The sequence below is a fragment of the Streptomyces sp. NPDC111656 genome, from assembly GCF_055656965.1.
In genome coordinates this window covers 170,209-224,668 of record NZ_JBVKCA010000017.1, presented here as the reverse complement: position 1 = coordinate 224,668, position 54,460 = coordinate 170,209, and the positions used below count along the sequence as shown (strand labels likewise).

At 69.1% G+C, this 54,460-nt stretch carries 54 protein-coding genes and 4 pseudogenes (2 of these 58 running past the window's edge); 24 read left to right on the top strand and 34 right to left on the bottom strand.

The genetic code is table 11. The features are described 5' to 3' along the window. A protein-coding gene (locus ACZ7M3_RS38800) for a TetR/AcrR family transcriptional regulator (protein ID WP_472069871.1) crosses the window boundary here: on the bottom strand, positions 1 to 338 show its 5' portion. 271 nt of this gene lie to the left of the window's left edge; only the first 338 of its 609 coding nucleotides appear in the window; the start codon lies at positions 336 to 338; its stop codon lies beyond the left edge, outside the window. 140 nt (positions 339 to 478) lie between these two features. Here ACZ7M3_RS38800 and ACZ7M3_RS38795 point away from each other — a divergent pair, with 140 nt between their 5' ends. Continuing rightward, entirely contained in the window at positions 479 to 1,660 is a 1,182-nt protein-coding gene (locus tag ACZ7M3_RS38795) for a M20 family metallopeptidase (RefSeq protein WP_472069869.1), read from the top strand. A gap of 26 nt (positions 1,661 to 1,686) precedes the next feature. Continuing rightward, complete coding sequence (locus ACZ7M3_RS38790) at positions 1,687 to 3,081, top strand: amidohydrolase family protein (protein WP_472069867.1); 1,395 nt, start codon at positions 1,687 to 1,689, stop codon at positions 3,079 to 3,081. 440 nt (positions 3,082 to 3,521) lie between these two features. Here ACZ7M3_RS38790 and ACZ7M3_RS38785 read toward each other — a convergent pair. Further along, positions 3,522 to 3,758, bottom strand: a pseudogene (locus ACZ7M3_RS38785) (LLM class flavin-dependent oxidoreductase); the annotation flags it as partial. A 62-nt stretch (positions 3,759 to 3,820) separates the two neighbouring features. On the opposite strand from ACZ7M3_RS38785, the gene ACZ7M3_RS38780 reads away from it, so the two are divergent. After that, on the top strand, positions 3,821 to 4,003 hold the full coding sequence (locus ACZ7M3_RS38780) for a hypothetical protein (protein ID WP_472069865.1): 183 nt from the start codon (positions 3,821 to 3,823) through the stop codon (positions 4,001 to 4,003). A gap of 4 nt (positions 4,004 to 4,007) precedes the next feature. Beyond that, complete coding sequence (locus ACZ7M3_RS38775) at positions 4,008 to 4,169, top strand: hypothetical protein (RefSeq protein ID WP_472069863.1); 162 nt, start codon at positions 4,008 to 4,010, stop codon at positions 4,167 to 4,169. 227 nt (positions 4,170 to 4,396) lie between these two features. On the opposite strand, the gene ACZ7M3_RS38770 is transcribed toward ACZ7M3_RS38775, so the two are convergent. The 6 genes from ACZ7M3_RS38770 to ACZ7M3_RS38745 form a co-directional block, all read right to left on the bottom strand. Continuing rightward, on the bottom strand, positions 4,397 to 5,410 hold the full coding sequence (locus ACZ7M3_RS38770; protein WP_472069861.1) for an extracellular catalytic domain type 2 short-chain-length polyhydroxyalkanoate depolymerase: 1,014 nt from the start codon (positions 5,408 to 5,410) through the stop codon (positions 4,397 to 4,399). Beyond that, a complete protein-coding gene (locus ACZ7M3_RS38765; RefSeq protein WP_472069859.1) occupies positions 5,407 to 6,867 on the bottom strand; it encodes a long-chain-fatty-acid--CoA ligase in 1,461 nt (486 codons plus the stop codon). The genes ACZ7M3_RS38770 and ACZ7M3_RS38765 overlap by 4 nt, the downstream gene beginning before the upstream one ends. 275 nt (positions 6,868 to 7,142) lie before the next feature. After that, complete coding sequence (locus ACZ7M3_RS38760) at positions 7,143 to 8,090, bottom strand: alpha/beta fold hydrolase (RefSeq protein WP_472069857.1); 948 nt, start codon at positions 8,088 to 8,090, stop codon at positions 7,143 to 7,145. Beyond that, complete coding sequence (locus tag ACZ7M3_RS38755) at positions 8,087 to 8,734, bottom strand: TetR/AcrR family transcriptional regulator (protein WP_472069855.1); 648 nt, start codon at positions 8,732 to 8,734, stop codon at positions 8,087 to 8,089. Before ACZ7M3_RS38755 ends, ACZ7M3_RS38760 begins: the two co-directional genes overlap by 4 nt. A gap of 477 nt (positions 8,735 to 9,211) precedes the next feature. After that, a complete protein-coding gene (locus ACZ7M3_RS38750) occupies positions 9,212 to 9,418 on the bottom strand; it encodes a three-helix bundle dimerization domain-containing protein (protein WP_472069853.1) in 207 nt (68 codons plus the stop codon). Positions 9,419 to 9,447: 29 nt separating this feature from the next. Then, positions 9,448 to 9,843, bottom strand: a complete 396-nt coding sequence (locus tag ACZ7M3_RS38745) for a luciferase domain-containing protein (RefSeq protein ID WP_472069851.1) — start codon at positions 9,841 to 9,843, stop codon at positions 9,448 to 9,450. A 129-nt stretch (positions 9,844 to 9,972) separates the two neighbouring features. Here ACZ7M3_RS38745 and ACZ7M3_RS38740 point away from each other — a divergent pair. Next, positions 9,973 to 10,245 (top strand): annotated as a pseudogene (locus tag ACZ7M3_RS38740) (IS5/IS1182 family transposase); the annotation flags it as partial. A gap of 154 nt (positions 10,246 to 10,399) precedes the next feature. On the opposite strand, the gene ACZ7M3_RS38735 reads toward ACZ7M3_RS38740, so the two are convergent. Next, positions 10,400 to 11,260, bottom strand: coding sequence for an alpha/beta fold hydrolase (locus ACZ7M3_RS38735; RefSeq protein ID WP_472069849.1), 861 nt, complete (start codon positions 11,258 to 11,260; stop codon positions 10,400 to 10,402). An 82-nt stretch (positions 11,261 to 11,342) separates the two neighbouring features. Then, positions 11,343 to 12,170 (bottom strand): SDR family oxidoreductase, encoded by an 828-nt coding sequence (locus ACZ7M3_RS38730; RefSeq protein WP_472069847.1) that lies wholly within the window; start codon positions 12,168 to 12,170, stop codon positions 11,343 to 11,345. A gap of 77 nt (positions 12,171 to 12,247) precedes the next feature. Here ACZ7M3_RS38730 and ACZ7M3_RS38725 point away from each other — a divergent pair, with 77 nt between their 5' ends. Beyond that, positions 12,248 to 12,697 (top strand): MarR family winged helix-turn-helix transcriptional regulator, encoded by a 450-nt coding sequence (locus tag ACZ7M3_RS38725; RefSeq protein ID WP_472069845.1) that lies wholly within the window; start codon positions 12,248 to 12,250, stop codon positions 12,695 to 12,697. Between the two features lie 74 nt (positions 12,698 to 12,771). Here the strand turns inward: ACZ7M3_RS38725 and ACZ7M3_RS38720 are convergent, their stop codons facing one another. The 5 genes and pseudogenes from ACZ7M3_RS38720 to ACZ7M3_RS38700 form a co-directional block, all read right to left on the bottom strand. Then, positions 12,772 to 13,377 (bottom strand): LLM class flavin-dependent oxidoreductase, encoded by a 606-nt coding sequence (locus ACZ7M3_RS38720; protein WP_472069938.1) that lies wholly within the window; start codon positions 13,375 to 13,377, stop codon positions 12,772 to 12,774. After that, positions 13,331 to 13,561 (bottom strand): annotated as a pseudogene (locus ACZ7M3_RS38715) (hypothetical protein); the annotation flags it as partial. The pseudogene ACZ7M3_RS38715 and the gene ACZ7M3_RS38720, both read right to left, overlap by 47 nt. A gap of 30 nt (positions 13,562 to 13,591) precedes the next feature. Then, entirely contained in the window at positions 13,592 to 14,134 is a 543-nt protein-coding gene (locus ACZ7M3_RS38710; protein ID WP_472069936.1) for a DoxX family protein, read from the bottom strand. A gap of 336 nt (positions 14,135 to 14,470) precedes the next feature. Next, complete coding sequence (locus ACZ7M3_RS38705; protein ID WP_472069843.1) at positions 14,471 to 15,472, bottom strand: zinc-dependent alcohol dehydrogenase family protein; 1,002 nt, start codon at positions 15,470 to 15,472, stop codon at positions 14,471 to 14,473. Positions 15,473 to 15,563: 91 nt separating this feature from the next. Continuing rightward, positions 15,564 to 16,163: a TetR/AcrR family transcriptional regulator gene (locus ACZ7M3_RS38700; protein WP_472069841.1), complete on the bottom strand. Its 600-nt coding sequence runs from the start codon at positions 16,161 to 16,163 to the stop codon at positions 15,564 to 15,566. Between the two features lie 198 nt (positions 16,164 to 16,361). Between ACZ7M3_RS38700 and ACZ7M3_RS38695 the strand changes: the two genes are divergently transcribed. Continuing rightward, a complete protein-coding gene (locus ACZ7M3_RS38695) occupies positions 16,362 to 17,480 on the top strand; it encodes a PP2C family protein-serine/threonine phosphatase (protein ID WP_472069839.1) in 1,119 nt (372 codons plus the stop codon). 104 nt (positions 17,481 to 17,584) lie between these two features. On the opposite strand, the gene ACZ7M3_RS38690 is transcribed toward ACZ7M3_RS38695, so the two are convergent. The 3 genes from ACZ7M3_RS38690 to ACZ7M3_RS38680 form a co-directional block, all read right to left on the bottom strand. Next, positions 17,585 to 17,896: a hypothetical protein gene (locus ACZ7M3_RS38690; protein WP_472069837.1), complete on the bottom strand. Its 312-nt coding sequence runs from the start codon at positions 17,894 to 17,896 to the stop codon at positions 17,585 to 17,587. Between the two features lie 457 nt (positions 17,897 to 18,353). Next, positions 18,354 to 19,418, bottom strand: a complete 1,065-nt coding sequence (locus ACZ7M3_RS38685) for an LLM class flavin-dependent oxidoreductase (RefSeq protein WP_472069835.1) — start codon at positions 19,416 to 19,418, stop codon at positions 18,354 to 18,356. A gap of 119 nt (positions 19,419 to 19,537) precedes the next feature. Continuing rightward, positions 19,538 to 20,098 carry an NADPH-dependent FMN reductase gene (locus tag ACZ7M3_RS38680; protein ID WP_472069833.1) on the bottom strand — a complete coding sequence of 187 codons (561 nt, stop codon included), beginning with the start codon at positions 20,096 to 20,098 and terminating at the stop codon, positions 19,538 to 19,540. 85 nt (positions 20,099 to 20,183) lie between these two features. On the opposite strand from ACZ7M3_RS38680, the gene ACZ7M3_RS38675 reads away from it, so the two are divergent. Next, positions 20,184 to 20,645 carry a MarR family winged helix-turn-helix transcriptional regulator gene (locus ACZ7M3_RS38675; RefSeq protein ID WP_472069831.1) on the top strand — a complete coding sequence of 154 codons (462 nt, stop codon included), beginning with the start codon at positions 20,184 to 20,186 and terminating at the stop codon, positions 20,643 to 20,645. A 19-nt stretch (positions 20,646 to 20,664) separates the two neighbouring features. On the opposite strand, the gene ACZ7M3_RS38670 is transcribed toward ACZ7M3_RS38675, so the two are convergent. The 7 genes from ACZ7M3_RS38670 to ACZ7M3_RS38640 all read right to left on the bottom strand — a co-directional run bounded on the left by ACZ7M3_RS38670 (position 20,665) and on the right by ACZ7M3_RS38640 (position 29,223). Further along, positions 20,665 to 21,855, bottom strand: coding sequence for a thiolase family protein (locus ACZ7M3_RS38670; RefSeq protein ID WP_472069829.1), 1,191 nt, complete (start codon positions 21,853 to 21,855; stop codon positions 20,665 to 20,667). A 50-nt stretch (positions 21,856 to 21,905) separates the two neighbouring features. Next, positions 21,906 to 22,550, bottom strand: a complete 645-nt coding sequence (locus ACZ7M3_RS38665) for a CoA transferase subunit B (protein ID WP_472069827.1) — start codon at positions 22,548 to 22,550, stop codon at positions 21,906 to 21,908. Beyond that, positions 22,550 to 23,332: a CoA transferase subunit A gene (locus tag ACZ7M3_RS38660; protein ID WP_472069825.1), complete on the bottom strand. Its 783-nt coding sequence runs from the start codon at positions 23,330 to 23,332 to the stop codon at positions 22,550 to 22,552. The genes ACZ7M3_RS38665 and ACZ7M3_RS38660 overlap by 1 nt, the downstream gene beginning before the upstream one ends. Positions 23,333 to 23,448: 116 nt before the next feature. Further along, on the bottom strand, positions 23,449 to 25,212 hold the full coding sequence (locus ACZ7M3_RS38655) for an FAD-dependent oxidoreductase (RefSeq protein ID WP_472069823.1): 1,764 nt from the start codon (positions 25,210 to 25,212) through the stop codon (positions 23,449 to 23,451). A 14-nt stretch (positions 25,213 to 25,226) separates the two neighbouring features. After that, positions 25,227 to 27,218 (bottom strand): maleylacetate reductase and hydroxyquinol 1,2-dioxygenase domain-containing protein, encoded by a 1,992-nt coding sequence (locus ACZ7M3_RS38650; RefSeq protein ID WP_472069821.1) that lies wholly within the window; start codon positions 27,216 to 27,218, stop codon positions 25,227 to 25,229. Positions 27,219 to 27,413: 195 nt separating this feature from the next. Next, the gene (locus ACZ7M3_RS38645; RefSeq protein WP_472069819.1) at positions 27,414 to 28,289 is read right to left on the bottom strand and encodes a helix-turn-helix domain-containing protein; all 876 of its coding nucleotides are present in this window, start codon (positions 28,287 to 28,289) and stop codon (positions 27,414 to 27,416) included. Positions 28,290 to 28,650: 361 nt separating this feature from the next. Then, positions 28,651 to 29,223 carry an ester cyclase gene (locus ACZ7M3_RS38640; protein WP_472069818.1) on the bottom strand — a complete coding sequence of 191 codons (573 nt, stop codon included), beginning with the start codon at positions 29,221 to 29,223 and terminating at the stop codon, positions 28,651 to 28,653. A 166-nt stretch (positions 29,224 to 29,389) separates the two neighbouring features. Between ACZ7M3_RS38640 and ACZ7M3_RS38635 the strand changes: the two genes are divergently transcribed. Further along, complete coding sequence (locus ACZ7M3_RS38635; RefSeq protein WP_472069816.1) at positions 29,390 to 30,001, top strand: TetR/AcrR family transcriptional regulator; 612 nt, start codon at positions 29,390 to 29,392, stop codon at positions 29,999 to 30,001. Positions 30,002 to 30,319: 318 nt separating this feature from the next. Continuing rightward, entirely contained in the window at positions 30,320 to 30,772 is a 453-nt protein-coding gene (locus tag ACZ7M3_RS38630; RefSeq protein WP_472069814.1) for an organic hydroperoxide resistance protein, read from the top strand. Positions 30,773 to 30,875: 103 nt separating this feature from the next. Here ACZ7M3_RS38630 and ACZ7M3_RS38625 read toward each other — a convergent pair whose 3' ends face one another. Beyond that, complete coding sequence (locus ACZ7M3_RS38625; protein ID WP_472069812.1) at positions 30,876 to 31,433, bottom strand: TetR/AcrR family transcriptional regulator; 558 nt, start codon at positions 31,431 to 31,433, stop codon at positions 30,876 to 30,878. Between the two features lie 91 nt (positions 31,434 to 31,524). Between ACZ7M3_RS38625 and ACZ7M3_RS38620 the strand changes: the two genes are divergently transcribed. The 4 genes from ACZ7M3_RS38620 to ACZ7M3_RS38605 all read left to right on the top strand — a co-directional run bounded on the left by ACZ7M3_RS38620 (position 31,525) and on the right by ACZ7M3_RS38605 (position 34,863). Next, positions 31,525 to 31,947: an SDR family NAD(P)-dependent oxidoreductase gene (locus ACZ7M3_RS38620; RefSeq protein WP_472069810.1), complete on the top strand. Its 423-nt coding sequence runs from the start codon at positions 31,525 to 31,527 to the stop codon at positions 31,945 to 31,947. Beyond that, positions 31,868 to 32,269: an SDR family NAD(P)-dependent oxidoreductase gene (locus tag ACZ7M3_RS38615; protein ID WP_472069934.1), complete on the top strand. Its 402-nt coding sequence runs from the start codon at positions 31,868 to 31,870 to the stop codon at positions 32,267 to 32,269. Before ACZ7M3_RS38620 ends, ACZ7M3_RS38615 begins: the two co-directional genes overlap by 80 nt. Positions 32,270 to 32,337: 68 nt before the next feature. Continuing rightward, the gene (locus ACZ7M3_RS38610; protein WP_472069808.1) at positions 32,338 to 33,087 is read left to right on the top strand and encodes an SDR family NAD(P)-dependent oxidoreductase; all 750 of its coding nucleotides are present in this window, start codon (positions 32,338 to 32,340) and stop codon (positions 33,085 to 33,087) included. 609 nt (positions 33,088 to 33,696) lie between these two features. Continuing rightward, positions 33,697 to 34,863 (top strand): MBL fold metallo-hydrolase, encoded by a 1,167-nt coding sequence (locus tag ACZ7M3_RS38605; protein WP_472069806.1) that lies wholly within the window; start codon positions 33,697 to 33,699, stop codon positions 34,861 to 34,863. Between the two features lie 193 nt (positions 34,864 to 35,056). Here ACZ7M3_RS38605 and ACZ7M3_RS38600 read toward each other — a convergent pair whose 3' ends face one another. Continuing rightward, positions 35,057 to 35,812, bottom strand: coding sequence for a GbsR/MarR family transcriptional regulator (locus ACZ7M3_RS38600; RefSeq protein WP_355431330.1), 756 nt, complete (start codon positions 35,810 to 35,812; stop codon positions 35,057 to 35,059). Positions 35,813 to 36,050: 238 nt separating this feature from the next. On the opposite strand from ACZ7M3_RS38600, the gene ACZ7M3_RS38595 reads away from it, so the two are divergent. Further along, a complete protein-coding gene (locus ACZ7M3_RS38595) occupies positions 36,051 to 36,716 on the top strand; it encodes a DUF4097 family beta strand repeat-containing protein (protein ID WP_472069804.1) in 666 nt (221 codons plus the stop codon). Between the two features lie 46 nt (positions 36,717 to 36,762). Next, on the top strand, positions 36,763 to 37,584 hold the full coding sequence (locus ACZ7M3_RS38590; RefSeq protein ID WP_472069802.1) for an alpha/beta fold hydrolase: 822 nt from the start codon (positions 36,763 to 36,765) through the stop codon (positions 37,582 to 37,584). Positions 37,585 to 37,730: 146 nt separating this feature from the next. Here the strand turns inward: ACZ7M3_RS38590 and ACZ7M3_RS38585 are convergent, their stop codons facing one another. Further along, the gene (locus tag ACZ7M3_RS38585; RefSeq protein ID WP_472069800.1) at positions 37,731 to 39,644 is read right to left on the bottom strand and encodes a multicopper oxidase family protein; all 1,914 of its coding nucleotides are present in this window, start codon (positions 39,642 to 39,644) and stop codon (positions 37,731 to 37,733) included. A gap of 446 nt (positions 39,645 to 40,090) precedes the next feature. On the opposite strand from ACZ7M3_RS38585, the gene ACZ7M3_RS38580 reads away from it, so the two are divergent. Next, positions 40,091 to 40,498, top strand: a complete 408-nt coding sequence (locus tag ACZ7M3_RS38580; protein WP_472069798.1) for a hypothetical protein — start codon at positions 40,091 to 40,093, stop codon at positions 40,496 to 40,498. 44 nt (positions 40,499 to 40,542) lie between these two features. On the opposite strand, the gene ACZ7M3_RS38575 is transcribed toward ACZ7M3_RS38580, so the two are convergent. Both ACZ7M3_RS38575 and ACZ7M3_RS38570 read right to left on the bottom strand, forming a co-directional pair. Then, positions 40,543 to 43,455, bottom strand: a complete 2,913-nt coding sequence (locus ACZ7M3_RS38575; protein ID WP_472069796.1) for an AfsR/SARP family transcriptional regulator — start codon at positions 43,453 to 43,455, stop codon at positions 40,543 to 40,545. Between the two features lie 173 nt (positions 43,456 to 43,628). Beyond that, positions 43,629 to 44,024: pseudogene (locus tag ACZ7M3_RS38570) on the bottom strand (carotenoid oxygenase family protein); the annotation flags it as partial. Positions 44,025 to 44,293: 269 nt separating this feature from the next. Between ACZ7M3_RS38570 and ACZ7M3_RS38565 the strand changes: the two are divergent. The 7 genes from ACZ7M3_RS38565 to ACZ7M3_RS38535 all read left to right on the top strand — a co-directional run bounded on the left by ACZ7M3_RS38565 (position 44,294) and on the right by ACZ7M3_RS38535 (position 50,675). Next, on the top strand, positions 44,294 to 44,905 hold the full coding sequence (locus tag ACZ7M3_RS38565) for a DUF3159 domain-containing protein (protein WP_472069794.1): 612 nt from the start codon (positions 44,294 to 44,296) through the stop codon (positions 44,903 to 44,905). Positions 44,906 to 45,016: 111 nt separating this feature from the next. After that, complete coding sequence (locus tag ACZ7M3_RS38560; protein ID WP_472069792.1) at positions 45,017 to 46,231, top strand: carbohydrate-binding protein; 1,215 nt, start codon at positions 45,017 to 45,019, stop codon at positions 46,229 to 46,231. 307 nt (positions 46,232 to 46,538) lie between these two features. Beyond that, complete coding sequence (locus ACZ7M3_RS38555; RefSeq protein ID WP_472069790.1) at positions 46,539 to 48,608, top strand: FUSC family protein; 2,070 nt, start codon at positions 46,539 to 46,541, stop codon at positions 48,606 to 48,608. A 124-nt stretch (positions 48,609 to 48,732) separates the two neighbouring features. Then, positions 48,733 to 49,437 (top strand): nitrile hydratase subunit beta, encoded by a 705-nt coding sequence (nthB, locus tag ACZ7M3_RS38550; RefSeq protein WP_472069788.1) that lies wholly within the window; start codon positions 48,733 to 48,735, stop codon positions 49,435 to 49,437. Beyond that, positions 49,434 to 50,033, top strand: coding sequence for a nitrile hydratase subunit alpha (gene nthA, locus ACZ7M3_RS38545; RefSeq protein ID WP_472069786.1), 600 nt, complete (start codon positions 49,434 to 49,436; stop codon positions 50,031 to 50,033). Before nthB ends, nthA begins: the two co-directional genes overlap by 4 nt. Continuing rightward, positions 50,030 to 50,368, top strand: a complete 339-nt coding sequence (locus tag ACZ7M3_RS38540) for a nitrile hydratase accessory protein (RefSeq protein WP_472069784.1) — start codon at positions 50,030 to 50,032, stop codon at positions 50,366 to 50,368. The genes nthA and ACZ7M3_RS38540 overlap by 4 nt, the downstream gene beginning before the upstream one ends. Continuing rightward, positions 50,319 to 50,675, top strand: a complete 357-nt coding sequence (locus ACZ7M3_RS38535; RefSeq protein ID WP_472069782.1) for a hypothetical protein — start codon at positions 50,319 to 50,321, stop codon at positions 50,673 to 50,675. The genes ACZ7M3_RS38540 and ACZ7M3_RS38535 overlap by 50 nt, the downstream gene beginning before the upstream one ends. Positions 50,676 to 50,732: 57 nt before the next feature. Here ACZ7M3_RS38535 and ACZ7M3_RS38530 read toward each other — a convergent pair whose 3' ends face one another. The 4 genes from ACZ7M3_RS38530 to ACZ7M3_RS38515 all read right to left on the bottom strand — a co-directional run. Continuing rightward, positions 50,733 to 52,298, bottom strand: coding sequence for a DUF1254 domain-containing protein (locus tag ACZ7M3_RS38530; RefSeq protein WP_472069780.1), 1,566 nt, complete (start codon positions 52,296 to 52,298; stop codon positions 50,733 to 50,735). A 96-nt stretch (positions 52,299 to 52,394) separates the two neighbouring features. Next, the gene (locus tag ACZ7M3_RS38525; protein ID WP_472069932.1) at positions 52,395 to 53,276 is read right to left on the bottom strand and encodes a geranyl diphosphate 2-C-methyltransferase; all 882 of its coding nucleotides are present in this window, start codon (positions 53,274 to 53,276) and stop codon (positions 52,395 to 52,397) included. 83 nt (positions 53,277 to 53,359) lie between these two features. Continuing rightward, positions 53,360 to 54,418: a family 2 encapsulin nanocompartment cargo protein terpene cyclase gene (locus tag ACZ7M3_RS38520; protein WP_472069778.1), complete on the bottom strand. Its 1,059-nt coding sequence runs from the start codon at positions 54,416 to 54,418 to the stop codon at positions 53,360 to 53,362. Further along, positions 54,415 to 54,460, bottom strand: the end of a protein-coding gene (locus ACZ7M3_RS38515; protein WP_472069776.1) for a family 2B encapsulin nanocompartment shell protein. It continues 1,385 nt past the right edge of the window; the window shows 46 of its 1,431 coding nt (coding positions 1,386-1,431); its start codon lies off the right edge, out of view — the gene reads right to left on this strand; it ends in the stop codon at positions 54,415 to 54,417. Before ACZ7M3_RS38515 ends, ACZ7M3_RS38520 begins: the two co-directional genes overlap by 4 nt.

Sequence of the window (54,460 nt, the reverse complement as noted above, 5' to 3'; positions counted from 1 at the left end):
CAGTAGGTCAACAGGCGCTCCTCGGACATGACCTCCCATACCGCGTCGATGGCTCGCCATGACCCGTTGGTCGCCATGATCGCGGCGTGCACGTCCAACACGTGCCGGTCGCGACAGCGGAACTCGGCCAGGATCTCCGCGACCAGGTCCTCCTTGGACCCGAAGTAGTACAGCAGGGTGCGGTGTCCGATACCGAGCGCCGTGGCCAGCGGCCGGATGGAGAGGCCGTCCAGGCCGTGCTCCATCACATAGGTGACGGCGGCGTCGAGCAGTTCGCGGCGTCGCGGTTCGTGGCGAGCGCGCCGGGCGTCCGGCGGAGCGGCGCTGGTTTCGTTCATGCGGGCCATCGTAGAACGCGGCCCGACCGTGCGAGCCTGGACGGCAAGTGATGCAACCGTTCGGTTCATAAAGTTTGGAATTTGAACCGATCGGATCTATCGTGGCGACACACCAGCGGGTCATCTGTAAGGAGTCCGACATGTACATCAAGCAGGGCATCGCCGAACGGATCGCCGAGGTCGAAGACGACCTGCTCCGGCTCAGCCACGAGATCCACGCCAACCCCGAGCAGGGTTTCGAGGAGGTCAAGGCCGCCACCTGGCTCACCGACCTGCTCGCGGGAGCCGGCTTCTCGGTCGAGGTCGGCGTCTGTGACCTGCCCACCGCGTTCGTGGCCAGCTATGGGTCGGGTCCGCTGCAGGTGGCCTTCGTCGCGGAGTACGACGCACTGCCAGGGATCGGGCACGCCTGCGGTCACAACGTGATCGCCGCACTGTCCACGGGCGCGGCCATCGCCGCCGCCCGGGTCGCCGACGAGGCCGGACTGACGGTGAAGGTCATCGGCACGCCCGCCCAGGAACTCGGCGGGGGCAAGATCCTCATGATGCAGCGGGGAGCCTTCGACGGCGTCCACGCCGCGATGATGGCCCACCCCGCACCTCTCGACGTGGCCGATGTCACCACTCTTGCGATGTCGCACTTCGACGTCGAGTACACCGGTCGCGAGTCCCACGCCTCGATGTTCCCCGAGAACGGCCTCAACGCCCTGGACGGTATGACCGTCGCCCAGACCGCCATAGGCCTCCTGCGCCAGCAGATGCGCGCCACCGACCGCGTCCACGGCGTCATCCGCCACGGCGGTGACGCCCCCCACGTCACCCCGCACCACATCACGGCCGAGTACATGATCCGCGCCCAGAACCTCGCCGAGCTGGAGCAGCTGGAGCCCCGGGTGCACAACTGTTTCCAGGCCGGCGCACTCGCCTCGGGTACCACCGTGAAGATCGACAGGTACCACCCCGCCTACGCCGAGCTGCGCCAGGACCAGGCACTGCTCGCGCTCTACCGGGAGAACGCCGCCGCCAACGGCCGGGTGTTCCCCCACCTCGACCCGGAGCTGGTTCGCCGTGCCGCCGGCGCCACCGACATGGGCAATGTCTCGCACGCCATCCCCTCGCTCCACCCCGCGATCGGCCTGGACTCGTTCCCCGCCGTGCCGCACCAGGCCGACTTCGCCGCGTTCGGCAACACTGCCGTGGCTGACCGCGCGGTCCTGCAGGGCGCGGCCGCACTGGCCGGCACCGCCGTCGACGCCGCCACCACCGTGGACCTTCGCACCAGGCTCCTGGCCTCGGCATACACCGCCCAGACCGCCGTCTGAGGACACCACCCGAGGAACGACAGCTCATGAACACTCCCACCGCCGTGACCGGACCGTTCGCGCTCCCCGACGTCACCCTCGTCCAGCCCGCAGAGCACAGCACTCCCCACGCCGTCCTGGCCGTCCGCGGCAACCGCATCGCCGCGCTGCGGACCGACCCGCGGTCAGCGGCCGACCGCGTGCTGGAGGAGTACCGCGGCGCATACGTCGTGCCGGGCCTCGTCGACATGCACACCCACCTCGCGCCCGGCAGCCCGTTGCACGTCACCGAAGCGTCGCTGCTGACCCACCTGGCGCACGGAGTGACCGCCCTGCGCGACGCGGGTGACTCCGACGGCACGTCCGGGCCCACCGCCCGGCGCGCCATGGAACAGGGCTACCCCGGGCCGCGTCTTTCCACAGCCGGATCCTTCGTCACCCGCGGCCGCACCCGCTGGCCCAACAGCCTCCAGCTGGCCGGCCCGCGTCAGGCCGACGACCTGGTGGCCCGGATCGCCGACGCGGGCAACCAGTGGATCAAGTCCTACGAGGGCCTCGAGCCCGAGGACATCGCCGCGCTGGTCGTCGCCGCGGAGAAACGTGGCCTCGGGGTGATCGGGCACGTCCCCAGTCACCTGCGTCACGAGCACGCACTGCTCCCCGACACACAGCACTTCTTCGGTGTGCCCGACCCGGCCGATCTCTCCGCCGACACGGTCGTGTGCCGGGCTACGGACTGGCAGCACGTCGACGAGCGTCGCCTCGACGAGGTCGTCCGCAACAGCCTCTCCCACGGGTTGGCCCACACCCCCACCGTGGTGGCCACCGAAATGCTGCTGTCGTACCACGACTACCCGAAGGCCAAGCGCGCCCCGGCCACTGCTTTGTTGCCACCGTTGTACGCCAACCAGCTCTGGCACCCCACCCGCGGTTTCCCCGTCTACCGCAACGTCGACGAGGCGCGGCTCGCCCGCGTCGCCCGCACCCTCGACCAGAAGCTCCGGTTGATCGGCGACCTGCATGCGGCCGGGGTCCGCCTGCACCTGGGAACCGACTCGCCCCAACCGTTCACCGTTCCGGGCGCCGCGCTGCACACCGAGATGGAGCTGTTCGCCCGGGCCGGTATCGCCCCCGCCGAGGTGTGGCACCTGGCCACCCGCGGCAACGCCAAGGTCCTCGGCCCCGCCCTCGGTGAGCCCGACCTGGGCCTCCTCAGTGCCGGTGCGCCCGCCGACCTGCTTGTCTACCGCGACGACCCGACCACCGCGATCAGCCCCGACAAGGGCCTGCTCGCCGTCGTCGCCCAGGGCAGGCTCTACCCCCGACAGCAGCTCGACAGCGCGGTCGCCGCACACCAGGCCCGACTGCGCCGACTGCCCGCCCGGCTGCTGGGCGCGGTAGGCGCGACGTTGGCCCTGCGGTCCACCGACTTCGACTTCTGAGTGTGTCTTCTCGGGACGAGTCGGGCTTGGTGCTGCCTTGTATCAGTGAGGCGGCGGCTACCAAGGACATCGCGATGGCGAGGGCGAAGACCACGATCAGGCCGTCGTGGAAGGGGCCGGACATCGGGTGCGGGAAGAACTCCCGTCCGGTCACGGTACGGGCGTCGGCCGGCGACAGCTGCGCGAGCAGGTGGGGGCCGAATAGTTGTTTGACGGGGTTGTAGCAGAGGAAGGCGGCGAAGAGCGTGCCGACGGGGGCAGGGCGGCGGCCGCGTGTGCGGGTTCGGGCGGCTCATACCGGTTCCCTGCAGCACTTCCGGGTTGGAGTTGTACCGGTACATGAGGTCGGGGGCGTGATGCGCGAAGGTGCGTTCGGGGGCCTCGGAGACGACCAACCACTGCCGTGCGCTGCCGACGACTCTGGCGGTGCGGAAGGTCACCGTTTCGCCCCGCCACAAGCGCCGGACGATCCGCAGCGACTCGCCGGAACGTGCGCCCCTGGTCCGCTTGCCGACGCCGTAACCGGCCAATTCCTCGGACCGCCATCCGAGCCCCACACCGAGGTCGAAGCGGCCGCCCGAGATGACGTCGAGGACAGCGGCGTCGTCCGCGAGTCGGACCGGATGAAGGGGAGCTCCGTGACGGCGGCGTCCCCCAAGACCAAGGACTGCGCCCACACCATGGGGTCGATGATCTCTCCGCGTAGCCCCCCGTCGACGGCCGCGTCGAGTGCGGTGGATTGCGGAAGTCCCGGCTCAGCCGCGAGGTGCGGCGGGATGACGGCGCCACCATGCGCGCCGTCACCGCCCCCGCACCCCACGACGCCACAGCCGCCGAAGGTCTGGCCACCGGAACCACCCGGCACCGCGCCTACGCGGCGTTCGTGGCAGAGCGCCTTGCCGATCTTCGACGCCTTCCGTGACGGCATGAGCGCCGACGAGGCCTCGGACATCCTCTGGTTCTACTTCGGCGACGCCGGAATCTTCACCCTCGTCGACGACAACGTCCGGTCGTACACCCGGGCCGAGGTGTGGCTCCTGCAAGCGGCCCGCAAGGCCCTGTTCCGAGAGCACCGCGCGCGGAAGTGAACCGGCAGCGGTCGACCGGCCGATGGGATGTGCTCGACCCACGTGCCGCGTCGGGCGCAGTCCGCCCGACGCGCGACGAGCACAAGTCACGCGTCCGCGGGCTGATCGCCGAGATCGCCTCCGAGCCGTCATCCGCCTCAGGCTCTCTGCGCGGGGTGGCTGTTGACGAGGTACCACCGAGCCCAGCGAACACGCATGCCCCCGGATTTGTTCAGGCAGTGCAGCGGTCAACCGCCCAGCGCGTGGACCTCGTTGACGATCGTGCGCATCTGCGGTGCCGACTTCTGGGCGTAGTCACTGCCCGTGTAACCCCACCAGTCCCAGCAGCCCTGTGGGTTGCCGCGCAGGAGGCTGATGTCGGTCTGCGGGTAGAGGATCACCAGGTTGTTGGTGTCCGCGTACTCATTGAGATGGGATTCACGGGCGAAGCGGCTGCCGACGAACTTGTTGTCGCTGAGGCAGCCGTGCAGGGCGACGACCAGTTTGCAGGCCGCGCCCGCCGCGCAGGAGGTGGGCGTGTAGAGGTAGCCGCTGCTGCCCATGCTGTACCACTGGGCCCAGCCGCCCGGGACGTAGCGGTCCTGGTCGTGCCGGCTCAGCGTGCCGGACTGGGTGGCGGCCGGTGCCTTCAGGGTCCCCAGCCAGTGGCCGAGCATTTCGCCCTGTGGGTCGTCCCCGCAGTTGATGAGGAAGGGGTAGAAGGTGGTCCCGCAGGACAGGGGAGCGTTGGGCGTGGGCCAGCCATGGCCCGCCGGATCGCTGTCGTGGTACGCCGTGCGGGCGCCGAAGTCCCGGTAGAACTGGACCCCTGCGTCACTCACCGACTCCCGCACCAGCGGGTCCTTCGTGCCGTGGTAGGTGTAGACCGGCGTGCCCGACAGGTTCGACACCGGATCGATCTTCCCTTCCGCCGACCAGCGGCGGGCGATCTGCTCTATGCCTTCCGGGTCGGTGGAGATCAGCCCGGTGCCGCAGGCGATCAGGCCCTCGACGATGCCACCCTTGCCGCAGTAGTAGGGCCCTGCGGCGAAGACACCCGCGCCCTTGAACGTTCCGGAGTAGGCCACCTGGAGTTGGGAGGCCATGAAGCCGCCCGAGGAGATTCCGGTGACGTAGGTGTCGGTGATGTTGAGGCGGGGCAGGCCGGGATCGGATGCCTGGGCGGGAGCGGCCGGTCCGCTCAGTGCGGCCAGGGCGGTGATCAGGGTGAGTACGGCGGCTCTCAGGGAGCGGTACTTCATTGTGCGCTCTCCTTGCTTGCGGCGGATACGGACGATCGCAGGGACGGCGGCGTGATCTCCCGTTTGAGGATCTTGCCGGTCGGCCCCTTGGGCAGCGCGTCGGTGATCCTCACCAGACGCGGGTACTTGTACGGGGCGACCCTCGCTTTGACGAACTCCCGCAGCTCGTCGGGGTCGGTTCCCTCGTGGCCGGGCTTGAGTGCGACCACGGCTGTCACTTCCTCGCCCAACTCCGGATGCGGGGTGCCGAGCACGGCGGCCTCGGCGACGGCCGGATGTTCGTACAGCACCTCCTCGATCTCCCGCGGATAGACGTTGTAGCCACCGCGGATCAGCATTTCCTTCCTCCGGCCGACGATCCGGAACACGCCGTCGCCGTCCCGGACGCCGAGGTCACCGGTGCGGAACCAGCCGTCCCGGATCGCCTCGGCCGTCGCCTCGGGCCGGTTCCAGTAGCCCTTCATGACGTTGTGTCCGCTGACCGCGACCTCGCCCACTTGCCCATCGGGCAGCTCCCGGCCGTCCCCGCTCTGGATACGGACCCGCACGCCCTCGATCGGCAGACCGATGGTGCCGGGGCGGCGCGGCCCCTCGACGCGGTTGAAAGTCGCCACCGGTGAGGTCTCGGAGAGGCCGTAGCCCTCCAACAGCGGGCAGTCGAAGGCCTCCTCGAAGCCGAGCAGGATCTCGACGGGCAGCGCTGCCCCACCGGAAACGGCGAGCCGCAACCGACTGACGTGCCCGGCGGTGGGAGACGGATCACGCAGCAGCGCGGCGTACATCGTGGGGACCGCGGCAAGGACGGTGACCTTGTCCCGTACGAACATCGACAGAGCCTCGGCCGGATCGAAGCGTGGCAGCAGTGTCAGGCACGCACCAGCCGCCACCGTGCAGTTGAGGGTGACGGTCTGGCCGAAGGAGTGGAAGAGTGGCAGGCCGCCGAAGACGACGTCCTCGGAAGTCAGCCGCAGCAGGCTGGAGTTGGAGGCCTCCACGTTGCGCAGCAGATTGTCATGCGTCAGCTCGGCTCCCTTGGGCTGTCCCGTGGTGCCCGAGGTGTAGATGAGGACCGCGGTGTCGTTTGGATCGCGCTCAACGACTTCGAGCAGCGGCTCGTGGGTCGCCAGTTCCTCACCGAGGTCCTCGTCGAGCAGCACATCGGCGCCGGAGTCCGACAGACAGTGGTCGACCTCGCGCCGCTTGAGCAGCGGATTCATCGGTACGACGATGCCGCCCGCGCGCAGGACGCCGTAGTACAGAACGGCGAAGGCAGGGACGTTGGGCAGAGCGAGCGCGACGCGGTCGCCCGGCCGGACGCCGCGCGAGCGCAGATACGCGGCCGCACGGCCCGCTCGCTCGTCCAGCGCGGCGTACGACATCACCCCGTCGTCCAGTCGCAGGGCGGGGCGATCCGGGTGCCGGACCGCGGTGTCCGACAGCAGGCGTGCGACGTTCACGTGAGTACTCCTCGGAGACCAGCGGGGGAGAGCAGGCGGTGACGGCGTCGGAGCCGGGGGTGGAGGGGCAGGGTGCTGTCGGCGGGGCCCGAGGCCGTACTCGGTCCAGCCGGTCGGGTCCGGGGTGGGAGGACGGATCGAACTCCGCCGGGTATGACTTCGGCGTCACGCCACCCGATCGCCTGCCTCGGTCGCGACGGAACGCATGCGTCTGCTGCCCGGAGCCGTCTGAGCAGGAGCCGATGTTCTGGCACCGCGTCGACGAGATGCGCACACTAGGAGACAAACGAGGCGCCACCGCGACTTGACCCCTGCGGGTCTGTCCGGCGTCGGCTGTCAAACTGCGTCTGACGCAGGTTGACCAGCCGCTCGGCGACCGTCCTGGCGTACCGGCCCATGAGGATCGTGTAGTGGTTGGAGCCCTCGATCAACTCGGCTTCGAGACACGGCACGTGACCGGCCCAGTGATCGACGAGGTCGGAGGGGAGCATCGGGGGCTCCTGGCCGAGCAGGCCGGCCGGGGCATGCAACAGGAGGGTCGGCACCTCCAGCCGCCCGAGGTCGGTGCCGAAGGTGTCCGCCGAGCCGAGCAGGTTCCGTCCGTCCTGTCGCACCGCGTCTTCACGCACCCTGGAGCGCCGTGTGCCCTGCGCTCCGGTGAGGTCGTAGCGTACGTACGCCTCGATGTCCTCGTTCCAGTCCGCACCGAGCGCCGGGTGCGTACGGAAGAAGTCCACGTAGGCGCGGTCATCCGGATACGTCCGCCCGAGTCGCGCGATGGCCGGACCGAGTGTGAGGTCGAGCAGCGCATCCAGGTCCGCACGCTCGGGTACGGGCAGGGGGAGGCCGCCGTCGATGAGCAGCAGCCGGTCGAAGAGCTCGGGCCTGTCGGCTGCAGCCCGCAGGGCGACGTACGCGCCCATCGAGTGACCGGTCAGCGCGACAGGACGCCCGCGCCCGAACTCCTCCGCTGCTCGGCACACATCGGCCGCGTGTCGATCGATGCCGTAGGGGCCGGGCACGGCGGAGCTGCCGCCGCGACCGCGGAGGTCGAGTGCGTACATGCTCCACTCGGCGGGCAGCTGCCGGGCCACCGCGCGGAACGACATCCCGGAAGCGGTGATGCCGTGCGCGGCAACGGCCGTACGGGGGCCGCCGCCGAAGCGCAGTACCCGCAACGCCCCTCCGGCTACGGACAGTTCTCCTTCGGTCGGCTCGTTCACGTGCTCTCCCGCTCGTAGTGGGCCGCGCCCGCGACTGCCAGGGCATAGCCGCTGAAGGTGTCGGCGATCTGCGTGGGGGTGTACGGCTGCTGCGGGCCGTACCAGTGGGCGACCTGCCGTCCCATACTCACGATCGCGGCGGCCGCGAGCAGCGGATCGGCGACGGTGAACTCACCGCAGCGGACGCCCTCGTCGAGCACCGCGAGCAGCAGCTGCCGGGACTGTTCACGCAGCGCCAGTGCGGGCGCGGCGGCCTCACTTCCGAGCGCATGCAGCTCGGCATTGGCGACCAGCGCGAGCAGCGGGTATTCGGCGTGCGCCAGGACATGGGCCCGCACCAGCGCCACGAGCTGCTGCGCGGGCCCTCCCCGGGACGCCACCAGTGCGCGCTGCAGCCTGGTGTGCAGCTCTTGATGTCCCAGGAGTACGAGCGCGGCCAGCACGTGTTCCTTGGAGCGGTAATGCGAGTAGAGGGTGGCCGAGTTGATCCCCAGCCGTCCCCCGATGTCCCGGATCGAGGTCCCGCTGAACCCCTTCTCGGCGAACAGCTCGAGACCCGCTACAAGGATGCGTCCCGCCGTGCCCGGCGGGGTCGCCTGCTCGGGCAGTTCGGCGGCCACTGTGGCGGACCGTGCGCTCTCCAAGGTGACACTTCCTTCCCAATCAATTGATTGGGAAGCTACCAACAGGTACTGGTGCTGGGAAGAGCCGTGCAGAGATCTGTGCCAATCGATTGATTGGTCCCGAGGGCGCGTCGGTGCATGGGTGGACGTGGGCCATGTGCCGCGCCAGAGAGGTGTCGCCCGACGTGGGCGTGTGCGCCGCGGTGGATCGTTCGGTCGGTCTGGGAGGCGAAATGCGGCCCGGCCAGGGCTTGTCGACAAGCCCGTTCAGCCCTCCGGCGTGTCCGCCGCTCGGACGTCGTCCGCTCATCGGCGGGCTGAAGCGACGACTCCAGCTTCGGGCCCAGCCGGCATGACGCTGGCCATGACTCGGGCGGGGCAGCCGATTCCGCGGGTCAGGACAGGGGCGCACGCGTACCGCGCCGCGTCAGAGAGGTGTCGCCAGACGTGCTGATTGCGGAGAGCGTGAACGCGCTCGCCGCTGTGTGGAGCGGGATTTCAGGCCGAAGCCTCGCTCAAGACGGCGCGTGCCTTGCGTTCGACCAGGACCGGAACGAAATCGCGCACGGGCCGCTCGCTGAACGTCGCGTGAGCCGCGGCGACAGCTGCTTCGACCTGCTCGGGCGTGCGCGTTTTGTCGTAGGCAGCCGTGAGACGTTCGACGACTCCGCGGATGGCGTCTTCCTCGCGCGTATCGACAGCCACGACGTCCCCTGCCCGATAAAAGGTGCTCCTCAGCTTCCGCTGGAATTGTCACGCGGAAGCGCCATGTCGTGGTGATCATTACACTTGGCCGATGGTGCGTCGCGTGAAACCGGCCATGCCTGATGGGCCTGGAGAGCGACGCTCACCAGGGTCAGCAACAGGTCCACGTCTGTGCCGCCTTCGAGGCGTATCGTCACCCAACGCGACTCGGGCACCAAACGGACCGCGGTTGCGCCCCTGAGGTGGTCTTCGAAACGCCGAATGGCGCGGGCGGTGAGGTGCAGGTCAACGTCTTGGTCCGTATGGAAGTGGACGATCTCGCCATGGACCGAGCGCAGCGCCCGCCCCGTGCCGCAGCTCGGCGGTGTCTCTGTGAGGTCCGGCCAACTCGCCAGTTGCGCCATGGCGCGCAGGGCCAACGTCATGACCTCATCATGCGCCGCTCACCATGAAGCCACCAGTACTTGAGGAAGTCGTAACTTGAATGCACCGCCCGATTGTCCGGATACGGGCTCGCGAGCCGATGGGCCTGGGCGGTGCCGGGGTCCGGTGGTGATGACGTGGGCTGGACAGTCTCGGTCGACTCCGCCTGCCGGGCACACCAAGCACGCGGCCGGAGCCAGGAAACGGGGGCGCCTGACCGGACCGAACCTGACGAACATGCGATCGGACGCTGCTGCGGTCACCTGAGCACGAAGGTCCACTTGGCCGGGATCCGGTTGCGGCGAAGCGGACTTGGCGGGCGCGGGATCCGTCCCGACATTCCGCAGCCCGCCGGGCAGGCCGCCCACCGCCTGCGGCGAGGCCGCGCTGCACCTCGCCGCCCGCCAACCTCATCTGGACCCGACGTTGGCCCAAGGGCCAGAACCTGGGACAGCGGCTGACCTCCAAGCCTCGCCCGGCCGACGCCACGAGGCGTGAACGTCATCGGCCAACCGGCGTGCAGGATCAAGCGCACCTCACGATCTGAAGAGACATGACCTAGTGGTGGCCGGCCGCGGAGTTCACCTCGCCGAGGAAGGCGGTGACGGCGTCCGCGACCGCGTCGGGGATCTCCAACTGGGGTGAGTGTGCGCCCTCTTCGAGGAAGACGAGCCGGGAGTCGCGGATCGCGTCCTTGTAGGCCTCGGCGACGTTCGAGCGGACCACCACGTCGTGCCGACCCCACAGGATCAGTGTCGGTTTCCGGATCTCGGAGACACGAGCGTTGAGGTGGTAGTCCCCGCCGGTACGGATCGCGTGCACCATGGCGTTGGTGTGCTCGAAGGCGCGGTCGTTCTCCTCGATGAGATGACGTACGACCGGGGTCGGCAAGCGCGGCGTGCGGTAGTACACGCGGGCCAGGACGGCGTCGAGGTCCTCGGCCGTCTTCATCCGGTCGCCGAAGCCGACGTAGACAAGGTGGTCGTCGACCTGCAGGCCGGGCGCGTTGACCAGGATGAGGCTGCGTATGTGTTCGGGATGGGCGATGGCGTACGCGGCGGAGATGTGTCCGCCCATGGAGTTGCCGCCGAGGTGGAATTCCTCCAGCCCGAGATGCTGAAGGAAGCCGTGCAGCGCCTGAACGTGCCCGCTGATGCTGTAGTCCAGACCGGGGTCCACAGCGTTGGCCCCGTGGCCTGGAAGGTCGGGCAGGATGACCCGGTAGCGCCGGGTCAGCGCGGCGGCGCTTCGCAGGAAGGACGTCCTGTTGTCGGCCAGGCCGTGCAGCAGGACGAGCGGCTCGCCGTCTCCGCCCTCGTAGTAGTGGAACGTGTATCCGTTCACGGTCGTCGACTTGGCGCGCATGTGCGCGCGCCACTGCGTCATCTTGTTGACCGCCGCAACCAGGGTGCCGGCCATGCTCGTCATCGTGGGTCTCCCGTGCAGCCCGTGGTGAATCGGCTGATGCCTTTGATGGATCGGTCCGGGAACATCCCCGGTCTCACGCCCCGAGCCAGGAGGTGGTCAGAGCCTGTACGGCCGAGCCGTCGGTGTCGGCCAGCTTGACCGCGGTGAAGCCGGCCGCGGACTCGGAGCTCTGGTAGCGGAACCGGGGCTCGGCGGCGGTCAGCGCGCCCACGACGGTCTCCGCGCACTCCCGGGCCGACTGCGCCGCGGAGAACGCCTGCTGGGTGCGGGCCAGATAGCCGTTGATCACCGACTGGTAGTCCCCGGCTCCGGCGACCAGGGCCTCGACGTCCCGGTCGGCCCGCACGTTCGCGACGAACTCGGTGGCCACCGCGCCGGGCTCGATCACACTCACCGCGACACCGAGCTTGCCGACGACCGGGGCGAGACTCTCCATCCAGCCCTCGACCGCGAACTTGGCCGCGCAATAAGCCTCGTTGAACGGCTGGCCGACCACGCCTCCGACGCTGGTGACCGTGATCAGACGCCCCTGAGCAGCGCGAAGGTGCGGCAGCGCGGCCTTGGTGACCTGGACCACTCCGAAGAAGTTGACCTCCATGACGTCGCGGACGTCGTCGACGCTCTCCAGCTCGATGGTGCCGAGGTGTCCGGCCCCGGCGTTGTTGATCAGCGCGTCCAGCCGTCCGTGGTCGGCGATCACGCCGTCGACGCAGGCCCTGACCGAGTCCGGATCCGTCACGTCGAGCTGTCGTACGTCGGCGTCCGGCAGCCGCTCGAGCAGTGCCGCGGCCTTCTCGGTGTTCCGCATGGTCGCGATGACCTCGTAGCCCGCCTTTGCGGCGAGTACGGCGGTTTCCAGACCGATGCCGGTCGATGTGCCGGTGACGAGGGCGATCTTCATGACGAACCTCCATGGTTGCGTGTACACACACATATTAGGGCTGTGTGTGCGTGCACGCAAATTGGTAGACTCGCCTGGTGACGGACATCAGGCTCAAGCAGGCAGAACTGCCTGTCGAGGACCAGGCGTACTACCGCCTCGTAGGGGTGAGCAGTGCCCTCACCTCACGCGCGAGCGCCCGACTGGAGGAGGACTTCCGCCTGCCGGCCTCCTGGTTCGAGGTACTGCTCTGGCTCTACCACCAGGATGGGCCGCTGTCGGCCACGGATCTCGGCTCCTGTGCGTTGATCAGCCGAAGCCAGGTCTCCCGGGTGATCGACGCCCTCCAGGCCCGTGAACTGGTCACCCGCACCCCTTCGGCCTCCGACGCCAGATCCGTCGAGGTGACCATCACACCGCAGGGCCGTGACCTCTTCGAGCGCGCGGACGCCGCCCGCCGTGACACCCTGTCTCCGGTCCTGGCGGACAGGCTGGACCCGGCCGAGCTCGAAGAACTGGCCCGCATTCTCCTCAAGCTCAAGGGCTGACGGCGGTATCGGCCGGCGCCGCCCCGGTGCACGTCTGAGGGCACACCGGGACCGGACAGACCGACAACGCCTGTTCAAGCTGAGGTACCAACGTCGGCCAGCGCCGGGGCGAGCCACTCCAGCTGGTCCACGCCGACCGAGAAGTCGGTACCGACCTGCGACAACAGCGTCACGTGATCCGCGCCGGCGGTCAGGTGCTCGCGCACCTTGGCCGCGATCGCGGCCGGATCGCCGTAGCCGATGACCGCGTCCACCAGCCGGTCACTCACCTCGGCGATCTCCTGGTCCGAATAGCCCAGCCGGGCCAGGCCAGCGGCGTACGACGGCTGGCCGAGGCCGGCCGACACCCGCTCCCGCGCGATCGCCCGCGCCCGGTCGCGGTCGCTGTCGGGGACCACGGACAGTCCCACGACCAGCAGCTTGTCCGGACCGAGCACCTGCCGGGCCTGCGCGGTGAACTCGGGAGGCTGCACGGCGGGCAGCGCTCCGTCGGCGATCTCGCCGGCCGGCGCCACCATCTTCGGACCGTTCGCGGCGATGATGGGGAACCGAGATGTCGGGCGCGGGAGGCTGGGTCGGGGCGTCCATCCGTTCCACGTAGTCGCGCATGCTGGCCAGCGGGCTGCCGAACGCCAGCCGCTCCGTTGCCGACAGCAGTGCGGCCAGCTGGACGAGGGCATCCTTGCCACCGATGACCTCGTTGGTCCACACGGCGTGGTAGCCGACGCGTTCCAGGCGGTGGACGGCCTCGCGCTGCAGATCGATGGACAGGGGGGTGGTGAAGGAGACCGGCAGGGTCACGCCGACCGGCCCCAGGGCCCGGCGGGCCGCGTCGATCACGGTAGTGGTCCCCGTGGACCTCATGAACATCCTCATCGGATTGCCGGCCAATGGTTAGAGGATGAGGACGATCGCGGCGCCTGTTCCGCCCAGGAACAGAGCGAAGGCCGCTTCGGCCCAGCCTCCTCTGCCCCACGGGAAAAGACGGTCGACGGCCAGCTTTCCCGGGCCGATGGCCGCCACGGCGAGTGCGGTGACAGTGATACACACGCTGTACTCCACACCGCCTTGGGTGTCCCACAATCCATGCGCCCCGCTCACGGTCGCCATGGCATTGATCATCACGCCGATCACGGCAGCCGCCGCCAGCGGTGTGAACAGCCCCAGAGCCAAGCCGATGCCGCCCAGGAATTCGGAGCCGCCGCCTATGGCGGCGTAGACCTTTCCGGGTCGGTACCCCAACGCGGCGAATCCCCTGCCCGTAGAGGTGAGGCCGCCGCCACCGAATATCCCGAAGAGCTTCTGGGCACCGTGTGCCGCCATGAGCAGGCCGAACGTAAGCCTGACGAGAAGCAGACCGCAGTCACCAGCGGAGACCGCTGCCCGCGCGGGGGCGTCGACTGTCGGAGCGGTGGGAGAGCGCAGTCGCTGCGTTATGTAATTCACGGGTGCTCTTCTCTGCAACGCGCTCCGGAACGGTACCGGCTGACCATCCAGGAGCTCGCAGAGCTGATGGTCTGGTCGCCCATGGCGCGTTGAAGACCTTCAAGACCTTCAGGACGCCATTCATGGAGGGCCACAACGCTGCCGCACGCGGCCGGAAAGGAAGTTCTCGCGTCGGAGGATCGCGTCGGGCCGCCGGTCGACTTCTCGTGCAGCGATACGGCCGCACTCTCCCATCCTTACTCCATTCCTTTCCTCATGTCTTTCCTCATGGTCGAGCGTTCGACGGGGAAGGTACGGGAGCACCACAGGCGGAGTACGGAGCGCGACTCACGGTCCGCTGGGAGCCTGGGCGATGTCCACCACGACCTTGCCCGCCGCGGTGCCCTGTTCGACCGCCGCGTGTGCGTCGGCGACGGCGTCGAGGGTGAAGGTGCGTGGGTCGAGCCGTGGCTTGAGGGAGCCCGCGTCGGCGAGGGCGGTGGCCTCGCGCATGATCTCGCCGTGGTGCGCGCGGTGGTTGCCGGTGAGCATGGGCATGAGGGTGAACACACCGGAGTAGGTGGCGCCCCGGAAGGAGAGGGGAGCGAGGGCGTGGGTGCCCCAGCCGAGTGCGCTGACGACGTGGCCGGTGTACGTACGCACGGCTGTGAAGGAGGCGTCGAGCACGGGACCGCCGACGGTGTCGAAGACGATGTCGAAGCCCTCGCCGCCGGTGTGTTTGCCGACGTACTCCGCCACGGACATCGCGGTGCGGTCGATGGGCGTGGCGCCGAGGCGCGCGACCGTCTCGGCGTGGCCGGGGGAGGTGGTGGCGTAGACGTCGGCGCCGTGGGCACGGGCGATCTGGATGGCCACGTGTCCGATGCCGCCGGCTCCGCCGTGGACGAGGACCTTGTGTCCGGGACGGACTCGGGCGCGGTCGATCAGGCCCTCCCACGCGGTGATGAAGACCAGAGGCAGTGCGGCGGCTTCGCGCAGGGTCAGGGCGGCGGGTTTGCCGGCCAGCAACCGGGCGTCGACCGCCGCGTACTGGGCGAGGGAGCCTTGGAGGTCGCCGACCCCGCCGGTGAGTCCGTAGACCTCGTCGCCGACTTCGAATCCGGTGACGTCGGTACCGACTTGTTCGACCACACCGGCGAGGTCGAGGCCGAGTACGGCGGGCAGGACGGTCCGGGCGTGTGCGGCCTTCCCCGCCCGGATCTTGATGTCGAGCGGATTCACTCCGCTGGCCGCGATCTTCACCAGGACCTCGCCCGGTTTCGGGGCGGGCCGGGGGAGCTCTTTGAGCACCAGGGGTGCCCCGAACTGTTCGAGGATCGCTGCGCGCATGGCCCTGTCTTCCTTCCTGGAAGTTGTGCGTGAGTACGGAGCCGGAGGCGTCGGGCGTCTCGCGGTCAGGGGTGGTGTGCCTGGTGGCCTGTCACGGGAGGTCGCCGACCCTGTCGCGGCGGGTGTGGTCGTCGAGGAGGCGCCGGGCCGCGGATCTGGCCTGATCCACCACCGCGCGGTCCTGGAGCAGCCGTCCGGACGCGAGGGCGCCGTCTATCAGGAGGCCGAGGTGGCGGGCGAGGGAGTCGGGGTCGGCGGCGCCCGCCTCGGTGCTGAGCTGTGTCAGCCAGGTGTGCCGGCGTTCGACGTGCTGCACGGTGATGGCCCGGGCCTCGGAATCGAGCGCGGTCTCGACGGCGGCACTGACGAAAGGGCAGCCGAAGAAGCCGTGCCGGTCGAAGGCGTCCGTCAGTGCGTCGAAGAGCCCGGTGATCCGGGCCGCCGCGTCGTCGCCCGCCCGCTCGGCGGCCGCCTCGAGTTGGGCGCGCCAGGATATGTCGATTCTGCGCAGGTAGGCCGCGACCAGCTCGTCCTTGGTGCGGAAGTGGACGTAGAGGGTGGATTTCGCCACCCCTGAGGCGGCGATCACCTGGTCCACGCCGACGCCCCGCAGGCCGTTCGCGTAGAACAGGTCGGCCGCCGTGTCCAGGATCTTCTCGACCGTGTTCGTCCTTCTCGTGCGCGTCGCCATGTGCGGGCACCCCCCTTAATCGAACAGACTAGTCCGTTCGATTAAGGGGAACAAGGCTGGTCATCGGGATCGACGCTCATTCGCGGCGAACGATCGGGGCCAGCGTTCCATCGTCCCGCCGTGCGTCTACGGCCCCGAGCCGGGCCTGACCGCCCGGTGCCCCGCTCGATATCCACTTCGGCCGATATGATGCGTTTTGTGATCATGTCCGGATGGCTGCGGCGCCGTCGTTCCCTCGGCGGTGGCTGGTGGGAAGCTGCCCCGCTGTCACCGGTGGTCCTCACCGTCCTCATCACCTGCCTGGCGTTCTCCACACCGAGGGAGATCGCCGTCAGCCGACTCCTGCCCGCCGCCCCCGCCCTCGCCGCCGCGATGTGGCCCGTACTCCCCACGATCCTGCTGGGCACGTTCTGCCTGCTGGTCATGATCAGCCTCAGCTTCGTCTACGCCGACCTGGGCACGCAGTACACCGCGGCGGCGATCGTCGCGGTCACCCTGGCGGCCGCCTACGCGAGCCATGTCCGACTTCAGCGGGAGGAGGCGCTCTTCCACATCCGCCTCGTCGCCGACGCGGCCCAGAAGGTACTGCTGCGCCCTCTGCCACGCCGCATGGACGACGTCGAGATCGAGTCGCTGTATCTGGCGGCCCAACAACAGGCCAGGATCGGCGGCGACTTCTATGAAGCCGTCGCCACGCCGTACGGGGTCCGGCTGCTCATCGGCGACGTACGGGGCAAGGGCCTGTCCGCGGTGGGGGCGGCCTCGGCGGTGATCAGCTGCTTCAGGGAGGCCGCGTACGACGAGCCCGACCTGACAGGCGTCATCCATCGTCTGGAGATCAGCATCATCCGCCACAGCGCCGCGTTTCCGGCACAGGACCTGCCGGAGCGCTTCGCCACCGCTCTCATCGCCGAGATCCCGCACGGCGGCGGCCACGTCAGACTTCTCAACTGTGGGCACCCTCCGCCGTTGCTCGCGCATCGCGGGAAGATCCGAGTCCTGGATCCCACCACTCCCTCGCCGCCCCTGCACCTCGCGGCGCTCATCGGAGACCACTACTGCGTCGACACCGTCGCCTTCACCCCGGGCGACCAGCTACTGCTCTACACCGACGGCGTAACGGAGACCCGGGACCGCACCGGCGAGTTCTTCCCGCTCCCGGACTGGATGCGGCGGCAGGGCCCGAGGCAGCCCCGTGAGCTGCTCGACCGGCTTCACCAGGACCTGCTGCGCTACAGCGGCGGCAGGCTCAACGACGACATCGCGGCCCTCGCGGTGAGGTGCCCCAGCACCCAGGCACCGGAGTACCCGGTGTAGGTGACCGGATGCCGTGGTCGGGGCCCGCGGTCGGATCCACGGCGCGGCGCGGGCGGTGACGCGACGAAGTCGGCCAAGGCTCGTTGATCACCGCATGAAGAACGTCATCCTGCGGCGGCAGTTGCACGTCCTGGCCACGGACGCAGGGAGTCGCGGGCGCGGGAAGCGCTCAGGCAAGCCTGGCGGCGCGTGATGGCCACCAAGGTCGCGAAGGCGGCCAGACTCCCGCACGCGAGACCGGGCCAGTCGGCCCAGTCGGGATCGGTCGGAGCGGACACCACCGCTCTGATGGGCCTGTCCGCGGACCATCCCGCAGACAGAGCGGCGACGAAGGCCGGCCAGCGATGCCGTACCCCCTTGATGACGTCGTCGAGGAGGGCTTGCACGATGCCGACGAACATCACGACCACCACCATGTCCCCCAGCCGAGTGCGGCGGCACCGGCCCCCGCGGCGACCACGAAGACCCAGACCCGCGCCAGGGGCCGGACCGGGGCGGCATCGCGAGAGGCTTGCCGCGGCAGCCAGAAGAACCGCCGCACGCTCTCGGTGAAACCGTGCCTGTGCTCTCCGCCGTCAGATGTCACATCGCCCCCGACTACCGGCTCGCCCGCGGATTCATTCGGCTCGCGTCAGCTGGACGCACGGCAGGGAGCGAAGGTTGCGGCGTCGGCAACGGGAAGGGGCGGTATCCGTCGGCCCTCCGTCGCGCACTCGGTGCGCGGGCCACGGATACCGCCCCGACGGACACGGCTACGGCCGTGTCCGATGGGTCGCGTGCTCCCACAGTCGCGACCCTCCTGCAGCCGTGTCAGCCATCACGGGGTGCAGGCGGCTTGGACGGCGACGCCGGTCGGCTCGAGGGCGGAACACCTCACGAGGCCATGAGCTCCCGCACTCGCGGGGCCACCTCGGTGCCGAAGAGCTCGATGGTGGTCGTGAGCGTCTCGTGCGGCAGACCGTTCATCCCGTACTTGAGGTCGAAGCGGCTCGCGTCGAGCTCCCGGAGAGTGGTGGCGATCTTCCGCGCCACGGTCTCCGGTGATCCGACGAACAGCCCGCCGCCGGGGCCGACATCGCTCATGAAGTGCTCGAATGTCGGGACGCGGAATCCTCGCTGCCGGGCCACCATGCGCATGGTCTTCTCGTAGTACGGCCAGAACTCCTCCACCGCCTGCTTGTCGGTCGCGGCCACATGCCCCGGACTGTGCACGCCGACCGGCACATCGGGTCGGTCGAACTTCTCCAGCGCCTGGCGGAACAGCTGCGAGAAGGGGGCGAACCGCGCCGTCGGACCGCTGATGATCGCGAGCATCAGCGGGAATCCGTAGCGTGCGGCACGGACGACGGACTGAGGATTGCCGCCGACGCCGATCCAGGTGGGGATCGCTCCGGACTCGCTGTGCGGGTAGACGGGCTGGTTCGCCAGCGCCGGCCGGGTGCTGCCGGACCAGGAGACGGGCTTCTCCTTGCGCAGTTCGGCGAAGAGGCTGACCTTCTCCTCGAAGAGGGTGTCGTAGTCGCCGAGGTCGTAGCCGAACAGCGGGAAGGACTCCGTGCTCGAGCCCCGGCCGAGAATCACCTCGGCACGGCCGTCGGACACGGCGTCGAGGGTCGCGTACCGCTGGTAGACCCGAACGGGATCGTCCGAGCTGATGACGGTGACACCGGATCCCAGACGTATGCGCGAAGTACGCGACGCGATCGCCCCGAGCACCACATCCGCCGCCGAGAGCGGCATCCACTCGACGTGGTGCTCACCGATGGCGAAGTGGTCGAGTCCGACCTCATCGGCGAGGACACCCTCCGCAACCAGGTTGCGGATCGTCTCGCCGTGCGAGAGCGGTCGGCCCTGGGCGTCGTCGGTCACGTCGCCGAACGTGTCCAGCCCAAGCGTGATCGGGTGCCCACCCGCGGGGGAGGCGGCACGTTCTGACATCGGCGGATCTCTCTTTTCCGGAAACGATCGAAAGGTGGCTCAGGCCCCGCCCCGCACCCCGCACCGGTGTCAAACGCCGGTGCGGGGCAAGGGTGGGCGGCGCCCCGTGATCCCTCGCGTCAGCCGACGCGCAGCGAAGCGAGGGCGTTGCTCCACGCCACGACCTGGTCGAGGGTGGTGGTGACGGCGTCACGGTGGCTGTCGGCGGGCTTGAAGACGCTGAAGTTCTCGAAGTCGGTGAACAGGGAGAGCGCCACCTGGGAGCGGACGTCCGCCATCTGCAGTTCACCGGCGATCAGGCGCAGGTGCTCGACGGCGCGGACGCCGCCGGTGGAGCCGTAACTGACGAAGCCGACGGCCTTGTTGGCCCACTCGGCCGCCAGGAAGTCGATGGCGTTCTTCAGCGCGCCGGGCACCGAGTGGTTGTACTCGGGGGTCACGATGACGAAGCCGTCGAACGAGGCGATCTTCGCGGCCCACTGCTGGGTGTGCGGCTGGCTGTACTGGCCCATCGCCGGCGGATAGGCCTCATCCAGCAGCGGCAGCTTGTAGTCCACCAGGTCGACGAGCTCGTACTGTGCGTCGGTGCGCTGCGTGGCCAGCTCGTGCACCCAGTGGGCGACGGCCTCGCCGTTGCGTCCGGGGCGCGTGCTGCCGAGGATGATGCCGATCCTTGTCATGTTCTGCACCTTCGCTTGTATGTGTGCTTGTCGAGTCAAGTAAATGTATGAGTGCTTGCCGTGTCAAGGAGATAGGGTGTGAGGCATGCCCTACGACGAACAGCCCCTGCGCCCCATGGACCAGACCGAGGAATCGCTCGTGCGCGCCCTGGCTCACGTCATGATGGCGCTTCCACGACTGGTGGACGCGGACATGGTCGGCGACGGAGGGCTGCCCCTTTCCGAGTACACCCCGCTCATGTTCCTGTCCGAGGCGCCCCACCGCCGGATGCGGATGAGTGAGCTCGCCACCGCCTGCAACCTCTCGCTCAGCGGCATGACCCGTGTCGTCAACCGCCTCGAAAAGCAGGGATTCGTCCAACGGGCCAAGTGCCAGGAGGACCTGCGCGGTTGGAACGCCGTCCTCACCGACGACGGTCTCACCCGCCTCCAGGAGGCCTGGCCCGCCCACCTGGCCAGCATCCGACGGCACGTCCTCGACAACCTCGCCGGCCACGACCTCGCCGCACTCACCGCCGCACTCGAACGCGTGGCGACGACACCCTGACCCGGTGGCGGTCGCCGCCTCAGCGCTCCAGGACCAGGGCCAGGCCCTGCCCGACGCCGATGCAGAGCGCGGCCAGGCCCGTGCCCGAGCCGGCTTCCGCGAGCTGATGGGCGACCGCTCCGGTGATACGAGCACCGGAGGCGCCGAGGGGATGCCCGATGGCGACGGCGCCGCCCTTCGGGTTGAGGATGTCGGAGTCGAGTTCCGGCAGGGCGGCGAGACAGCCCAGCGCCTGGGCGGCGTATGCCTCGTTGAGCTCGACGGTGTGCAGGGCGTCGAAGGTGCGGCCCGCCTTCGTCAGGGCCTTGCGGATGGCTTCGACCGGGCCGAGACCGAAGTACCGCGGCTCGATGCCCGTCACGGCACTGGCGCGGATCCTGGCCAGCGGCTCACGGCCCGTCTCGGCCAGCCCGGCCTCGTCGACCAGCAGCAGGGCAGCCGCGCCGTCGTTGAGAGGCGAGGCGTTGCCGGCCGTGACCGTGCCGCCCGCACGGAAGACCGGCTTGAGGCGGGCCAGCGCCTCGAGTGAGGTGTCGTCCCGGATCCCCTCGTCGCGGGGCAGTTCCACACTCTCGACGGGGACCACCTCGGCGTCGTACGCACCCTCTTTCCACGCCCGGGCGGCCTTCTCATGACTGGCGAGCGCGAAGGCGTCCTGGGCCTCGCGCGTGATGCCGTACTTGTCGGCGATCAGCTCGGCGCTCTCGCCGAGCGGGATGGTCCACGCGTCGGGCATCCGCGGGTTGACCATCCGCCAGCCGAGGGTGGTGGAGTACAGCTCTTGGTTGCCGACCGGGAAGGCGCGCTCCGGCTTGGGCAGGACCCACGGGGCGCGACTCATGGACTCCACTCCGCCGGCCACGGCGACGGAGGCGTCGCCGAGCGCCACCGCGCGGGCGGCCTGGATGACCGCCTCCATCCCCGAGCCGCACAACCGGTTGACGGTGGTTCCGGGAACCGTCACGGGAAGACCGGCCAGCAGCACGGCCATTCGGGCGACGTCCCGGTTGTCCTCCCCGGCGCCGTTGGCGTTTCCGAAGAACACGTCACCGATGAGGGACGGGTCCAGGGCGGGACTGCGGCGGAGCAGTTCACGTACGACTCCGGCGGCGAGGTCGTCGGGGCGCACGGCGGACAGGGCACCGCCGTATCGGCCGATCGGGGTGCGGACGGCGTCGACGACGTAGACGTCCCGCAGGCGCTCGTTCATCGAGACTCCTTGTGGTGGGGGGAGTTGGGGAGGGGAGAGCTGAATCGGGGTCAGCCGACGGGGTCCGGCACACGCACGGGCGCGGCGGTACGGCTGACGATCTCGTCCGTGCTGACGCCGGGAGCGCTCTCCACGAGGACGAGTCCGTCCTCGGTGACGTCCAGCACGCCGAGGTCGGTGATGACGCGGTCGACGCAGGCCACGCCGGTGAGAGGCAGGGTGCAGGCGGCGACGAGCTTCGGACTGCCGTCCTTGGCGCAGTGTTCCATCACGACGACGACTCGGCGGGCGCCGTGGATGAGGTCCATCGCACCGCCCATGCCCTTCACCATCTTGCCCGGGATCATCCAGTTGGCGAGATCTCCGGTGGCGGAGACCTGCATGGCTCCCAGAATGGCGGTGTCGATGTGACCGCCCCTGATCATTCCGAAGGACAACGCGGAGTCGAAGAAGCTCGCACCCGGCAGTACGGTGACCGTCTCCTTGCCCGCGTTGATCAGGTCGGGGTCCACGTCCTCCTCGGCCGGGTACGGTCCGACGCCGAGGACGCCGTTCTCCGACTGGAGCACCACGTGCACCCCTTCGGCCACGTGCTCGGGCACCAGCGTGGGCAGTCCGATCCCGAGGTTGACGTAGTCGCCGTCCTGGATCTCTGCCGCCGCGCGTGCGGCCATCTCGTTCCTGGTCCATGGCATCAGTGCCGCACCGTCCCTCGTGCCGACGGCGCGGTGACAGTGCGCCGTTCGATGTGTTTGTCCGCGGCCTGCTCCGGCGTCAGTTCCACCACACGCTGGACGAACACGCCGGGGAGATGGATCTCGTCCGGGTCGAGCTCGCCGGGCTCGGCCAACTGTTCGACCTCGGCGATCGTGACGCGGCCGGCCATCGCGGCGAGCGGGTTGAAGTTACGGGCCGAGCGGCGGAAGACGAGATTGCCGTGGCGGTCGCCCCTGGCCGCCCGCACCAGTGCGAAGTCGGTGGTGATGCCGTGCTCGAGCACGTAACGCCGGCCGTCGAACTCGCGGACCTCCTTGGGCGGTGAGGTGACGGCCACGGTGCCGTCGGGGGCGTAGCGCCAGGGCAGGCCGCCCTCGGCGACCTGGGTACCGACACCGGCGGGCGTGAAGAAGGCGGGGATGCCGCATCCGCCGGCGCGCAGGCGCTCGGCGAGCGTGCCCTGCGGAGTCAGTTCGACCAACAGTTCGCCGGAGAGGTACTGGCGGGCGAACTCCTTGTTGTCGCCGACGTACGAGCCGGTGACGCGGGCTATGCGACCGGCGGCGAGCAGGATGCCCAGGCCGCCGCCATCCACGCCGCAGTTGTTGGAGACCACGCTCAGCCCGGTCACACCGGTCGCGTACAGCGCGTGGATCAGCACGTCGGGGACGCCGCTGAGGCCGAAGCCGCCCACGGCCAGGGACGCTCCGTCCATGACGCCTGCCAGTGCCTCCTCGGCCGTGGCAACCACCTTGTCCATGTGCACTGCGCTCCGTTCCGGTCCGGCAGACTCGCCCCGAGTGGTGTCTGCTTCTGTTCGGGTTTCCGTGTGGGGGTGTGAGTGTGTGGCTGTACGCGGGTGTCGCGTCGCGGTCGTCAACGGTGCAGTACGGTCCTCAGGGCTTCGAGCAGCTCGCCGTATGCCGCGGACTCGGCGTCCGGCGCCGAAGAGGCTCGCCAGGCGATGTGCCCGTCCGGGCGGACGAGCAGGCACCCGTCCTCGGCCACCTCCGATGTCCGGCGCCACTCGCCGTAGGCGTCGCGGCTGTCCTCGGCGCCGATGCGGACGCACTTCAGAGGAATCCCCAGAGCCTCGGCGCAGTCGGCCGCGACCGACTCCCACACGCCACCGGACAGGCCGGTGACCAGCGTGAGGGTTCCCTTGCCGACGACGTCCAGCGTGGACAGGCGGTGGCCGTTGCCGTCGACGAGCCAGGCGTGCGGGAGTTTCGCGCCGGGGCGGGTCGTCGGCCGGTGGAAGAGCTCCGGATCCCGGGTCCATTCCTCGGCGGCGCCGGTGTCCTGGACGACCGCGGAGGAGTCGTAGCGCTGGTTCATCTCGACGCCATGAGCGTTGAACTCGTAGTTCTTCAGCTGAATGGCCTCTTCCAGCGCCTGCCGCCGCTTGGTGCCCTCGGCCGTCCCGCTGCGGCACGCGGCGAGACCGTCGACGATGTCCTCCTCCTCGCTGTACTCATCGAGTCCCAATGCCTGGAAGATCGGGCCGAACTGGTCGCGGCTGAGGTTGGCGCGATCGACGATCTGCCGACCGACCGGTGCCCGCTCCGCGGTGTACGTGTCGAGGAGCCCCGGGCCGGCCTGACCGCGGATGACCATGGCGAGCTTCCAGGCGAGGTTGTACGAGTCCTGGATCGAGGTGTTGGAACCGAGGCCGTTGGACGGCGGGTGCCGGTGCACCGCGTCCCCGGCGCAGAAGACCCGTCCGGCCGAATACGTCGTGGCATAGCTGTGGTTGACCGTCCACAGCGAGCTCGACATGATCTCGACGGGAATGTCGCGGTCGCCGATGAGGTCGTGGACGATGTCACGGGCGGTCGCCTCGTCCATATGGGGCGGGGGCTGGTCGATGTCGTATCCCCACACCAGCAGCCATTCGTTCCACGGCCGCACCATGCGCACCAGCCCCATGCCGATGCCGCCCATGTGGGCGCCGGGACGCATCACCCAGTACAGAACGCTCGGGCGGTGGGCCACGTGCCGGGACAGGTCGGCCTTGAAGACGATGTTCATGCTGCCGGCCTTGCCGCTCTGCCCGGCGATCGGCAGTCCGATCTGCTCCGCCACGCCACTGCGGCCGCCGTCCGCACCGATCAGATAGCGGGCTCGCACGGTGAACTCGTCTCCGCGCACCCGGTCCCGGAGCCGCGCGGTGACGCCGTCGGCGTCCTGTTCCAGGCTGAGGAACTCGGTGTCGAAACGGATCTTGGCTCCCCGCGCCGCGGCGTTCTTCACCAGGATCGGTTCAAGAAAGGTCTGCGGAAGGTCGATCATCTGCGCGGGGCTGGCGGCACCGTACTCGGTCGCCGCGTGCGGGCCGGTGCCCCAGCTGCGGATCCGGCCGATCTCCTCGCCCGCCAGGGCGGTGCACAGAACGGTGTCGCCCATGAGTTCGGCGGGGCTCCCGGCCGCGGCGGCTTCGCCGTCCACGCCCAGGTCGCGCAGTACCTCCATGGTGCGCTGGTTGGTGATGTGCGCACGGGGGGTGTCGGCGAGCCAGCCGTACTTGGTGACGAGCAGGGTGCGAATGCCGTACGTCGCCAGGAGCAGGGCCGCGGATCCACCGGCGGGTCCACTGCCGACCACGAGGACGTCGGTGTCGTAGGTGTGGGTCGAGTCCATGAGACTGCTCCAGGTCAGTGTGCGGGGCCGTCGGCCAGGCGGGCGATGCGGAAGGTGAACTGCAGGCTGCGCCACTCCCCGTCGACGGCACGGCCGTCCGGGGTCGGCCCGACCCGGGGTGCGAAATCCACGATCAGGCCCTCCTTGACGCCGAACACGGTGTCGGAGTCGATGTAGTGGCCGCCCTCCACGAACAGCTGGGTGACCAGGCGCTGGTGGCCGGCGGCGGAGATCATGAAGTGCAGGTGGGGCGCACGGTAGGGATGACGTTCGACGGCTTGGAGCAGCTGTCCCACCGGTCCGTCGTCCGGGATCGGGTACTCGGCCGGGAGGGTCGTCCAGAAGCGCAGGCGTCCCTGCTCGTCGGTGCGCAGGCGGCCCCGCAGCACCGGTCCGTCCAACTCGGGCAACTGGACGTCGTAGAAACCGTCCTTGTTGGCCTGCCAGACGTCCGTGACGGCATCCGGCACGGGCCGTCCGTCCGTGTCGGTGATGAGGATGTCGGCCCACAGAGGGGTGCCGGCCACCCCCTGTGAGATGTCGCCGCCCTGTGCGGTTTCCGGCGGCCCGTCCGTGTAGAAGGGGCCGAGGACCGCTGACGGTGTGGTCTGCGGGGTACGTGAGTGGGTGAGCAGGTCGACGATGCTGGAGACACCGAGTGTGTCGGACAGCAGCACGAACTCCTGGCGGGTGCTGGTGGAGATCTGTCCGGTACGGGTCAGGAAGTCGATGGCCTGCTCCCACTCGGATTCGGTGAGGTCATTGCTCGTCACGAAGTGGTGCAGGTGCCGTACGAGGTCGCTGAGCAACTGCCTGCCCCGCGGATCGGGTGCGTCCGCGAAGCTCTCCACCACCTGGGCGGTCAGGCGCTCCACGTCCGAAGCCACTGCGTGCGTCCCGGGGGCCGACAGCTCAGGGGTTCGCGGAGCCGGAGACGGGGCCGCGGGAACCGTGGGACGACGGCCCTGCCAGGCATCGCGCAACAGGCTCTCGATTCCCGTGGGCGTCAGCTCACGGGGGTTGGGGTACGGCGTGGCGACCGCCAGCCGCGCGGCCTGCGGCAGATCCGCCTCCGCCATGCCCAGTTCGCGCAGCGAGGTGGGGCCCCCGAGCGAGGTGATCAGGTCGAACATCCCGCTCGGAGCGTCCGGTACGCCGAGTGCGTCGGCGATGCGGCTCATGGCGTCCCGAGCGGCCGGGGCGTTGTAGGCCATCGCGTGCGGCAGGATCACGGTGTGCGTCGCGGCGTGCGCCAAGTCGAACGCACCCCCCAGCGTGTGGCACAGCTTGTGATGCAGGCCCATACCGACGGATCCGAGGCAGGTACCGGCCAGCCACGCGGCACGCAGGAGGTCGGCGCGTGCCGCGGTGTCGGACGGCTCGGTCACGAGAGTCGGCAGGGCGCGGGCGCTCAGCGCGATCGCATCGAGCGCCATGGCGTCGATGACGGGGTTCGCCTGTGGCGCGTACAGGGCTTCCACGGCGTGGGCCATGGCGTTGACCGCGCTGGTGACCGACAGGCCCACCGGCAGGCCGAGGGTGAACTCGACGTCGTACACGACGGTCTCGGGCAGGATCGCGGGGGAGGCCACCGTGGTCTTGCGTCCGTCCTGTGTCTCGCCGAGGACGGGGGTGACCTCGGAACCCGCGTAGGTGGTGGGAAGGATCAGCTGCGGCAGGTCGGTGCGGAGCGCGAGTGCCTTGGCCAGCCCCGTGGTGGAACCGCCGCCGACGGCCACCAGGCAGTCGGCGGAGTGCTTCCGAAGGATGTCGAGGGCCCGTTCGGTCACGTCGACCGGAGTGTGCATGGTGGCACCGTCGAACTCCGCCACGATGACGTCACCGAGGACATCGCGGACCCGGGCGGCGGCCTTGGCCACCGACGGAGTGGACAGGAGGAGGACTCGGGAACAGCCGAGTCGCTCGACCTCCTCGCGGACCTGGCCGACCGTTTCGGTGCCGAAGACGATCCGCGAGGGATGGGAGGTGTACACGAAATTCCTCATGGGGGTCCGCCTTCGCGTTGCCGTGGGTCCCTGAATTTCTGACTCCGAGTGTGGGGACGGCGGGCGCTTTGACTCCTGCACGTTTCGAGCGTGTTTCTGCAGGATCGGCGCGGTGCGTGGCTCTGGCGGGGCGGATGCGGTGCGTGTGGTGCGCCGGAGGAAAGGGGCGGGCGGGACGGGCGTCGGAACGCGGTGTCAGCCCGCGCGTCGGACCGCGGCGGGGGTCGTGCCGAGCTTGGCGCGCATCACGCGCGTCAGGTGTTCCTGATGGGAGAAACCGCAGTGGACGGCCACGTCGGGGATGGGCAGGACCGTGGTGCGCAGCATCCGGCGTGCGTGGTCCAGCCGCAGTTGCAACAGGAACTGGTGCGGAGACTTTCCGGTGCTGGTCCTGAACTGCCGACTGAATTGACTCGCGCTCAGCCCGGTGGCGGCGGCCAGATCGGAGACGCGCAGCGGGTCGGAGATGTGTTGCTCCATCAATTCCCGTGCGGACACGAGCTGCTGAGAGGTCAGTCCCGACATCGCGCCGGCCGGGGCCGCGGGCCGACCGGCCGTGTGCGCGTGGGCGAGCTGGGCGGCGAGCATGCCGACGAGGTGATCGACGTAGGTGCGCGCGGAGGGCTCCCACTGGCGCACGACGCCGTCCAGAGCCAGCATGACCTGCTCGATCAGGGGATCCGAGCTGCCCAGTTCCTCGGCGAGTTCCACCGCCTCACGGCCGCCGTGCGCTTCCTGGAGGGCCGAGTCGCTGAGATAGAGGTGGACGGTGTCGAGGCCGCCCTGGAGCTCGACATCGAGCGCGCGACCTGCCGGGTGGACGAAGAGCCCCCCTGCCGGAATCCGCTGAGCCCGCATCGACCGGCCGGCCCGGCGTCGGACGGTCACCGGGCCACTGAGGTGAAGGATCAGCAGATGAGTGGGGGCACTGTCGAAGGTCGAGTGGTACGGCGTTTCCCGCTGGGTGGACAGATACGCGTGCTCCCAGCCCAGACCCGAGCTCGTCCGTTCCGGGGCGACCCATGCCTGGCGCAGGATGCCACCGGTGTCGAGGAGCCCCAGCTCAGACATAGTTCCATCCCCGATCTCGGCGGTGGTGCCCATGCGAGCCTCCCATAGGGTCGGCGACCAGGTCCATATTGTTGAGTGCTAAATCATTCTCGGATATTCCCGCTGGAGAGGGGGCGGATCGGTCGGCGGGTCGCCGACGAATGGTCGGGTCGGTCGGGCCGGGTCCGGAACCCACCCCACTACCGGCGTGGGCGGCCGGACCAGGTCCCACCGCCCCCGCCCCCGCCGGAGGCGCGGCGGGGGCGGGACGACACGGTCGTCGGGTGGTTGCGTGAACGTTGTCCGTGTCATCCCGGTGGAGCCTGGCCTGCCAGGACGTCGAGGAGGCTTTCGGCTCTCAGTGACTCAGTCGCTCTGCGGTTCAGTGGCTCGGTCCCGGGTCGCCCTGCGGGCGGCCGGCCGCCTCGACGGCTTTCGCCGTGACGTCGGTCGCGGCGCGCGCGGCCTTTCCGGTCACCCGCCAGGCGACCATGCGCAGAGCGGTGGCCGGAGCGGGCGGGAAGACGCCGAGCTGGCCGAGCATGGTGATGTCGTCGCGCACGGCTTCATGCCCGACCACTTTGCCGTCGCGGAGTTCGAGCACGTGGATCTGTTCGAAGTCGATGTCACGCCCGGTGGGGGGTATGGCCTGGTCGAGAGCGCCGTCGCGGAAGCGGACGAAGGGACCTGTGTGGCGGCCCTGCATGCGAAGCCGTACCCAGACCTGCTCGTCGTTGCGGGCGATGCCGAGGACGGGGAAGGTCAGGTCGCTGAAGGCGAAGCGCATCCACGCGCCGGAGGCAAGGACTCCTGCCGGTCCGGGGAGTGCACAGGCCGCGGGTGACACGGCTGCCTCGCGGTTGTGGAAGTCCTCGTGCACCACCTCGGCGGCCAGTGCCGGATCGCCTGTCTCGAGGACCCGGAAGAGTCCGTGGGCCAGGTCCGTGGCATCCATGCCCATTGCGTTGATCCTTTTCGACGGGTGTGCGCTCTGAGGAGTGAGGCGCCGACCGGTCCGAGGGGGACGGGCGGCGCGGTCGTCGCCGGAGTCGAGCGCGAGGCCCGCCGGCGGATATTGAGGTTATAGCACGCCTAATGAATTCACGCCTTAGGATGACGCCATGCCGTCCAAGCGCCGCTACGTCTCCCCGCTGCGCGAGCAGGCCGCCGCACGGACGCGGGCACTGATCCTCGGTCAGGCCACGGAACTGTTCGCCGAGCACGGCTACGGTCGCGTGACCGTCGCCGACATCGCTTCAGCGGCGGGCGTCGCCTCGAAGACCGTCTTCGCGAGTGTCGGGAGCAAGAGCGACATCCTGAACCGGATCGTCGACCAGGGTGTGATCGCTTCTGGTTACGAGCAGGCCATGGAGGACCTGCTCGCCCTGCGGACACCGGAGTCGGTCCTGAAAGCCCTGGCCCATGGCACGCGGATGGGCAACGAGGGGCAGTTCGCCGTGCACGAAGCGATCCGCAAAGCGCTGCCCGTGCATGAGAACGGCGAGGCTCTGTGGGAGCGCGCGACCGCGGCGTACCGGGACGCGCTCCGCGCGACCGCCCAGCACCTGCACCACCTGACTCCGCCGCCTTCCCACTCGGTGCAGGAGACGGCCGACCTGCTCTGGTACTGGTTCGGTCCCACCGGCTGGCGAACGCTCGTGGTGGAGAACGGCTGGTCATGGGAGCGCGCCGAGGAAGTCCTCTACCGCACTTCGGTCGCCACCCTGCGCTGACACCGTTCGCCGAAATCCGCCTGCACGACGACGCCATGCACGACGATGCCAGTCCGGACGCCGCGCGACAGCTCCACACGCGCTCAGGACTCATTCCGGTGGCTGAAGCCGTGCCGCGCACCGCGATGCCGCGTCGGTCTCTACGAGCGCTCGATGAACCGGACGCGGGGGCCGATCGGGCCCATCGGGAGGCGCTCGGGTTGATCGGGCGTCGCTCGTGCCCTACGGATGGGTTCGTCGAGGTGCGATCAGCGGCAGACTTTGGAAAGGTCCCGGCCATGGGCCGGGGCAATCCGCGGGTCCGGAAGGGAGATCGAGATGGCACGAGTTCTCTACACGGCGGAGGCAACCGTGACCGGCGGCCGCGTGAGCGGTCACGGGCGCACACAGGACGGAGTCCTGGACGTCCAGCTCCGTGTGCCGAAGGAGATGGGCGGCGACGGGGGTGGCACGAACCCCGAACAGCTCTTCGCGGTGGGCTATGCGGCCTGCTTCGAGGGCGCGCTCGGCGTGGTGGGCCGTCGCGAAAGGGTCGAGACCGGCGACGCTTCGATCGACAGCCGTGTCAGCCTCCTGCCCACCGAGGATCGTGGTTTCGCACTTGCCGTGGAGCTCCACGTGACCCTGCCGCAGATCTCGGATCCCGAGCGGGCGGCGCAGATCGTCGCGGCCGCACATCATGTGTGTCCCTACTCGAACGCCACCCGGGGCAACATCGACGTCACCTTGACCGCCAACGGTCACGAGGTCGACCCGGGCGTCGGCGACTGAGTCGGCGCGGCCCGGCCCGGCTCACTCCCGGCGGGGGAGCGGCTCCTTCCGGGTTGGGCCGCCGCGACGACAGGTGGGCGCGGCCGCCGTCCGGCGGTCCGTCTCAGTCCGGGACGGCGGCCTCGACCAGGGTCGCGGCCACGGTGCGGGCCGCTGTCTCGGTGCTGGGGTCGCGGTCCAGCCAGGCGCTGATCCCGGCGCCGTCATAGAGCAGGACCAGATGGTGGGCGAGTGACTTCGCGTCCGTGGCTCCTGCCTGCTGGGCGAGGTCGAAGAACAACTCGTGCAGCCAGGTGCGGTAGTCCTGCGCGGCCCCTTCGACGACACCGCCCTGGGGCGCGTCGGCACTCGCGCTGATGAACGCGCAGCCGCGGAACCCCGGCTCGGTGAACGACAGCCCCTGCACCTCGAACGCGCCGACCAGGCGCTCTTTCGGGGTGTCGTAGCGGGCTTCGAGTTCGCGCGCCATGCGCTCGGCGGTTGCCGCGTGCCGTGCCTGGAGACAGGCGCGGACCAGGCCGTCCTTGCTGCCGAAGGCGCTGTACAGCGTCGCCTTGGCGACTCCGGCGTGCTCGATCACGCGGTCGATCCCGACCGACTGGACTCCCTCGGCGTAGAACAGCTCGTTGGCGGCGGCCAGCAGCCGCGCCCGTGCGGCCACGCTGCGTTCCCGGGGGACAGCACCTTCGGCATGGGGTTGGAATTGTTGCCAGACAGACCGGTCTGGATGACACCTATGGAAGGCGCATCCCATGTCTGTGGAGCGCGAGAACAACCTCGACCTCGACCTGCGACCCATGACCGCCCTGGTCACCGGGGCCACGTCCGGCATCGGCCGGGCGATCGCCAAGCGGCTCGCCGCCGACGGAATGTCCGTCGTCGTGGCCGATCGCAACGCCCGGCGCGGCGCCGAGACCGTCAACGAGATCACCGCGGCCGGCGGCCAGGCTCGGTTCGTCGAGGCGGGCCTCGAGGAACCGGCCGGCATCGACCGGCTAGCCGCCGAGGCCGGTGAGATCGACGTCCTGGTCAACAACGCCGGGCACGCGGTCTGGGCACCGACCGGAGGAGGTGAAGGTCTCCGACTACGACGCGATGTTCGCCGGCAACGCCCGCGCGGCGTTCTTCCTCGTGGCGGCATTCGCCCCCGCGATGGCGGCGAGGGGATCGGGTAACGTGATCAATATAGGCAGCATGGCGGGCAGCCTCGGCCTGGCCACCGGTGCCGCGTACGGCGCGACCAAGGCCGCGCCGGCATCTTTGACGCAAGGCTGGACGGCCGAGTACAGCGGCCGCGGCGTCCGCTTCAACACCGTTGCCCCCGGTCCCGTCTACACCCGGCCCGAGGCCCGCGACCTGTTCGACGCCCTCGGCGAGACCACCGCGATGAAACGCTCGGCCGAGCCCGCCGAGGTCGTCGCCTTCCTCGTCTCGCCGAAGGCCGACTATGTCACCGGCGCGACCATCGCCGTCGACGGCGGCCGCACCGCCATCTGAACCCGCCCCTCCTTGTGCGGGGATCGGGCACCAGAGCTGATACGACGCATACATGAAAGGTCACAGCCATGAACAGGCTGGACGGCAAGGTCGCCGTCGTCACCGGCGGCAGTAGCGGTATCGGATTTGCGACCGCGCAACAGTTCGTGGAGGAAGGCGCCTTCGTGTTCATCACCGGACGGCGCCGGCCCGAACTGGACAAGGCGAAAGACGAGATCGGCAGGAACGTCGCGACCGTCCAGGGTGACGTCAGCGTCTCCGCCGACCTCGACCGGCTCTTCCGGACCGTCGCGGAGGACAAGGGGAAGATCGACGTCGTCGTCGCCAATTCGGGTCTGGTCGATCCGCAGGTGTTCGGCCGGATCACCGAAGCGAGCTTCGACCGTACCTTCAACGTCAATGCCCGTGGCACCCTCTTCACCGCCCAGAAGGCCTTGCCCTTGATGAACGACGGCGGTTCGGTCATCCTCGTCGGATCGATCGCGGGCCACATCGGCGTCGAGGGGTACACCACCTACAGCGCCACCAAAGCCGCCTTGCGCTCCTACGCCCGCACCTGGACCAAGGAACTCAAGGGCCGCGGCATCCGGGTCAACGTCATCAGCCCCGGCCCGATCGACACCCCGATCCTGGACAGCCAGGCGGACTCCGAGGAAGGCGTCGACGCGATCAAGGCGGCCTTCGCATCCGTCATTCCGCTCGGACGCATGGGACGTCCCGAGGAAGTCGCCGCGGCCGCCGTCTTCCTCGCATCCGACGAGAGCAGCTTCTGCGCAGGCATGGAACTGAGCGTCGACGGCGGCATGGCACAGGTCTGAGGCGGGACCCCGTCGAACGGGGGCTCTCGACCCCGTCCCGTCTCGGCAGGTCAAGCGCCCCCCGACAGGCCTGCCCGGAGGGCGTCGAGCAACTGGTCCAAGTTCCCCAGTTGTTCGGCGCCCATTGCTCCGAAGACCGAGGATCCGCCGTCCGCTCGACGATTCGCTCCTCGGGGCTGTGCCCGGGTTCTCTCCCGGCTCTCGATGGGTGAGGTCTCATCGAACCGGTGGCGCCAAGGAGCCCGATCGACGTACTGATCAACAACGCGGGCCTGCATGCCTTCTCCCAGCGGGTCACTTCGGAGGGGTACGCCGAGATGACCGCCGTGAACCACCTCGCGCCGAGGGTGCTCACCGACGCCCTGCGTGACAGGCTCACGGCATCCGCACCCGCCCGACGGGAGTGCTCCAGTCGCCGAATAACCATGCCCAGAAGATGTAGACACTGGCATCATTGTTGTCGTTGACATCATTGTTTCCAGTGACTACATTCAAGGACGCAGATCCTGCGGAAAGCCCGAGGGCTGTTCGTCGAGGCGGCAGGTCGACAGCGAACCTTCCGTCTCGTCCCAGCCTCGGCCCACCCGGCTATCACTACGGAGACCTCTCATGCCTCTGCCGCGCCTCGGGCGGTTGCTTCGCCCCGCCGCCTTCGGTGGCATCCCCACCGGTGCACGACTGGAGCGTATGCAGGCATCTCCTCAGTACGCCGACGGCAGCTTCCGCAACCCGACGGACACCCTGACCATGGCTTCCGGCTCCGCGCTCGACTTGGCCCGGACGAACGTTCACCGGGCCGATCGCGTCCGTAGAAGGCCGGCCACGGCGATCCCCCTGCACCGACCGGCTCTCACGGAACCCGACGCGGCGCCGGAATCCGGTCTGCGACTGACCTGGACGGGGCACTCCACCGTTCTCACCGAGATCGACGGCGCGAGGGTGCTGTTCGACCCGGTATGGGGCGAGCGTTGTTCACCGGTGGGCTTCGCGGGACCCCGACGACTCCACGCGGTCCCGCTGCCCCTTGAGGACCTTGGCCCTGTGGACGTGGTGGTGATCTCCCACGACCACTACGACCATCTGGACATGCCCACCATTCGCGCCCTCGCCGGCACGGGCGCCCAGTTCGCGGCCCCGCTGGGCGTGGGGGCGCACCTGGAGCGCTGGGGAGTCGCACCTGAACGGATCACGGAACTGGACTGGCACGAGTCGACGCAGGTCGCAGGTCTGACACTGACTGCCACACCCGCCCGGCACTTCTGCGGACGAGCCCTGCACCGCCGCACGCTCTGGGCATCCTGGGTGGTGACCGGTCCCGGGCACCAGGTCTTCCACAGTGGAGACACGGGCTACTTTCCCGGCTTCGCCGAAATCGGGGCGGCGCACGGTCCGTTCGACGCGGTGATGATGCAGATCGGCGCCTACAGCGACTTCTGGCCGGACATTCACATGACACCGGAGGAGGGTCTCCGCGCCCATCTCGACCTGGGCGGAGGTGAGCCGCACGGCGTGCTGCTGCCGATCCACTGGGGCACCTTCAACCTGGCCCCGCATCCTTGGGAGGAGCCCGCCGAGCGCACATACGCGGCCGCTGCTGAAGCAGGTGCTCGGGTTGCCCTGCCCATACCGGGTCAACCCTTCGAGCCTGGCGGCGAATTGCCTCAAGCCCCGTGGTGGCGCACGGTGGCGGCGCCCGCCTCCGACGCAGCCTCGACCGGCTCCAAGGCCCGCCACCCGGCGGGCGCTCGTCCCGCTCCGGTCCAGCAGCAGCCGTAACTCCGACACACAACAGGGCCGCGAGCGATGTCTCGCGGCCGTGTATCGACCTGATTCGCGCGGGCGCTTGGCGGAGATTTCCGCGCGCTGTCGCGGACGGCCGCCGTGGTGGAACCTCATGATTCCCCGAGGAGATGTTTCCCCGAGGAGGCAGCCGACTCCGTCTCATGGCAGTGACGCTCGAGAGGGTTGTCTATCCGTGGTCCGGACCTGGTTGGGCGGTGTCGTTCGAGGTTGCTTCGGGTTTGGTGTGGAGGACTTCGCGGGCCTGTTCGGCGGCGCGGGTGATGCTCTCGCTGATGAAGTCGAGGAAGCGGGCGATGTTCTCCAGGCGGGTGGCGGCGGGGGTGTGGGGGCCGAGGACGGCGACGCCTTGGCGTGCGGTTTCGACGAGTTGGTCGTTGGCTCGGGCGCTGGCGATCGTCGCCTCGTACCAGGCGTCGTCGTCGACGACGTAGCGGTCGCGGCGGCGTTCGTCGCGTTCCCGGCGGACGAGGCTCTGGCTCTCCAGGAACGCGATCGCTTTGGAGATGGACGCCGGGCTGACCTGGAGGCGCTGGGCGAGCTGGGACGCGGTGAGGCTGCCCGCGTCGGTGGTGAACAGGCAGGTCAGCACTCGGGCCGTCATCTTGGTCAGGCCCGAAGCCATGAGGACGGTGGTGAACGTCTCCTCGTACTCGGCCACGGCCTCGGCGTCGCGTCCGTGCGGCTGGGCAACCGACTCCGGCCCTCGGGAGGTGGCGGGCCTGCGCCGGTGCGCGCGGCGTTCGGTGGCGCGGTGGGCCAGGTCGGCGCGGTAGGCGGTGGGGCCGCCGTTGCGCATCACCTCACGCGTGATCGTCGAGGTCGGACGGTCGAGGCGCCGGGCGATCTCGGCGTAGGGGAGGCTGTCGGCCAGCCCCAGCGCGATCTGCTGGCGTTCCTGCTGGGTGAGCCTGCCTCCTGGCATCGCGATCTCCTTGGTGGTCCTTCGCGGCGGTCCCTGATCCCCCCACTGTAGCGTTCACATCACATCCATTGCAATGATCGGGGCAGTTGCCGTTGCGTTACCTCCAAGACAGTTGCAACAGTTTCCTGGCATCTACCTGCATGGATGCCAATTCTGCGCAACAAGCTTGTTGTCGGAACATGGAAAGCAACGTAGCGTTTCCGAAGTCAGAAACAACGAGCGAGCGCAGGAGAACACGATGCAGAAGTTCGAGACCCCCACCCCCATCTCCGCCGTCCTGGACATCCCCGCCGGACGCATCCAGTTCATCGCCGCGGACCGCGCCGACACCACCGTCGAGGTCCTGCCCGCCGACCCCTCCAAGAGCCGCGACACCAAGACCGCCGAGCAGACAGAAGTCACCTACACCGACGGCGTCCTGCGCATCACGACCCCGACCCCCAGCAACCGGCTCCTCGGCCCCTCCGGATCCCTGGAGATCACCGTCCAGCTGCCCGCCGGCTCCCGCATCGAGGCAAAGACCGCCAGCGCCGAGCTCCGCGTCGTCGGACGCCTCGGCGACATCGCCTTCCATGGCGCGTACCGCCAGATCAAGATCGACGAGGCCGCGCGTGTCCGCCTCACCGCAACCGACGGCGACATCGAGATCGGCCGGCTCGGCGGCACCGCCGAGATCAGCACCGCACGGGGCGACATCTGCATCACCGAGGCCACGCGCGGCACCGTCGAACTCCACACCCAGTCCGGCGACATCACGGTCGGCGCCGCCACCGGCATCTCCGCCACCCTGGACGCCGACACCGCCCACGGCCGCATCAGCAACGCCCTCAAGAACGACGGCACCACCGAACTCGACATCCGCGCCACCACGTCCCGCGGCGACATCACCGCCCGCAGCCTCTGAACGAACCGAACCAGAACCAGAAGCAGAACCAGCCAAGGGGGAACACATGACGAAGAACAGCACTTCCTCGACCGGTTCGAAGTGGACCGGCATGGTGCCGGTCGACGACACGGCCCTGGCCGTCACCGACACCGGCGGACCCGGCACCCCCGTGCTCTACCTCAACGGCCAGTTCGCCACTCAGGGATACTGGCAACGGGTCATCGCCGAACTGGGCACAGGGTGGCGGCACATCACCTACGACGAGCGGGCCCGCGGCAGATCGAAGCGCTCGGCGGACTATTCCTTCGAGGCAGCCGTCCGGGATGTCGATGCCGTTCTCGCGGCCAGGGGTGTGGACCGGGCACTGGTGGTGGGCTGGTCCTACGGGGCGGTCGTCGGGGCGCACTGGGCCGGCCGCAATCCGGAACGTGCCCTGGGCGCGGTCCTGGTCGACGGCGCGTTCCCCTACGACTGGCTCGACGAGGCCATGGAGCAGCGGATCCGGAAGCTGTTCCGGCGGATGAGCTGGTTCCTGCCGCTGCTGCGCCCGACGGGCCTGGCCCCGCGGATGACCGCCGCACAGCAGGCGGACAGCAACATCGAGCTCGGCAGGCTCTCCCGCGAGCGCGAGTTGGGCCCCGTGCTGGACGACATCACCGTCCCTGTGCGGTACGTGGTCGCTTCGGGGGCGTCCTTCGGCAGCCGCGGTGACGAGCAGGAACGGATCCGCACCGGCCTCGATGCGGTGACCGCCCGCAACCCGAACCTCCAGATCAGTGCGAAGGTCGCCGGCAACCACGGTGCGATCCTCAAGAAGGACTTCCCGTCCATCGCCGAGGCCGTACGCGAGGTCGCCACCCTCGACCGCACGGGACGGACGGGGTGAAGCTGGAGCGGCCGAGCACGTTGAGGGGGTCATGGAAGCGCGGGGAGAGGCGCCGGCGAACTTCCCGTACGCCGGGGCCTGTTCATCGGTAATGCCGGTCCGGGCTCCTTGGGCGCGGACCGGCACACGCGGGTCGATCGATCCCGTCAGTGGCTGTGGCCGCCACCGCCGTGGCCGCTGTTGTGGTGGTCGCCGTCGGGGCCGACGATCGTCCACGGACGCATCAGGTCGTCGTCTTCGTGTTCGAGGAGGTGGCAGTGGTGGATGTACGTCGCCGGGAGCTTGGCGCCACTGTCCGGAATCGACGCGATCTCACCCTTCGGCGGGATGAATTCCTGAATGATGATTCTGGTCACCATCTTCGCAGGGGCCTTGACCGTGTCCTTGTAGGACAGCGCTTCGTCCGGGTCCGGCGGAATCGGCGGGCCGGTGAAGTAGTTGGCCAACACCGGGTGGTCCTTTGGTTTGCGGCCACCGTAGATCCACTTTTCGTAATCCTTCTGGTAGGCGGCCGCGTCGATCGGCTGCCTGTTCAGCACCTGGAAGTTGACGAGGTGGACATGCATCGGGTGGGCGTCGTGGTTGGGATTGATGTACTCCCAGATCTCGGTCGAGCCCTCCTTGATGAAGTCCTGCGACGGCTCCATGTATGGCACCGCGTTGAACGTCATCGTCCTGAAGAGCTCGTGCTGGTACACGACCCATTCCCGCCGACGGGTGTGCGGTTTCGGTTTGATGGGCGGGACCGACTGCAGCTTGAGCTTCTCGGGCGGCGTCGTCCTGTCCCCACCTCCGGACAGTGGCTTGATGACCCGGAATCGCATGATGTCCGCGATTTCCGGCCCGCAGCCGGGGATGCCGGGGAAGTGGACCTGCGTTCCCGGGTAGTTCGTCAATGTGACTTCCCTACCCTTCACCCGACTGAAGTCGACGATCAGGTCGTACCGCTCGGCCGGACTGATCAGGAAGTCCAGCATTTGCAACGGAGCACGGAAGCCGCCGTCGGTGCCGATCAGCCAGAACGGCAGTGGGGGCTCAAGAAGTGCGTCTCTAGGGGCTACCTCGAACTTCAGCCGCCAGAAACGCTCGTTCGAAGCGTTGAGAACGCGCAGCCGGTAGCGTCGCGGCTCGACGTCCAGGAACGGGTATGCCTTCCCGTTGACGACCGGGGTGTCCTCGCCTTCCCTGTCGACCATGGTGTAGGCGAGCGAGCCGTTCGCGTTGAAGGTCCGGTCCTGCAGGATGAGGGGGACCTCGAATTCGCCTCGCGGCAGCCCGAGCCGCTCGTCGGCGGGGTCACGAATGAGGTAGAGACCGGCAAGGCCCGCATAGACGTTGAGAGCGCTCATCCCCATGGCGTGATCGTGATACCAGAGCATGCACGAATGGTCGTGGTTGGTGTAGCCGTAGATCGCTTCGTTGGGTTTGGCCCGGCCCGGGTCCAGGGTGGTGTAGCCCTCGGCATGGAAGCCCTTCGGGCTGAACGACTGCTCCGGCAGGCCGTCGGACTGTGGTGCTGTGTAACCGCCGTGCTGGTGTACGACGTTCCACACGTTGATGTCATCGGGGAACTGCGGGACGTACTTGTAGGGAGGCGGAGGGATCGGGGCGACGACGGGTCTCTTTTCGCGGATCATGTCGATCACGTGCTGGAACATGTGGGTGGTCGGCAGCTCGTTGCGCCACTTGACGACCGTCGGGTGGTCCCTGGTCACGCTGAAGGTCGGCCCGAGATAGCCCATGCCGATCGGACTGTGAGGATCGTGCGGGTTCGTGGCCCAGTAACCCCACGCGGGTGACGGCGCGAGATCCCGGTGGAATTGCCACGAGCCCTGCCGCATCGTGACCTCGTAGTAGTCGGCGCCCGGATAGACGGAGGGATCCGAGATGGCTGTCACCGGTCTGGGCAGCGGGTCGACGAACTTCTCCAGCGGAGGGGTGTTCGGCGTCCCAGCGGGGTCCTCACACCCTGCCGGCGGGTAGTGAGCCGTCGCCGAATACGCCCGCGTTCCCAGAACTCCCCGCGGGAGCATGGCCGCAGCCCCCAGGCCACCGGCCATGAGGAATTTCCTTCGCTCAATCATCGTCCCCAACCTTCCGTCGCCTCACGTAACGCCCAAGGAATACAGGCGGCTGGTTCGGAACGTAACTGCAGCACGCCGGTCCGTTTTGACAGGGCCACTCATTGAGCCGATCTCATCAGCAAATCGGAAGTCATCGGAATGGGAATCAAACTATTAACGCCAGCCTGCAGATGTGTGACATTCTGGAAGCGGTCGGTGTTCCTCGACGCGGGTCGACCGTCATCAACTTCGGCAACCGGGCCGCCTGCTGACAGGCCGAGCCTTCCCCGGGGACAGCCGCCCCTACGGCAGCGCCTGAGACCCGCTGCGGCCACCGCGGCGCGTAGTGCTGGGACACCGGTGACGCGGACAACGACGGCGTGTAGGGCACCAACAAGGTCATCCTGTCCGGGTGGGGACAGAACGGCACCACCACCGACCACATGGGCCGTATCGCCTTCATCGACGCCTACGACCCGAGCAACTGCACATACCGCTGGGTGCTGCCGGTCATCCCGCTCAACGGCGGCACCGACTACCGCGCCCTCAAGTCCCACATGGGCGGCATGGTCTGGTACCAGGACAAGCTGATCGTCACATCGTGGGAGAAGGACTCCGACAACAACGTGATGTACATCTTCGACACGAAGCGCATCCTCCAGGCGACCGTCAACTCCGACTGGGGCCAGCACACCGAGAGCATGTCCTACTGGTGGAGTACGGGCCGGGTGCGGACGCTCACCGAATGGGCGGACGACAGCGCAGGGCACCGGACAGGAACCGACACCGCGATTCCCCAACGGGTGCTGTTCTCTGTGCCGTTGTCCTCGATGGACAGCTCACTCGGCTGACCGAAGTGTGCCCCGGGACAGAGGTTCCCGGGGCACACTTCTCGTCACGCGTCACCGTGCGGTTCGCCGAGTTCATCGAGCCGGGCACGGACCCGCTCGGCGTCGGGGTGGGCCAGTTCGGTGAAAAGGGTGAGGGCGCTGCGCCAGGCGGCGCGGGCGGCCTCGTGGTCGCCTGTCGCACGGTGCGTGTCACCGATACGGACGAGGGTTCCGGCCTCCTCGGCAGGCACGCCCAGGTCCCGGAAGATGGTGAGAGCGTTGCGGTAACTGGTGAGGGCCTGCGGGTGGTCGCCGAGGTTGTGGTGGGCGTAGGCGATGCTGTCCCAGGTGGCGGCCTGGCCGATGTGGTCTCCGAGATCCCGCTGAATGGTCAGGGCCTCAAGGCAGTGGCTGAGGGCCTGTTGGTGATCCCCGAGCGTCGCGTGGTCCCAGCCGACCGCGTTGAGGGCGGTTGCCTGCGCGGCCTGCCGGCCGGTGGCCCGGAAGAGGTCCAGGGCCAGCCTGTCGTGCCGGAGGGCACCGGGGAGGTCACCGTGCTGCTCGGCCTCCCAGCCGAGGCTCAGGTGGACGTAGGCCCGTCCGACGTCGTCTCCGAGTTCGGTGAAGAGTTCCAGGACACGGTCGAGGTGGGCACCGGCTTCGTCGCGCAGGCCCAGTCGGCCCGCCACCCGGGCCAGTCCGAGCAGGCCATGAGCTTCCACGACGGGGTCGGACAGCCGCAGTGCGGCGTCGAGCGCGGTCCGTTGGGCGGCCGCCCAGTCGTGCCAGTGACCCTGCCGGTCGAAGAACCGCTCCAGTGACGAGACGAGCAGGCAGACGAGGCGGTCCGAACCGGAGCTCGTGGCCGCGTCGATGACGGCGAGCAGCACCGCGTACTCGGCCGCGAGCCAGCCGAGAGCCGACTCGTCGTCGGCGAGTGGTTCGGGGAGGGTCCCCTGGGGGAGAGGCGGGAGCGGCATCGTGTCCACGTACGGTGCGATCAGCCGACCGGCGGCGTGCGCCGTGTACAGATAGTGCTCGAACAGCTGGTTCACGGCCGCCCGGCATTCGGCCTCGCTGTGCTGGGTGTGCGCCAGTTCGGCGGCGTAGGCGCGGAGCAGGTCGTGGAAGGAGTACCGGCCGGGGGCGTGCTCGTTGATGAGGTGCAGGCGGGAGAGCTCGGTCAGCAACAGCCGCGCCTCCCGTTCCGCGAGCCCGGCCAGGGCGGCCGCGGCCGGCGCGGTGAAATCAGGTCCGGGATGCAGTCCGAGCAGTCGGAAGAGGCGGGCGGCGGCGGGCGAGAGGGCGCGGGAGGACCAGGAGAAGACCGCGCCGACATCGGCCGACGCGTCGGCCTCGATGAAGGCGTCGAGACTGCCATGGGCCTCGCGCAGCTCGGCGGCGACGGCCGACAGCGAGAAGTGCGGGTGGGTGGCCGCGCGGGCGGCGACGCAGGCCAGGGCCAGCGGCAGCCCGGCGCACAGTGCGGTGATCTCCGCCGCGGCCTCCCGTTCGGCGGAGACCCGCTCGGCCCCCAGTCGGCGGATGAGGAGTTCCCGTCCCTCGTCGGTGCCGAGCGGACGCAGGGTGAGCGAGTGGGCTCCATGGGCGGCCACCAGACCGGAGAGCTGGTTGCGGCTGGTGACGATCGTGAGGCAGCCGGGCGTGCCGGGCAGCAGCGGCCGTACGTGATCGGAATCCCGCGCGTTGTCCAGCAGGACCAGGAACCGGCGTCCGGCCAGCATGCTGCGGTAGAGCGCGGCCTGGGCGTCCAGACCGTGCGGGACGCGGTCCGGCGGTACCCCCAGCGTGTCCAGAAAACCGCGGACCGCTTCGTCGGGACGCATGACGGCCCCCGATGGGTCGAAGCCCCGCAGATTGACGTAGAGCTGCCCATCGGGATAGCGGTTCGCGACCCGATGGGCCCAGTGCACGGCGAGCGTGGTCTTGCCGATTCCGGCCATTCCGCCGATGGCACTGATCACCACAGTTCCGGCGGACCGCCCCTCGCTCGACAGCGGTGCGAGGACCTCGGCCAGTTCGGCCCGCCGACCGGTGAACGTCGGCAGATCGAGCGGCAGTTGCGCGGGCACGGGCAGGGAGGCCGCTCGCGGACCGACGAGGTCCGAGGCCGCTGGATCGTTGACGTTGCGCGCTTCTGAGACTCTGGGCCCGGCCGCCGTGGATGCCGCGTCGCGCAGCACCGCCTGGTGGGCGTCGCGCAGCTCCGGTCCAGGATCGATGCCCAACTCGTCGGCGAGACGGTTCGACACGGTGAGGTACGTGCTGAGCGCCTCGGGCCGTCGACCGGTGGCCGAAAGAGCGAGAATCAGTCGGGCCACCAGCGGTTCGTCCAACGGGCTGCCGGCAGCGGCCTCCCGGAGGTGGGGGAGGACCACACCCGGCACGTCCGCACGCAGCGCGACATCGGCGGCCTCCTGCACGGTCGCGAGGCGCTCGCCCTCCAGTGAGACGAACGCCGCGTGTGCACGCGCCTCCACGGGGATCCCATGGGCCGTCGGCCCCCGCCACAGCGACAATGCCTCGCTGAGAAGTCTCACGGCCCGTGCGGGTGCTCCGTCCGCGGCGGCCCGCCGGGCTTCGACCCGCAGCGCACGGAAGCGCAACAGGTCCAGAGAGTCACTGTCGGCCACCAGTCGGTATCCGCCCGTGTCCCGGAGCAGCCAGTGGCCCGTCGCCCGGGTGGGAAGGCCGGGCTCCAACAGGCGGCGCAGTGAGCCGACATGCCGGTGGACCACATTGACCGCGGTGTCCGGCGGACGCCCGGCCCACAGGACGTCGACGATCTCGTTCACGGAGACCGGCTGACCTGCCCGTGCCAACAGCAGTGCCAGCAGCGTCCGTTCCTGCGGACGCCCGAGGTGCAGCTCCGTCCCCGGCCGCCAGACCCGAACCGGTCCAAGTACCGCGAACCGCACCGGATCCGGCGCCACCTCATGCCCCCTCTGGTCTTCCACCCCCGGCGCTCACCCTACGTCACGCCGCTGGGACGCCCACCTGAAGGACGACCGGCATAGTGTCCTGGAGGCCTCCGGCATCAGCCGAGTTCCGCGTCGTGCGTGCCGTCACTCCTCCGTCGGCAGCCGGCGTCCGTGCAGTCCCAGCCGCACTGACCGAGATCCGTACGCGCGCCACTGTCGGCCACTCGGCCCGAACGCGTCGTTTCGGAGTCACCGAGTGCCAACCGGGGCCACTGTACGTAGTCGAGCGTCACCGTCGGGTCCGGTCCGTCCGACTCACTGGGGTGGCCTGACGAGTCGTACGCATTGACGGTGTGCCACAGCCAGAAGGCCTCGTCCGCGGCCCAGCGCACCGGCCCTCCGTCCCGTGGTACGAGCGCCACCCGTGTGCCGCGCTCGGGGCGCCAGACGATGAAGGAGCCGCCGCTCACGGCGGCCGGCGGATCGAAGAAGGCCGGTGCGAGGACGAGCACCAAGAAGCGGCTCGTCAACGCCATGTCGTGGACCATCATGGGTTCGTCGACCCCGGCCACGACGGTGGGACCGCGCCGCACCGTGCCACATGGTCGTTCCGGCGCGGCGGGGAGCGGGCGTACTGTCCCGGGGGCTTCCGCAGCGGATGCGGCGCGGTTGGGGCGGTCGCAGCATGAGAAGCAGAGGCCCTCGCCTCAGCGCCCGGCCGGGGGTTTCCTCGCGCTCTCGGTTTCCGACATGGAGGCGCCATCCGCGGAGGTGTCCGATGGCTCGACCCGATGCGAATCGAGGACTCGGAGCGACGGGGAGCGGCGAGTCTCCGCGGTCCGGAATGCCATCGTCCAGAATGACGCCGTCCGGCATGCCGGCGGCCGATGCGCAGGCCGATGTGTCCAGCGGTGAAGACCTGCGCACCAACAGTGTCTTCCTCGGTTTCGCCCCCTGGATCATCTTCGACGTGGTGGCGAGCCCCAGTACGTGGAAGTACGCCGCACTGGCAGCGCTCATCGCGGCCCTGGTGTTCAATGTGCCCGACCTGCGGCGCGGGAGCTTCAAGATTCTGGAGGCGGCGAGTCTGGTGTTCTTCGCCGTCATCTTCGTCCTCGGGCTCGCGGTGGACCGCCAGGACCTGCTGTGGCTGGAAACCTACGCGCAGACGTTGGCCAACGGGGTGATCGCCGTCGTGGCACTCGGTTCCCTCGCTTTCACGCCGTTCACCGAGCAGTACGCACGCGAGTCGGTGCCCCACCAGTACTGGGACACACCGTTGTTCCGGCGCACCAACAGGATCCTGACGGCGGTGTGGGGCGGGGTGTTCCTGGTCACGGCCCTGCTGGGGCTGCTCGCACTGCAGGTGAAGTCGGGGTCGGACTGGCTCAACTGGGTCATCCCGATCGCCTTGCTGGTCGCAGCGATCCGCTTCACGAAGTGGTACCCGGCACATGTCAGGGCGCAGGCGCGGGGGCTGAGGTAAAGCAATCGTATGGTCTAGTCCAAGAGTTATCTGGTCTAGGCCAATCTATTGGCATGGACGCAACACCTGCAGGAAGCTGGGGCGACTCTCCCCACCTCCTGGAGGCACGCAGTGAGACGTCTTCGCGCATGTCTGGGCGCGGCAGCCGCCGTTGGACTCGCCGCAGCGGGCACGACCGCACTGGTCGCGGGCAGCGCTTCCGGTGCGACCTCCGCACTCAGCAACCGCTGGTACGCCGCGGCTCCCTACCTGATGCCGCTCGACAACGACCCGCCGGACCCGGCCGTCATCATGGACGCCACCGGCCTCAAGGCGTTCCAGCTCGCCTTCGTCCTCGCCCCCAACGGCGGCGGCTGCAGCCCCACATGGGGCGGTACGGCCGCGGTCTCCTCGGACACCGCCGTGCAGTCGGTCGTCAACACCATCCGTGCCAAGGGCGGCGACGTCTCCGTCTCCATCGGCGGATACGGCGGCACCAAGCTCGGCCAGGTGTGTTCGGACGCGGCTACCACGGCGGCGGCGTACCAGCAGGTCATCACCAAGTACGGTCTGCACGCCATCGACTTCGACCTGGAAGAGCCGGAGTACGAGAACACGGCGGCCATCAAGAACGAGATCGGCGCCGCGAAGATCCTCCAGCAGAACAACCCCGGACTCTACGTCTCCGTCACCACCGCCGGCACCGCTGACGGCACCGGCTGGTTCGGCAAGCAGATGCTGCTGGAGGCGAAGGCACAGGGTTTCACCCCGAACAACTTCTCCATCATGCCGTTCGACGGCGGCTTCAACGGCGCGGCGTCGCAGACCGGCGCGCTGACCAACTTCAACCAGATCCTGCAGTCCACCTTCGGATGGGATCAGGCGACCGCCTACGCCCACGAGGGCTTCTCCGGGATGAACGGGCGCAGCGACACCGGCGAGTTCTTCACGCAGACCGACTTCCAGACCGTGCTGGACTACGCCACCAGCCACAACATGGACCGCTTCACGTTCTGGTCCCTCAACCGGGACCGCCAGTGCACCCCGGCCGACAACGGCGGCCGGACCTCGGGCACCTGCTCCAGCGTGGCGCAGAGCTCCTGGGACTTCGCCAAGTACTCGGTGAAGTTCGCCGGGGCAACGCCGCCCTCCTCGACCCCCACCCCGACGCCGACGCCCACGCCCCCGGGTACCGGGTGCAAGCCGGCCTGGAGCTCCACCGCGGTCTACACCGTCGGCAACGAGGTGTCGTACAACAACCACAACTGGAAGGCCAAGTGGTGGACTCAGAACGAGACCCCCGTCGCCTCCGACTGGGGCGTCTGGCAGGACGAAGGTGCCTGCTGACGACCTGACCACTCGAGGTTTGCCGGACCGGTGCGGCGGGGCCCGTGAGGTGCCCCGCCCACCGGGCGCCGCGCGGCCCGGAGCCCGGTGCCGGGTGCGCGCCGGTGCGCCGATCAGGGCCGCCACCACGTGCGCCGACCCTTCAGAGGGTCGAAAATGGGCAGAGGCCCGGTCGTCGAGGACACGCGGTGTCTGCCGAGAGGAACGTCGCCATGCGCGGACAGCCGCCATCGCCGTCAGGGGCCGTTCGCGGTGCGCGTACCGGCGCGGGCGGCGAGCACGTATGACGCCGGGGCCGGGCGGTGCCGTGATCCTACGCCGGTCGATTCAGGTCACCTGCTCGGCGAGCGTCGGCTTCTACGCGTTCCTCTACGGCCTTCAGCAACCAGTCGCGGCGCTGTACGCACTGTTCACACCGATCTCGCTCGGCCTGCTCTCCACCATTCCCGGGACCGGCCGGCAGCAGGCATGGATCACCCTGCGGACCCTGCCGTTCGCAGTGGCTTTCGTCGCGCTGGGCACGGCACTCGCGGTGAGCACGGCGGCCGCCGTGGCCGGCATGCTGATCGTCGGATTCCTTTTGAGTTTCAGCATGGTGGCCGGACCTCGTACGGCGGGTCCCGCCCCCGGTCTCCAACTCCTCTACATCCTGGCCTGCTTCCCGCCGTACGCCCCTCAGACGCTGGGCGCCCGGCTGACGGGCGTGGCCGTGGGCGTCGTACTCCTGTGCCTGTGCCAGGTGTTCGTGCTGTCCGGTCCACCTGCCACGAGCTACCGGATCGTGCTCGCCGACGCCTTGGAGACGGCCGCCGCGGCAGCGGTCGATCCGGCCCGCGTCTCCGTCGCGAGGCTGCGTGATCTCAGCCAGGGGCTGCGGCTGTCGCAGATTTCCCCGGGTGAGCGCCCGACCGGCCCGGGGCGCCGGGACCGGGCCCTGGCACAGGCGGGAGCCGCGGTCCGGCGGGTCGTGGACCAGCTGGCGTCGCGGAGCGCGACGCCCGTGCCCCCTGGCGCGGCACCACGCACGGATCCATCGGCCGCCGCGCTCCGTGAACGCGTCGCGCGGACGTGCGAGGACACGAGTGCGGCCCTGCGCGCCGGTGAGCGTCCACCGACGGCCGACGCGCTCGACAGGGCGATCCGGCAGTTCCAGGCGGAACGGATCCGCCGTGCGGCCGACCCGAGGGAATCGGGCGTGGACACCGACGTCCTGCGGCGACAGGCGACGGAGCTGACACTGGCCGAGTCGACATGGATCGCGGTGACAGCCGTGGGCGTCTCTGCCGCCGGGCGCAGAACCTCACCTCTCCGGCCCCGCGAACTCTTCTGGTACGCCGACCTGCCCACGACGCAGCTGTGGGCGCGTCGCATCATGGGCAACGCGACGCATCGCTCGGTGTGGTTCCAGAACGCCGTACGAGTCGCGTGCGGCCTCGCCCTCGCCCGTCTCGTCGCGGGCACCCTCGACCTCGCGCACGGATTCTGGGTCCTCCTCGCGGTCCTCACGCTGGGGCGTACCACGGTCGGCGCCACCTGGCGGGCCGTGCGCCAGGCCATGATCGGCAACCTGGTGGGGGCTGTCGCGGCAGGTGCGCTGCTCATCGCCCTCGGCCGGCACCTGGACGCCTACGCCGTCCTGCTCGTGCCGGGCATGCTCATCGCCTTCGCGCTGGGCCCGCGGCTCGGAGTCGCCTACGCACAGGGGCTGTTCACGCTGGTGGTCTCCCTGGCCTTCGCCCAGATCACCCCGACCAGCTGGCGCATGTCGGAAGCCCGCATCGTCGATGTCGTCACCGGCAGTGTCATCGGCCTTCTGTGTGGGCTGCTCGCCTGGCCGGCGGGGGCACGGAGAGAGGTTCACCGCACCATGGCGGGCCTGCTGCGCTCGTGCGGGACGTTGGTACCCGCCACCGTCGAGGCGCTGCTGGCCCCGTCGGCGGCCGCTCCGTCTCCGCCCGCGACGTTGCCGACGCTGCGGCATCTGCGCCTGGCGGAGGCCGCCTATGCGCAGTTCCGCAGCGAGCCACCCACCGCCTGGGAGGGCGCCCAGGCCGACTGGCACGGGGTGCTCATCGTGGCGTACCACACGGTGCTCGGTGCCCAGCGGCTACCTTGCTTCGAAACGCCCCTGACCGCTGTGCCGCCGGACGCGCGCGCATGGGTCCGCGGGACGGCCGCCGAGCTGACGACGGACGCCGACCGCATCGCCACGTACTTCACCACCGACGAACGCCCCGCGCCCGGCCGGAGTCCCCCTGGCCCACCGCTGCCGGAGCACCACCCTGCCCTGCCCACACTCATCGATCTCGAAGTGTGGTTGACCGACATCGACCACCAGCTCGCCCGCATCGAAGACTCCGTCGGGCCCAAGACCTGAGCCCGACGGACCCCGGTGGGTCACCCCTCTCGCGGAGGGGTTTCCCGGCCCGCGGCGCAGAAGGCACCGGTCGCATAGGATTCGAGTATCTGATCCGTTATGCGGCTATTTGAGGAGTCGCGTCATGGAGGGCATCGCTGACATGGGGGGCACCTCGGGATGGGGCCCCGCGCGTCCGCCCAGGGCCGATGAACCGGTCTTCGCGGAGCCCTGGCAGGGCCGGGCCGCCGCGCTGACGATCCTGGCCACCCGGGTGTCCGGTCGGAATGTGGACGCCTTCCGGCACGCGCAGGAACGCCTGGACCGAGCCGCCTACCTCGATGAGGGCTACTTCGGCCGCTGGCTCAACGCCGCCGAACTGATGCTCACCGAGGGTGCTATCCTCGCCCCCGGCGAGATCGACGCCCGGGCCCGCGACCTGCGCGGCGAACACGTCGAAAATCCCCCCGTCTCCGTCTCCGTCCCCGAATCCGCCCGGCCCGACGCCGGCCCGTCCACCGCGGCGATCGCCGCCTGGCAGTCCGCTCCCGGTTCGCTGCGCACCATCGACGTCGCCCCCGCCTTCGCCGTCGGCCAACGGGTCCGCGCCAAGAACATCTCGCCGCGCGGGCACACCCGCCTGCCCGGCTACGTCCGGGGACACACCGGTGTCGTCGAGGTCATCCAGCCCGCCGCCGTCTTCCCCGACACCCACGCGCACTTCCTGGGCGAGAACCCCCAACACGTCTACTCCGTACGGTTCGACTCGCACGAACTGTGGGGCGAGGGCGCCGACTCCTTCGCCGTCACTGTGGAACTGTTCGAGAGCTACCTGGAGACCACCTCATGACGACCTCCAGCGAATATGGCGAGGCCCCTTCCGCGGCCCTGCGCACCGAGGCACTCGAACAGCTGCTCACCGAACGCGGTCTGATCGACCCCGAGATCGTTGATGCGTTCATCACCAACTACGAGACCAACGTGGGTCCGCTCAACGGCGCCAAGGTTATCGCCAAGGCCTGGACCGACCCCGAGTACCGCCGACGGCTCCTGGCGGACGGCACCTCCGCCATCAAGGAACTCGGCTTCGGCGGCCCCCAGGGCGAGCACATCGTCGTCGTCGAGAACACTCCCACGACCCACAACGTCGTCGTCTGCACCCTGTGCTCCTGCTACCCCTGGCCCGTGCTCGGCCTTCCGCCGAGCTGGTACAAGGACCCCGTCTACCGTGCGCGCGTGGTCAAGGAACCCCGCACCGTTCTCTCCGAGATGGGCCTCGACCTCGGCGACGACGTCCAGATCACCGTGCGGGACTCCACGAGTGAGGTTCGCTGGCTCGTCCTGCCCGAGCGGCCCGCCGGCACCGAGCACCTGACCGAGGAGGAGCTCGTGCCGCTCATCACCCGGGACGCCATGGTCGGCGTGGCGAAGGTGGCAGCCGCGTGACCGCCCCCCTCGATGTCGATGGAACCGCGGCCCCACCCCGCGCCAACGGGGAACTCGTCTTCGCCGAACCCTGGGAGAGCCGCGCCTTCGGCATGGCTGTCACCCTCTACGAGGCAGGCGCCTTCACCTGGCCCCAGTTCCAGCGCGCACTCATCGCCCGCATCGCCGCGTGGGAGAACGCACTCGACCAGGACCAGCCGTGGAGCTACTACCAGCATTGGCTCGCCGCGCTGGAAGACGTGCTGGACGAGCAGGGAACCGTCTCCTGCGACGAAGTCGCCACTCGTGCACTCACCCTGGCCCAACGCCCGGCCGGTCACGACCACCACCACTGACCCCGGCGTTCCCGCACGCCCATCGCGCACACGACTGGCGTGCAACTGGGCGAGTCTCTGCAAGTTCCACCCGCAGAGCTACTGGGGATACACCGGACCGAGGCACGTCTGGTACATCTACGACTTCCAGCAGTCCGGCTTCAACAAGGACAACCCCAGTTACGGCTACGTCAACTTCAAGGGGACAGCCGGGCAGTCGGTCGAGTTCCACCACCGCAAGCCCAGCACCGGATGGCGGTGGGAACCCCGGCTCATCTCGGCGAACGACACCAGCAACGGCGCCACATACCCGCTCTACATCGGCTGAGAGGGGCCCCGTGCACGGGTCCGTGAGCCGCCGCGCGCGGCCCGCGGACCCGTCAGGTCACTCGACGCGGGTGAGCGGAGGGCATTCCCATACCGCGTCCACGACCTCGCGGTGCGGACGGTACATGCGCAGGATCACGAACCAGGTGCCGTTCTCTGGTGTGGGCAGCCAGTTGAACTCACGATCCTCTCCCGGTGATGTGGACTGCAGATGGAGGGTCAGACCGCCGTCAGGGTCCATGACGAGCCCGGTCGTGCGGTCCCCGACCGAGTAGCGGTCGGCCGGGTTGGGGATCAGGTTCATGTCGTCGCCGTACGCGGACAGGGACCAGAAGGCATCGACGGGCGGCATCGCGCCCGCGCCGAAGCGCAGCGCGTACCGGCCGGACGACAGTTTGTTGCCGTCCGCGTCGTCGTAGTTGAGCAGATAGACCGCCTCGTCGGGATCGTTGGCCATGATGCCCGCCAACGACTGGTCGGCGGCACGCTTGACGAAGTCGTCGCCGAAGCGGCCCATCTGCGGTGGCGGATAACGCCAACCGTTCACCACATGTGCCCACTCACCGCTGAGCATCTGCTGTTTGAGCATCGGCGTGCCGACAGCCGCAGCCCTGATGAGGTTCTGCTTGACCGCCTCAGGCTGCGCCTCGACGTCGAGACCGGGACCGATGCCGACCTCGGCGAACTGCTTGAGCAGGATCGCGTGGTGCGCCGGTGGCGGGTTCTCGGCCAGCATGGCGTTGAGCGTCTTCCAGGGGCCGAGGGGATCCTGCGCGGGGTCCACCGGCGCCGGCACCTCATGGCTCGCCGGGAGCAGTGCCGGGTCGACCGGCCCGCCACCCCTGTCGAAGAAGCTGAGCGGAGTGAGCCGGTACTGGGCTTGGAGCGTCTGCACGTTGGGCACGTCGCCCTCGCCGTCGACCAGCGTCCTGCCGAGGATCAGGATCCACGGGCTCGGCGCGATCGCGACACGGCGCACACCATCGGGCAGCTTCCCGCTCCAGTCCGGACCGACGATCGCGAAGTGGCCGGCCTCGGATCCCGTGGAGCGCTGGCCTATGTAGTCGAAGTTGTCGGAGGTGATGCCCATCAGCTCGAAGGCGAAGTAGCGATCACCCATGTCCGGATGCGAGAGAATGACCGGCTCGTTGTGCAGGTTCACCCACGCGGTCGAGTACAGGGTGTCGTTGTTCGGACAACCGCCGTCCCGGTACGAGGCGTCCAGCAGCCGCTGCGCATGCCAGAAATGGTTCACCGCGGCGTACGGCACCGTCGCCGGGTCACGCGGCTGGGTCACCCACTGGTGGCGCAGCCGTGCGTTGTAGATGTACGGAAAACCGTAGACGAATGCCTGCTCACCCAGCGTGTAGGCGTACTCCCCACGCCAGTCACGCACTCGTCCGGTCAGGAGGGGTGTCACCGCCTGCCGCACCAGTGGCAACGCCTGAGGCAGATGTCGCAACCGGTCCACCACGGCCTGGGGGTGCCGTACGGCGTCCGCCGCGGCCCGACCGGCGGCACCCGCGGCGCTCGCTGCCCGGTTGATGGTGGCCGTGACGCCTGCGGCATCGTCGTGCGTCCGCCAAAGCGGACGGTGATGTGTGGGATGTGTGGCTTCGGACATGATCATGTCCTCCCCGTTGTGAACACCTCGTGGGAAGCCTCTGCACCACTTCTCACCATAGGTCGCATCCTGAGGAGCGCCAACGCGGCGGAGATGTCAGACGCGGTCAGCCGCGATGAGCAGGTACTGGAAGCTGCCGTTCCCGTAGGCGCTCAGGAACGTTTCCTCGATGCCGGTGACCAGGTGGTCGGCCTGCTTGCGGAGTTCCCAGTAGGGGATGGTGGCGGCGGTCAGGTCCTGGACGTGGACGGGTACGAGGCGGTTGCGGGCCATGGCGCGGAAGTACTCCGACCGTGGGTGGATGTCGCAGATGTAGTGGGCGTTGATGAGAGACACCTCCCGGGAGGCCCGCCCGTAGGCGTCGTTGTAGCAGCCGGTGATCGTCACGTAGCGTCCGCCGCGGCGCAGCAGCCGTGCGTGTTCGGCGAACAGCAGGTCGAGTTCCACGTACATGGTGGACTCGTTGTTCCAGGAAGCCGCATACGCGCCGGAGGGCAAGCCGGTGTCGAGCATGTTCCGGTGGTGGTAGCGGACCTTGTCGTCGATGTTCCGACTGCGGGCCTGGGCATTGGCGAAGTCGGCCTGTTTCCTCGAGATCGTGACGCCGTCGGTGTGGCATTCGTACCGCAGATGGGCCACCACACTTCCGCCGCCGCGCCCGCAGCCTGCGTCGAAGACGTGGTCGGCGCGGGAGAGGGGGCCGAGACGGGAGGCGAGGAGGTCGGCCTGTGCCTGTTCCAGACGGTGCAGTTCGGTGGTGATCCGGTCACGGCGCACGGCAGCGCCGTCCCCGTCCCCGTCTCCGTCCCTGTCCCGGCCCGCGTCGAGTACCGACCAGTCGACGTCCCCGATGCCGTAGTGGTGGTGGTAGAGGTCGTCGATCTTTCCGAGTTCGAGGTTGACCGGGTTCTCCTCGGCGTTCCAGTAGTCCGCGACGCGGGTCTGGTACGTCGACTGGCAGGTGGCCTGGGTCGGCATCGGTGCTGCCGCGGTACCGGCATCGGTGATGGGCAAAGGTGACTCCTTGTGGCGCGGTGGACGACGGGCCGGACGGCAGGGCGTTACCAGTAGTTCGGCAGGTGGTAGCGGTGGGTGTTGGTGGCGTGCCATTCGTGGTTGCCGGACACCCAGGCGGCCAGGCCCCTGGCGTAGCGCTCGACGAGAGGCGAGGTGGCGGACAGGGCCGCCGCCTCCTCCTCGAACGCCTCCATGACCTGGTTGTGGATCTCGACGGCCTTCAGGAAGGCGGCCTTCAGCCCGCACCGTTCGTTCGCGGCGATGACCTGAGGCAGATTGAGGTGGCTGGGATCGTTGGCCAGTTCCTTGGTGAAGGAGTACAGGTCGTTGACGATCGTGGTGGCGTTGCCGGCGAGCGCGGTGATCCGCTGGATCTCGGGCCGGACGTAGAGGGCCTCGGGCAGCTCGTAGCCGTCCACGGCGTCGACGATCGACAGGCAGGGGCGGAAGTTGTTGAACTGCCGCATCATCAGGTACTCCCAGACCGGTGGCACGTACCGGATCTCGGCCCAGGCGGCCTCACCGAGATAGCCCAGATGCAGCCGGGCGAGATCGTGCACCAGCCGGTCGGTCTGGCTGGGGGTGGCGAAGGCGGCGTAGTCCTTGAGGGCCCCGTGGTACGAGCGCAGCGGCCCGTCGGCCTGTACGCCGCGTCGCCATCGCGCTTCCAGTTCGGGAGTGGAGTGGAAGGGGTCGAGCGCGGACTGGGCCCTGATCAGCCTGCCGCCGAGGCCGCGCGATGAGCCGCCTCTGTCCTCGTCCTCCTCGCAGTAGCAGTTGTCGACGAGGTTCTCGGCCAGCAGGAGCTTGCCGGCCGCGGTGAGGCGTTCGAGGTCGGCCGCGCCCGGATGCTGGAGTACGACGGCCCGGCCGAACTGGAACCCCGCGAAGTCCCCCGTCCATGCCTTGGGGAACGCGTCGAGCCGACGGACCCAGGCCTGCAGCCTGCGGTCCACCTCTGCTGCCTTCCCCGGGTCCGCGGGGGCGGCGGGCCGGTGGCGCAGCCCGGGGATGGCCCCGCTCCGCCGGGCTTGCGTGACGGGGACGAGGCGGGGCGGCCCGGGCAGTCGCGGTGGCGATCCGGAAGCCGATGGTGTGCTCATTCCGCGGTCCGCCCGACCTGGACGTTCTCCAGGATCCCCGCG

What these genes read in the sequence shown, in the direction of transcription:
- ACZ7M3_RS38795 (WP_472069869.1), top strand. Translation starts at nt 479, where the DNA reads ATGTACATCAAGCAGGGCATCGCCGAACGGATCGCCGAGGTCGAAGAC.
- ACZ7M3_RS38790 (WP_472069867.1), top strand. Translation starts at nt 1,687, where the DNA reads ATGAACACTCCCACCGCCGTGACCGGACCGTTCGCGCTCCCCGACGTC.
- ACZ7M3_RS38775 (WP_472069863.1), top strand. Translation starts at nt 4,008, where the DNA reads ATGAGCGCCGACGAGGCCTCGGACATCCTCTGGTTCTACTTCGGCGAC.
- ACZ7M3_RS38770 (WP_472069861.1), bottom strand. Translation starts at nt 5,410, where the DNA reads ATGAAGTACCGCTCCCTGAGAGCCGCCGTACTCACCCTGATCACCGCC.
- ACZ7M3_RS38745 (WP_472069851.1), bottom strand. Translation starts at nt 9,843, where the DNA reads ATGACGTTGGCCCTGCGCGCCATGGCGCAACTGGCGAGTTGGCCGGAC.
- ACZ7M3_RS38735 (WP_472069849.1), bottom strand. Translation starts at nt 11,260, where the DNA reads ATGGCCGGCACCCTGGTTGCGGCGGTCAACAAGATGACGCAGTGGCGC.
- ACZ7M3_RS38730 (WP_472069847.1), bottom strand. Translation starts at nt 12,170, where the DNA reads ATGAAGATCGCCCTCGTCACCGGCACATCGACCGGCATCGGTCTGGAA.
- ACZ7M3_RS38720 (WP_472069938.1), bottom strand. Translation starts at nt 13,377, where the DNA reads ATGCCCTCGTCCAGCTGGCCGCACTGCTGTCGGCAACGGAGCGGCTGG.
- ACZ7M3_RS38705 (WP_472069843.1), bottom strand. Translation starts at nt 15,472, where the DNA reads ATGCGCGCAGCGATCCTCGAACAGTTCGGGGCACCCCTGGTGCTCAAA.
- ACZ7M3_RS38700 (WP_472069841.1), bottom strand. Translation starts at nt 16,163, where the DNA reads ATGGCGACGCGCACGAGAAGGACGAACACGGTCGAGAAGATCCTGGAC.
- ACZ7M3_RS38690 (WP_472069837.1), bottom strand. Translation starts at nt 17,896, where the DNA reads ATGGTGGTGGTCGTGATGTTCGTCGGCATCGTGCAAGCCCTCCTCGAC.
- ACZ7M3_RS38685 (WP_472069835.1), bottom strand. Translation starts at nt 19,418, where the DNA reads ATGTCAGAACGTGCCGCCTCCCCCGCGGGTGGGCACCCGATCACGCTT.
- ACZ7M3_RS38680 (WP_472069833.1), bottom strand. Translation starts at nt 20,098, where the DNA reads ATGACAAGGATCGGCATCATCCTCGGCAGCACGCGCCCCGGACGCAAC.
- ACZ7M3_RS38675 (WP_472069831.1), top strand. Translation starts at nt 20,184, where the DNA reads ATGCCCTACGACGAACAGCCCCTGCGCCCCATGGACCAGACCGAGGAA.
- ACZ7M3_RS38670 (WP_472069829.1), bottom strand. Translation starts at nt 21,855, where the DNA reads ATGAACGAGCGCCTGCGGGACGTCTACGTCGTCGACGCCGTCCGCACC.
- ACZ7M3_RS38665 (WP_472069827.1), bottom strand. Translation starts at nt 22,550, where the DNA reads ATGCCATGGACCAGGAACGAGATGGCCGCACGCGCGGCGGCAGAGATC.
- ACZ7M3_RS38660 (WP_472069825.1), bottom strand. Translation starts at nt 23,332, where the DNA reads ATGGACAAGGTGGTTGCCACGGCCGAGGAGGCACTGGCAGGCGTCATG.
- ACZ7M3_RS38655 (WP_472069823.1), bottom strand. Translation starts at nt 25,212, where the DNA reads ATGGACTCGACCCACACCTACGACACCGACGTCCTCGTGGTCGGCAGT.
- ACZ7M3_RS38650 (WP_472069821.1), bottom strand. Translation starts at nt 27,218, where the DNA reads ATGAGGAATTTCGTGTACACCTCCCATCCCTCGCGGATCGTCTTCGGC.
- ACZ7M3_RS38645 (WP_472069819.1), bottom strand. Translation starts at nt 28,289, where the DNA reads ATGTCTGAGCTGGGGCTCCTCGACACCGGTGGCATCCTGCGCCAGGCA.
- ACZ7M3_RS38640 (WP_472069818.1), bottom strand. Translation starts at nt 29,223, where the DNA reads ATGGATGCCACGGACCTGGCCCACGGACTCTTCCGGGTCCTCGAGACA.
- ACZ7M3_RS38635 (WP_472069816.1), top strand. Translation starts at nt 29,390, where the DNA reads ATGCCGTCCAAGCGCCGCTACGTCTCCCCGCTGCGCGAGCAGGCCGCC.
- ACZ7M3_RS38630 (WP_472069814.1), top strand. Translation starts at nt 30,320, where the DNA reads ATGGCACGAGTTCTCTACACGGCGGAGGCAACCGTGACCGGCGGCCGC.
- ACZ7M3_RS38620 (WP_472069810.1), top strand. Translation starts at nt 31,525, where the DNA reads ATGTCTGTGGAGCGCGAGAACAACCTCGACCTCGACCTGCGACCCATG.
- ACZ7M3_RS38615 (WP_472069934.1), top strand. Translation starts at nt 31,868, where the DNA reads ATGTTCGCCGGCAACGCCCGCGCGGCGTTCTTCCTCGTGGCGGCATTC.
- ACZ7M3_RS38610 (WP_472069808.1), top strand. Translation starts at nt 32,338, where the DNA reads ATGAACAGGCTGGACGGCAAGGTCGCCGTCGTCACCGGCGGCAGTAGC.
- ACZ7M3_RS38605 (WP_472069806.1), top strand. Translation starts at nt 33,697, where the DNA reads ATGCCTCTGCCGCGCCTCGGGCGGTTGCTTCGCCCCGCCGCCTTCGGT.
- ACZ7M3_RS38600 (WP_355431330.1), bottom strand. Translation starts at nt 35,812, where the DNA reads ATGCCAGGAGGCAGGCTCACCCAGCAGGAACGCCAGCAGATCGCGCTG.
- ACZ7M3_RS38595 (WP_472069804.1), top strand. Translation starts at nt 36,051, where the DNA reads ATGCAGAAGTTCGAGACCCCCACCCCCATCTCCGCCGTCCTGGACATC.
- ACZ7M3_RS38590 (WP_472069802.1), top strand. Translation starts at nt 36,763, where the DNA reads ATGACGAAGAACAGCACTTCCTCGACCGGTTCGAAGTGGACCGGCATG.
- ACZ7M3_RS38585 (WP_472069800.1), bottom strand. Translation starts at nt 39,644, where the DNA reads ATGGCCGGTGGCCTGGGGGCTGCGGCCATGCTCCCGCGGGGAGTTCTG.
- ACZ7M3_RS38580 (WP_472069798.1), top strand. Translation starts at nt 40,091, where the DNA reads ATGGGCCGTATCGCCTTCATCGACGCCTACGACCCGAGCAACTGCACA.
- ACZ7M3_RS38565 (WP_472069794.1), top strand. Translation starts at nt 44,294, where the DNA reads ATGCCGGCGGCCGATGCGCAGGCCGATGTGTCCAGCGGTGAAGACCTG.
- nthB (WP_472069788.1), top strand. Translation starts at nt 48,733, where the DNA reads ATGGAGGGCATCGCTGACATGGGGGGCACCTCGGGATGGGGCCCCGCG.
- nthA (WP_472069786.1), top strand. Translation starts at nt 49,434, where the DNA reads ATGACGACCTCCAGCGAATATGGCGAGGCCCCTTCCGCGGCCCTGCGC.
- ACZ7M3_RS38530 (WP_472069780.1), bottom strand. Translation starts at nt 52,298, where the DNA reads ATGTCCGAAGCCACACATCCCACACATCACCGTCCGCTTTGGCGGACG.
- ACZ7M3_RS38525 (WP_472069932.1), bottom strand. Translation starts at nt 53,276, where the DNA reads ATGCCGACCCAGGCCACCTGCCAGTCGACGTACCAGACCCGCGTCGCG.
- ACZ7M3_RS38520 (WP_472069778.1), bottom strand. Translation starts at nt 54,418, where the DNA reads ATGAGCACACCATCGGCTTCCGGATCGCCACCGCGACTGCCCGGGCCG.